This is a genomic window from Corallococcus sp. AB038B, from assembly GCF_003668955.1.
GTDB classification, from domain to species: Bacteria; Myxococcota; Myxococcia; order Myxococcales; family Myxococcaceae; genus Corallococcus; species Corallococcus exiguus.
The window spans coordinates 287,008-343,115 of sequence record NZ_RAWO01000004.1 but is presented as its reverse complement, the minus strand read 5'-3'; the positions used below and the strand labels follow the sequence as shown (position 1 = coordinate 343,115).

Annotated in this window: 52 protein-coding genes and 1 tRNA gene (2 of these 53 only partly in view); 29 read left to right on the top strand and 24 right to left on the bottom strand. The window is 68.6% G+C overall.

The window, feature by feature from the left end:
* Positions 1-1,380, bottom strand: partial view of an RluA family pseudouridine synthase gene (locus D7Y04_RS20670; RefSeq protein ID WP_121760441.1) — the 5' portion only. 75 nt of this gene lie to the left of the window's left edge; 1,380 of the gene's 1,455 nt are visible here — the first part of the coding sequence; its start codon is at positions 1,378-1,380; its stop codon lies off the left edge, out of view.
* 144 nt (positions 1,381-1,524) lie between these two features.
* Between D7Y04_RS20670 and D7Y04_RS20665 the strand changes: the two genes are divergently transcribed.
* Together D7Y04_RS20665 and D7Y04_RS20660 are read left to right on the top strand one after the other, a co-directional pair.
* A complete protein-coding gene (locus D7Y04_RS20665) occupies positions 1,525-2,895 on the top strand; it encodes an FAD-binding oxidoreductase (RefSeq protein ID WP_121760440.1) in 1,371 nt (456 codons plus the stop codon).
* Positions 2,896-3,018: 123 nt separating this feature from the next.
* Positions 3,019-3,429, top strand: coding sequence for a VOC family protein (locus D7Y04_RS20660; protein WP_121760439.1), 411 nt, complete (start codon positions 3,019-3,021; stop codon positions 3,427-3,429).
* Position 3,430: 1 nt separating this feature from the next.
* Here the strand turns inward: D7Y04_RS20660 and D7Y04_RS20655 are convergent, their stop codons facing one another.
* On the bottom strand, positions 3,431-3,889 hold the full coding sequence (locus D7Y04_RS20655; protein ID WP_121760438.1) for a GNAT family N-acetyltransferase: 459 nt from the start codon (positions 3,887-3,889) through the stop codon (positions 3,431-3,433).
* A gap of 174 nt (positions 3,890-4,063) precedes the next feature.
* On the opposite strand from D7Y04_RS20655, the gene D7Y04_RS20650 reads away from it, so the two are divergent.
* Both D7Y04_RS20650 and D7Y04_RS45155 read left to right on the top strand, forming a co-directional pair.
* Positions 4,064-4,621 (top strand): hypothetical protein, encoded by a 558-nt coding sequence (locus D7Y04_RS20650; protein ID WP_120599288.1) that lies wholly within the window; start codon positions 4,064-4,066, stop codon positions 4,619-4,621.
* 85 nt (positions 4,622-4,706) lie between these two features.
* Entirely contained in the window at positions 4,707-6,425 is a 1,719-nt protein-coding gene (locus D7Y04_RS45155) for a serine/threonine-protein kinase (RefSeq protein WP_121760437.1), read from the top strand.
* Positions 6,426-6,786: 361 nt separating this feature from the next.
* On the opposite strand, the gene D7Y04_RS20640 is transcribed toward D7Y04_RS45155, so the two are convergent.
* The 8 genes from D7Y04_RS20640 to D7Y04_RS46950 form a co-directional block, all read right to left on the bottom strand.
* Positions 6,787-7,800, bottom strand: a complete 1,014-nt coding sequence (locus D7Y04_RS20640) for a phosphotransferase enzyme family protein (protein WP_121760436.1) — start codon at positions 7,798-7,800, stop codon at positions 6,787-6,789.
* 8 nt (positions 7,801-7,808) lie between these two features.
* Positions 7,809-9,557, bottom strand: coding sequence for a hypothetical protein (locus D7Y04_RS20635; protein ID WP_121760435.1), 1,749 nt, complete (start codon positions 9,555-9,557; stop codon positions 7,809-7,811).
* Positions 9,558-9,563: 6 nt separating this feature from the next.
* Entirely contained in the window at positions 9,564-11,057 is a 1,494-nt protein-coding gene (locus tag D7Y04_RS20630; RefSeq protein WP_121760434.1) for a TolC family protein, read from the bottom strand.
* Positions 11,054-13,165, bottom strand: a complete 2,112-nt coding sequence (locus tag D7Y04_RS20625; RefSeq protein ID WP_121760433.1) for an ABC transporter ATP-binding protein — start codon at positions 13,163-13,165, stop codon at positions 11,054-11,056. Before D7Y04_RS20625 ends, D7Y04_RS20630 begins: the two co-directional genes overlap by 4 nt.
* Positions 13,162-15,891 (bottom strand): ATP-binding cassette domain-containing protein, encoded by a 2,730-nt coding sequence (locus D7Y04_RS20620; RefSeq protein ID WP_121760432.1) that lies wholly within the window; start codon positions 15,889-15,891, stop codon positions 13,162-13,164. The genes D7Y04_RS20625 and D7Y04_RS20620 overlap by 4 nt, the downstream gene beginning before the upstream one ends.
* Positions 15,892-15,893: 2 nt before the next feature.
* Entirely contained in the window at positions 15,894-17,111 is a 1,218-nt protein-coding gene (locus tag D7Y04_RS20615) for an HlyD family secretion protein (protein ID WP_120598914.1), read from the bottom strand.
* 749 nt (positions 17,112-17,860) lie between these two features.
* Complete coding sequence (locus D7Y04_RS20605) at positions 17,861-18,478, bottom strand: hypothetical protein (RefSeq protein WP_121760431.1); 618 nt, start codon at positions 18,476-18,478, stop codon at positions 17,861-17,863.
* Positions 18,475-18,867 (bottom strand): YkvA family protein, encoded by a 393-nt coding sequence (locus tag D7Y04_RS46950; RefSeq protein WP_120598916.1) that lies wholly within the window; start codon positions 18,865-18,867, stop codon positions 18,475-18,477. The genes D7Y04_RS20605 and D7Y04_RS46950 overlap by 4 nt, the downstream gene beginning before the upstream one ends.
* 176 nt (positions 18,868-19,043) lie before the next feature.
* Between D7Y04_RS46950 and D7Y04_RS20595 the strand changes: the two genes are divergently transcribed.
* The 7 genes from D7Y04_RS20595 to D7Y04_RS20565 all read left to right on the top strand — a co-directional run bounded on the left by D7Y04_RS20595 (position 19,044) and on the right by D7Y04_RS20565 (position 25,640).
* Positions 19,044-19,117: transfer RNA gene (locus tag D7Y04_RS20595), tRNA-Ile, on the top strand.
* 160 nt (positions 19,118-19,277) lie between these two features.
* Positions 19,278-21,653 carry a hypothetical protein gene (locus D7Y04_RS20590; RefSeq protein WP_121760430.1) on the top strand — a complete coding sequence of 792 codons (2,376 nt, stop codon included), beginning with the start codon at positions 19,278-19,280 and terminating at the stop codon, positions 21,651-21,653.
* Entirely contained in the window at positions 21,650-22,045 is a 396-nt protein-coding gene (locus tag D7Y04_RS20585) for a YHYH domain-containing protein (RefSeq protein ID WP_158620720.1), read from the top strand. The genes D7Y04_RS20590 and D7Y04_RS20585 overlap by 4 nt, the downstream gene beginning before the upstream one ends.
* 89 nt (positions 22,046-22,134) lie before the next feature.
* Complete coding sequence (locus tag D7Y04_RS20580; protein ID WP_121760429.1) at positions 22,135-23,694, top strand: AlkA N-terminal domain-containing protein; 1,560 nt, start codon at positions 22,135-22,137, stop codon at positions 23,692-23,694.
* Positions 23,687-24,208, top strand: coding sequence for a methylated-DNA--[protein]-cysteine S-methyltransferase (gene ogt, locus D7Y04_RS20575; RefSeq protein WP_171810039.1), 522 nt, complete (start codon positions 23,687-23,689; stop codon positions 24,206-24,208). Before D7Y04_RS20580 ends, ogt begins: the two co-directional genes overlap by 8 nt.
* A 33-nt stretch (positions 24,209-24,241) precedes the next feature.
* Complete coding sequence (locus D7Y04_RS20570; protein ID WP_121760428.1) at positions 24,242-25,057, top strand: isocitrate lyase/phosphoenolpyruvate mutase family protein; 816 nt, start codon at positions 24,242-24,244, stop codon at positions 25,055-25,057.
* A gap of 10 nt (positions 25,058-25,067) precedes the next feature.
* Positions 25,068-25,640 (top strand): bifunctional 2-polyprenyl-6-hydroxyphenol methylase/3-demethylubiquinol 3-O-methyltransferase UbiG, encoded by a 573-nt coding sequence (locus D7Y04_RS20565; protein WP_120597205.1) that lies wholly within the window; start codon positions 25,068-25,070, stop codon positions 25,638-25,640.
* Here the strand turns inward: D7Y04_RS20565 and D7Y04_RS20560 are convergent.
* The 4 genes from D7Y04_RS20560 to D7Y04_RS20545 form a co-directional block, all read right to left on the bottom strand.
* Complete coding sequence (locus D7Y04_RS20560; RefSeq protein WP_120597204.1) at positions 25,616-25,897, bottom strand: hypothetical protein; 282 nt, start codon at positions 25,895-25,897, stop codon at positions 25,616-25,618. The genes D7Y04_RS20565 and D7Y04_RS20560 overlap by 25 nt on opposite strands.
* Before the next feature lie 64 nt (positions 25,898-25,961).
* Positions 25,962-26,255, bottom strand: coding sequence for a hypothetical protein (locus tag D7Y04_RS20555; RefSeq protein WP_120576962.1), 294 nt, complete (start codon positions 26,253-26,255; stop codon positions 25,962-25,964).
* A 151-nt stretch (positions 26,256-26,406) separates the two neighbouring features.
* Positions 26,407-26,694, bottom strand: a complete 288-nt coding sequence (locus tag D7Y04_RS20550; RefSeq protein ID WP_121760427.1) for a hypothetical protein — start codon at positions 26,692-26,694, stop codon at positions 26,407-26,409.
* A 104-nt stretch (positions 26,695-26,798) separates the two neighbouring features.
* On the bottom strand, positions 26,799-27,299 hold the full coding sequence (locus tag D7Y04_RS20545; protein WP_121760426.1) for a DUF1579 domain-containing protein: 501 nt from the start codon (positions 27,297-27,299) through the stop codon (positions 26,799-26,801).
* Between the two features lie 120 nt (positions 27,300-27,419).
* Between D7Y04_RS20545 and D7Y04_RS20540 the strand changes: the two genes are divergently transcribed.
* Positions 27,420-28,463 carry an NAD(P)-dependent alcohol dehydrogenase gene (locus D7Y04_RS20540; protein WP_121760425.1) on the top strand — a complete coding sequence of 348 codons (1,044 nt, stop codon included), beginning with the start codon at positions 27,420-27,422 and terminating at the stop codon, positions 28,461-28,463.
* Between the two features lie 52 nt (positions 28,464-28,515).
* On the opposite strand, the gene D7Y04_RS20535 is transcribed toward D7Y04_RS20540, so the two are convergent.
* Entirely contained in the window at positions 28,516-29,082 is a 567-nt protein-coding gene (locus D7Y04_RS20535) for a TMEM165/GDT1 family protein (protein WP_120565720.1), read from the bottom strand.
* A 367-nt stretch (positions 29,083-29,449) separates the two neighbouring features.
* Between D7Y04_RS20535 and D7Y04_RS20530 the strand changes: the two genes are divergently transcribed.
* The gene (locus D7Y04_RS20530) at positions 29,450-29,704 is read left to right on the top strand and encodes a ribbon-helix-helix domain-containing protein (protein ID WP_120597199.1); all 255 of its coding nucleotides are present in this window, start codon (positions 29,450-29,452) and stop codon (positions 29,702-29,704) included.
* A 166-nt stretch (positions 29,705-29,870) separates the two neighbouring features.
* Positions 29,871-30,344: a hypothetical protein gene (locus D7Y04_RS20525; protein ID WP_120597198.1), complete on the top strand. Its 474-nt coding sequence runs from the start codon at positions 29,871-29,873 to the stop codon at positions 30,342-30,344.
* A gap of 13 nt (positions 30,345-30,357) precedes the next feature.
* Here D7Y04_RS20525 and D7Y04_RS20520 read toward each other — a convergent pair whose 3' ends face one another.
* On the bottom strand, positions 30,358-31,431 hold the full coding sequence (locus tag D7Y04_RS20520; RefSeq protein ID WP_120597197.1) for a lysylphosphatidylglycerol synthase transmembrane domain-containing protein: 1,074 nt from the start codon (positions 31,429-31,431) through the stop codon (positions 30,358-30,360).
* Between the two features lie 156 nt (positions 31,432-31,587).
* A complete protein-coding gene (locus D7Y04_RS20515; RefSeq protein ID WP_120576956.1) occupies positions 31,588-31,791 on the bottom strand; it encodes a DNA gyrase inhibitor YacG in 204 nt (67 codons plus the stop codon).
* 52 nt (positions 31,792-31,843) lie between these two features.
* On the opposite strand from D7Y04_RS20515, the gene D7Y04_RS20510 reads away from it, so the two are divergent.
* Together D7Y04_RS20510 and D7Y04_RS20505 are read left to right on the top strand one after the other, a co-directional pair.
* On the top strand, positions 31,844-32,845 hold the full coding sequence (locus tag D7Y04_RS20510; RefSeq protein ID WP_121760424.1) for a magnesium transporter: 1,002 nt from the start codon (positions 31,844-31,846) through the stop codon (positions 32,843-32,845).
* Between the two features lie 34 nt (positions 32,846-32,879).
* Positions 32,880-33,869, top strand: coding sequence for an NAD(P)H-quinone oxidoreductase (locus D7Y04_RS20505; RefSeq protein WP_120597195.1), 990 nt, complete (start codon positions 32,880-32,882; stop codon positions 33,867-33,869).
* 5 nt (positions 33,870-33,874) lie between these two features.
* Here D7Y04_RS20505 and D7Y04_RS20500 read toward each other — a convergent pair whose 3' ends face one another.
* On the bottom strand, positions 33,875-34,303 hold the full coding sequence (locus tag D7Y04_RS20500) for an MmcQ/YjbR family DNA-binding protein (RefSeq protein WP_121760423.1): 429 nt from the start codon (positions 34,301-34,303) through the stop codon (positions 33,875-33,877).
* Positions 34,304-34,389: 86 nt separating this feature from the next.
* On the opposite strand from D7Y04_RS20500, the gene D7Y04_RS20495 reads away from it, so the two are divergent.
* Together D7Y04_RS20495 and D7Y04_RS20490 are read left to right on the top strand one after the other, a co-directional pair.
* The gene (locus D7Y04_RS20495; RefSeq protein ID WP_147477166.1) at positions 34,390-35,937 is read left to right on the top strand and encodes a protein kinase; all 1,548 of its coding nucleotides are present in this window, start codon (positions 34,390-34,392) and stop codon (positions 35,935-35,937) included.
* 61 nt (positions 35,938-35,998) lie between these two features.
* Positions 35,999-37,036 carry an agmatinase family protein gene (locus tag D7Y04_RS20490; RefSeq protein WP_121760421.1) on the top strand — a complete coding sequence of 346 codons (1,038 nt, stop codon included), beginning with the start codon at positions 35,999-36,001 and terminating at the stop codon, positions 37,034-37,036.
* Between the two features lie 4 nt (positions 37,037-37,040).
* Here D7Y04_RS20490 and D7Y04_RS20485 read toward each other — a convergent pair whose 3' ends face one another.
* Positions 37,041-38,048 carry a hybrid sensor histidine kinase/response regulator gene (locus D7Y04_RS20485; RefSeq protein ID WP_121760420.1) on the bottom strand — a complete coding sequence of 336 codons (1,008 nt, stop codon included), beginning with the start codon at positions 38,046-38,048 and terminating at the stop codon, positions 37,041-37,043.
* A gap of 257 nt (positions 38,049-38,305) precedes the next feature.
* Between D7Y04_RS20485 and D7Y04_RS20480 the strand changes: the two genes are divergently transcribed.
* The 11 genes from D7Y04_RS20480 to D7Y04_RS44545 all read left to right on the top strand — a co-directional run bounded on the left by D7Y04_RS20480 (position 38,306) and on the right by D7Y04_RS44545 (position 52,438).
* A complete protein-coding gene (locus tag D7Y04_RS20480; RefSeq protein ID WP_120576949.1) occupies positions 38,306-39,646 on the top strand; it encodes a trypsin-like peptidase domain-containing protein in 1,341 nt (446 codons plus the stop codon).
* Positions 39,647-39,699: 53 nt separating this feature from the next.
* Positions 39,700-41,676 carry a serine/threonine-protein kinase gene (locus D7Y04_RS20475; protein ID WP_121760419.1) on the top strand — a complete coding sequence of 659 codons (1,977 nt, stop codon included), beginning with the start codon at positions 39,700-39,702 and terminating at the stop codon, positions 41,674-41,676.
* Between the two features lie 162 nt (positions 41,677-41,838).
* Complete coding sequence (locus D7Y04_RS20470; protein ID WP_120597189.1) at positions 41,839-42,210, top strand: YccF domain-containing protein; 372 nt, start codon at positions 41,839-41,841, stop codon at positions 42,208-42,210.
* Between the two features lie 238 nt (positions 42,211-42,448).
* Positions 42,449-46,000, top strand: a complete 3,552-nt coding sequence (locus D7Y04_RS44550; RefSeq protein ID WP_158627567.1) for a hypothetical protein — start codon at positions 42,449-42,451, stop codon at positions 45,998-46,000.
* Positions 46,001-46,205: 205 nt separating this feature from the next.
* On the top strand, positions 46,206-47,708 hold the full coding sequence (locus D7Y04_RS20460) for a hypothetical protein (protein WP_233601516.1): 1,503 nt from the start codon (positions 46,206-46,208) through the stop codon (positions 47,706-47,708).
* The gene (locus D7Y04_RS20455) at positions 47,705-48,895 is read left to right on the top strand and encodes a hypothetical protein (RefSeq protein ID WP_121760418.1); all 1,191 of its coding nucleotides are present in this window, start codon (positions 47,705-47,707) and stop codon (positions 48,893-48,895) included. The genes D7Y04_RS20460 and D7Y04_RS20455 overlap by 4 nt, the downstream gene beginning before the upstream one ends.
* A gap of 145 nt (positions 48,896-49,040) precedes the next feature.
* Complete coding sequence (locus D7Y04_RS20450; protein ID WP_121760417.1) at positions 49,041-49,901, top strand: hypothetical protein; 861 nt, start codon at positions 49,041-49,043, stop codon at positions 49,899-49,901.
* Positions 49,902-49,940: 39 nt separating this feature from the next.
* Positions 49,941-50,861, top strand: coding sequence for a DUF6310 domain-containing protein (locus D7Y04_RS20445; protein WP_121760416.1), 921 nt, complete (start codon positions 49,941-49,943; stop codon positions 50,859-50,861).
* Complete coding sequence (locus D7Y04_RS20440; RefSeq protein WP_121760415.1) at positions 50,858-51,613, top strand: DUF5953 family protein; 756 nt, start codon at positions 50,858-50,860, stop codon at positions 51,611-51,613. Before D7Y04_RS20445 ends, D7Y04_RS20440 begins: the two co-directional genes overlap by 4 nt.
* A 120-nt stretch (positions 51,614-51,733) precedes the next feature.
* Complete coding sequence (locus D7Y04_RS20435) at positions 51,734-52,150, top strand: Tsi3 family protein (protein WP_147477165.1); 417 nt, start codon at positions 51,734-51,736, stop codon at positions 52,148-52,150.
* A 144-nt stretch (positions 52,151-52,294) separates the two neighbouring features.
* A complete protein-coding gene (locus D7Y04_RS44545) occupies positions 52,295-52,438 on the top strand; it encodes a hypothetical protein (protein ID WP_158627566.1) in 144 nt (47 codons plus the stop codon).
* A 28-nt stretch (positions 52,439-52,466) separates the two neighbouring features.
* On the opposite strand, the gene D7Y04_RS20430 is transcribed toward D7Y04_RS44545, so the two are convergent.
* The 5 genes in view from D7Y04_RS20430 to D7Y04_RS20410 are tightly spaced (at most 6 nt apart) and all read right to left on the bottom strand, a layout consistent with a single transcriptional unit that may run on beyond the window.
* A complete protein-coding gene (locus D7Y04_RS20430; protein WP_120598609.1) occupies positions 52,467-53,075 on the bottom strand; it encodes an iron-containing redox enzyme family protein in 609 nt (202 codons plus the stop codon).
* A 2-nt stretch (positions 53,076-53,077) separates the two neighbouring features.
* A complete protein-coding gene (locus D7Y04_RS20425; protein WP_121760413.1) occupies positions 53,078-54,307 on the bottom strand; it encodes a CapA family protein in 1,230 nt (409 codons plus the stop codon).
* On the bottom strand, positions 54,304-55,287 hold the full coding sequence (locus D7Y04_RS20420; RefSeq protein ID WP_121760412.1) for a fatty acid desaturase: 984 nt from the start codon (positions 55,285-55,287) through the stop codon (positions 54,304-54,306). Before D7Y04_RS20420 ends, D7Y04_RS20425 begins: the two co-directional genes overlap by 4 nt.
* 6 nt (positions 55,288-55,293) lie before the next feature.
* A complete protein-coding gene (locus tag D7Y04_RS20415) occupies positions 55,294-55,905 on the bottom strand; it encodes an isoprenylcysteine carboxylmethyltransferase family protein (protein WP_120598606.1) in 612 nt (203 codons plus the stop codon).
* Positions 55,902-56,108, bottom strand: the final stretch of a protein-coding gene (locus D7Y04_RS20410; protein WP_120598605.1) for a hypothetical protein. It continues 1,068 nt past the right edge of the window; only the last 207 of its 1,275 coding nucleotides appear in the window; its start codon lies off the right edge, out of view; its stop codon occupies positions 55,902-55,904. Before D7Y04_RS20410 ends, D7Y04_RS20415 begins: the two co-directional genes overlap by 4 nt.

The following is a 56,108-nucleotide window of genomic DNA, read 5'->3' as shown; positions in this document are numbered from 1 at the left end:
GAGCATCAGCCGCACGTCCTCTCGTCCAAAGCGCGCGTCCCCGGCGATGGGCACTCCCAGCCCCAGGCGATGCGCTGCATGGATACGCAATGTGTGGGGCGGATGGGTCGTGGGAACGAATTCCACCCGGGTCCGGGCCGCCTCGCGCTGGAGGACCTTCCACGCGCTCCGGGTCCGCTTGCCGTGGCGGGCGTCCACGCAGTCCTCCACGGAAGCGTGGGCCACCGGGCGCAGCGGCAGGTCGATGAGGCCTGAGTCTTTGTCCACGCGGCCGTCCACCCAGGCGACGTGGCGGTGCTCCGCCTCGCCCTGGGAGAACTGGCGCTGGACCGCGGCCCGAGTCGCCGCGTCCCGGGCGATGACGAGGAGACCGGAGGACTCTGGGTCCAAGTCGTGGAGGAAGCTGGCGGGGACCAGTTCGGGGAACCGGGGCTGGAGCCGGACGAGCACCGAGTCGCGCGTGGGCGCATGGCGTCCGGGGAGCGTGGGCAGTCCCTCGGGCTTGTCGAACACGAGGAGCCAGGGGTCCTCATGGAGGACGCGCGGTCCCGGTACGACTGGCGCGGTGGGAGGCGGCAACTCCACGTCCAGCCCTTGCAACATGAAAGGCAGCACCGTGCCGCATTTGTTGTCGCACGCCGGGTAGTACCCACCGGCTTCCCTGCGGCCATCGAGCGGCGGGGCTGCCCACCAGAACTCCGCGAGCTCCAGGGGCGTCAATCCGTTGCGAAAGGCATACGCCAGCAGCTTGGGCGCCGCGCAGTCACCGGCGCCACCAGGTGGCGGCTTGGGCAGGAACAGCGAGGCCAATGTCTGGGTTTCACCGCGCGCATTGGGAATGACATATCCCTGCGTCACCTGACGCCACAGGGCTCGCGAACGTTCGGCGCGCACGTGCTCCACTTCCGCCAGGCGCGCTTCCACTTCGCGCAGCGAAGGAGCGTGCCCCTGTGCGCGCAGCGCCTCGGCTTCCCGGCACAGCGCTGCATGCTGGTGTTCCATCGCGGCCAGCTCCGCCTCTCCCTCGGGCCAGAACGCGTCGCGGGCCACCAGGTCGAACAGCGGCGGCACGAAGCCCTCCACTGTCCACACACCGCTCAGCATCCCGGAGAACGCGCTCAGGAACCCCACCCGTCCGTCGGGCGCCGCGACCACCAGCACGCCGAACATCTTGCCGCAACCGCGCCGCCACAAGGCTTCGGTGTACGCGGGTTGTTGTCGCAGCCGCTGCTGGAGCGCCTCCGCCGCACGAAGCCCCCAGGGGCCGGGAAGCTTTGCTTGGAAGGGATTCGCCAGCCGCGTGGGCAGGTCCCCGGGCGGTGGGCCTTCGAAGAAGGTCAGGGTCTGGATGAGGTCCACCTCGTCTGTTCGGGTCTTCATCCGGGCCCCATCTTCCCCTGAAACCTTCCGCCACGGGGGACCTTGTGGGTGAAGCGGCTCCGGCTCCGAGGCAAGCTGGGGAGCCAGGGAACGGATGACGGGTGGCCAGCCCGGCGTTCACGTTCCAGAGCCTGGGAGGCCTTCATGACGGTCGACGTGGAGCGAGCGCTGGCGGAGGTGTTGCCAGCGGAGGCGGTCATCACGGATCCGGACGTGCTCGAGGCGCACCGGCGCGACCAGGCGGAGTGGGCGTCCTCGGGCATGCCGAGGGTGCTGGTGCGGCCCGCGTCCACGTCCGAAGTGCAGGCCGTGCTCCGCGTGGCCACGGCGCTGCGCGTGCCGGTGGTGCCTCGGGGCGCGGGCTCGGGCCTGTCGGGTGGCGCGAACGCGAGCGACGGTTGCATCGTCCTGTCACTCATGCGGATGAACCGCATCCTGGAGGTGGACCGGCGCGGCATGCTGGCCGTCGTCCAGCCCGGTGCGCTCAACGGCGCGGTGAAAGCGGCCGCCGCGGAGCAGGGCCTCTGGTACGCGCCGGATCCCGCGAGCTGGGAGTTCTCCTCCATCGGCGGCAACCTGGCCACCAACGCGGGAGGCCTGTGCTGCGTGAAGTACGGCGTGACGGGCGACGCGGTGCTGGGGCTGGAGACGGTGCTCGCGGACGGCACCGTGGTGCGCACCGGCGGACGCACGGTGAAGAACGTGGCGGGCTACGACCTGACGCGGCTCTTCATCGGCTCGGAGGGCACGCTGGGCGTCCTCACCGAGGCGACGCTGCGGCTCCGGCCCCGGCCGTCGAAGGCGACGACGCTGGTGGCCGCGTTCCCGACGCTCGTGAGCGCGGGCACTGCCGTCTGCGACATCATGGAGCGTTCACGCCCGTCCGTGCTGGAGCTGATGGACCGCACCACCGTGCGCGCCGTCGAGTCCTGGAAGCCCATGGGCCTGGACGTCGAGGCCGAGGCCCTGCTCATCGCGCGCTCCGACGCGGGCGGCGTGCAGGGTGAAGAGGAACTGGCGCTGATGGTCGCGGCCTGCGAGCGGGCCGGAGCGACCTCCGTGATGAGCACCGCCGACGAAGCCGAAGGTGAGCTGCTCATGGGCGCCCGGCGCTTCGCCTTCCCTGCGCTGGAGCAGCGCGGTGCCACGCTGCTGGATGACGTGGGCGTGCCCGTCGTGCGCATCCCGGAGCTGCTCGCGGCGGTGGAGCGCATCGCGGAGAAGCACGGGGTGCTCATCGGGACGTTCGGGCACGCGGGCGACGGGAACATGCACCCCACCGTCGTCTTCGACCGGAAGGATCCGGAGGCACTGGCGCGAGCGAAGGAAGCGTTCGACGACATCCTGCACGCGGCGCTGGCCCTGGGAGGCACCATCACGGGCGAGCACGGCGTGGGTTCCCTCAAGCGCGGGTTCCTGGGCGCGCAGCTGGGCCCGGAGACGCTGCGGCTGCACCAGGCGATCAAGAGCGCGCTCGACCCGCTGGGACTGCTCAACCCCGGCAAAGTGTTGTGATTCCAGCGGGTTGGCGGCGGTGCGGGAAAAAATAAATCCGGTGTCGATCCCACCGGGGCAGGTTCGTCGCGTGGATGAAGGCGACGTTCACCTCATCCCCTTTCTTCCGCCAGGAGACGCACCATGGGCACCAAGATCTTCGTCAACCTCCCCGTCGAGTCGCTGGACCGCGCGGTCGGTTTCTTCACGAAGCTGGGCTACACGTTCAACCCCCAGTTCACCGACGCCAACGCCACCTGCATGATCATCAGCGAGGACATCTTCGCGATGCTGCTGGTGAAGCCGTTCTTCAAGACCTTCATCAAGAAGGAGATCGCGGACACGAAGACGTCCTGCGCGGCCATCATCGCCCTGTCGGCGGAGAGCCGTGCCGCCGTCGACTCGCTGGTGGACAAGGCGATGGCGGCGGGAGCGAAGGAGACCAAGGAGAAGATTGACATGGGCTTCATGTACCAGCGCAGCTTCGAGGACCTGGACGGCCACCAGTGGGAGTCCGCCTGGATGGACCTCGCCGCCGCGCCGCCGCAGCCGTGATTCAAAGAGGGCGCTTCATGCCCTCGTGGCTCGCCACGAATCCCAGCCGCACATAGAAGCGCTGGGCTTCGTGGCGCCGCTTGTCGGTGGTGAGCTGAATCAGGGCGCAGCCCCGGGCCCGAGCGCGCTCCATCGCCTCATTCATCAGCGCTTCCCCAATGCGCTGCCCGCGCAGGTCCGAGCGCACACGCACCTCTTCCACCAGTGCCCGCCGGATCCCGCCGCGGCCCAGGCCTGGGATGTACGTGAGTTGGAGCGTGGCGATGACCTGCCCGTCCTGCTCGCCCACGACGATCTCGTTGTTCGCGTCTGCGGTGATTTCCTTGAACGCGGCATCGACTGCGGGAGTCACCTCCTCGGCGTAGCCGGTGCGCGAGCGCGCGATGTCGTCATTCGCGAGCAACTGGATGATGGTGGGCAGGTCCGAGGCGCGGGCGAGGCGGAAGGTGGTGGTGGGCATGTCCAACATCCTAGAGGGGAGCGAACCCGATTGGGCTGTCCAAGCCACTGGTTCGGAGAACTCTCCACCCGCGCATGTGGCCGGCGACTCCGCCAGAGGGTCCTCTCTACACAATCGGCAACCCGTGGCGCTCTGGGCCGGGAGCGCTCGTGCCGTTGAAAGAGAGCCCTCGAAGTGAACCGCTTTCTCCTGCTGATGCTGTGCACCCTCCCGCTGATTGGCTGCGGGGATCCGGTGTCCATTTCGGCCCCCGTTGGCATCAACCTCAAGGCCAAGTCCTCGGACACCGCCAGCGGCACCGTCACCTCGCAGAAGAGTATCGAGAGCGAGTCGGGCAACCCCTTCAAGGTCTTTGTGGATGATGCTCGCCGGGAACTGGATGGCCAGTCGCCCTCTCGCGTTGAGTTGAAGAGCCTCACCCTCACGCTGGGTGCCGGGAGCGTAGGCGTGGCGTCGCTCTCCGAGGTGTTCAACGGCCGGGTGGAGGTGCGCTTCCTCATGAATGAGTCCAACAACACCTATGCCGCTGGCCACCTTGCGGAGCCGAGCGGAAGCGGCCCTGTAGCGATGGAGGTGGATTTCAACTCCGAAGCGCTTCCGGATGCCGACTACACCCGCTTCCTCGATGGCAAGTTCAACGTGGTGCTGCGCGGCTCCGCGGCCCCCACGTTCATGAGCAAGGGAGCCGACGTCGATTTCCAGACGACCTTCTCCTTCACCGCCTTCGAGTAGCCCGGCCGTTCCACCGCGCGTGTGAGAAGGAACCGACGACAGGTCAGCAGTAGATTCGCGCCTCTACTTGTTATCGTGCGCGCCCATGAATGAGCCCACGGCCGTGACGGATCCTCGCATCGGCTCGGTGTTGCAGGAGCGCTACCGCATCATCGAGCGGCTCGCCGCCGGTGGCATGGGCATGGTGTACCGGGGCGAACGGCTGGAGGTGGGCAAGTCCGTCGCCATCAAGTTCCTGCACGCGTGGGCGGCGCGCGATGACGACTTCCGCAAGCGCTTCCAGGTGGAGGCGCGCGCGATGAGCCGCCTCACCCATCCGTGCTGCGTGTCGGTCATCGACTTCGGCGTGGATCAGGAGTCGCCGTACATGGTGATGGACTTCGTCACCGGCGAGACGCTGCGGGCGCTGCTGCGCGACGGCCCACTGCAGCCGGCCCGGGCCCTGAGCGCCGTGCGGCAGGTGCTCGCGGGTCTGGCCCATGCGCACGACCAGGGCATCATCCACCGCGACATCAAGCCCGAGAACATCATCGTCACCCACGCCGTCGGACTCGGGGAGCAGGTGCGCATCCTCGACTTCGGGCTCGCCAAGCTGCGCGACGAGGTGACGGGCATCACGTCGGGGATGATGCTCGGGACTCCGTCCTACATGGCCCCAGAGCAGATCCACGGCGAGCCGGTGGGTCCGCCCACGGACCTGTACGCCACCGGCGTGCTGCTCTACGAGCTTCTCACCGGGAAGAAACCCTTCAACGCCACCAGCAACGCGGAGCTGCTGCGCATGCAGCGCGAGGTGACTCCGCCCCGGTTGCGCGACGCCGCACCTGACGCGGGCTTCTCCGCGGAGCTCGAAGCGACGCTGGCGAAAGCGATGGAGAAGGCCCCGGGGGCTCGCTTCCAGTCCGCCACGGAGTTCCTGGCCGCGCTCGAAGGGGCCGGGGCCGGTCCGGCGGTGCGTTCCGTGGCTCCCGTGGCAGGCGATGCCTCGGGGGAGCCGCGCTCCTCCGCGCCCACGCCGTCACGTCCCAGGGAGGAAGTGCTCGCGACCCGGAACGGCCGGGCGCAGCCCCGCGCGACGCCGGTGGACCTTCAGGCCGAAGCCCGCGCTCCGGAACCCCTGCCGGTGGCTCCCGCGGAGTCCGAGGCCACGATCCGGTCTGGCCCCACGACGCCCCCGCCCGCCCGGAGCCGCTCGCGCCGGGTGGTGGGAGGCGCGGTCGTGCTCTCCCTGGCCGCGGTGGGCCTTGGCGGATGGGCGTTGGCCTCGAGGTCCGCGAGCCCGGCGCCTGTGTCCTCTGAAAGCCCGTCGCCCAAGCCCCCCGCGAGTGAGGAAGCACCGGCGGAGGCTCCGACGGGCGCCACGGCCTGGCAGCCCGTCGTGGAGCAGCTCCCGGGCATCGACGAGGTCCACCGGCTGATCAAGGCGCAGCGACGGGACGCGGCCCTGGCGGCGTTGAAGAAGTTGGCGGCGAAGTACCCGACAAGCGCCTATGTCCGCTACCTGGAGGGGAACGTCGACTTCGACAACCTCCGCTGGGTGGATGGCGTGGCGGCCTACCGGGCGGCGCTGCGCAATGACGCCGCGTACCGCAACGCGCCGATCGTCATCCAGAACGCCATTGGTTGCCTCGTCAGTGACCGGTTCCACGGCACCTGCCAGGACTTCCTCCGCAAGGACCTGGGCGAGGCCGCGGTGCCCTCACTGGAGGAGGCTGCCCGAGAGCACCCCATGGCCAGCGTCCGGACCCGGGCCGCGGCCCTGCTCCGCCAGCGTGACCGCGAGGCCACGGAGGGTTCACGCTGAGCCCCCGGACGGAGCAGCGGAGCAGCTTCGAGTCCTCGGAACCACTGCGGCGCATGCCGCCAGCGGGAGGGATTACGAACCTTGAGTCCCGGACACCGGGTAGTTGACCCACATCCGGCACTTCCAGCGGCCCTGCTCAAGGACAAAAGCTCGGATGTTCTCGTAGGCGCCTGGCCGGCCCATCAAGGATTCCCGGTCGGTCTCGACGGTATGCACCACGATGGACACGACCGCGCTGTCCGCTGTGAGATCGAGGAGCTTCAGCTCAGTCGATCCCCACCTAACATCCTAAGGGGAGAACCTCACGCCCACCCGTTCATGCAGCAGATGAACGCTCGTGCCGAGCACCCGCACGGATGCGCTAGAAGCTCGTGAAATCAATCTGCAGGACGGGTGTGTCCGCTTCGATGTCGCGCCGGAACCGCCCCCACCGGTCGAGCGTGCTCTCGTCGAGCACGGCCGGGTCGCGATACTGGTGGAACAGCGCGTAATTCATCGAGCGCTGGAGCGCGAGCAGGTCCGGCACGGCTGCGAGCCACTCGCGCTCCATCCGTCGGAGCTCCCGATACCCTTCGAGGAACGGCCCCAGGAACGCAGTGGCCGCTTCGTCGCGCGCCTCTCGAGCCTCGCCTCGCGCGATGTAGAAGAGGAGTACCGCGATGTCCTTGACGAACCACGCGTACTCGCAGTTGTCGAAGTCGAACGCGGTGATCTTCCCTTCGGCGAAGCAGAAGTTGTGCAAGTGGAGATCGGCATGGATCAGCCCGTAGCTCTCCGGCGTTCGAGGCAGCTGGTTCAATCGCGCGATGATCGCCGCGGTGCGCTCGCGAACGAGCTTCTCCTCGGGAGGCGCGAACCGGTCGATGTCGACCACGTCGTACTCATGCCATTCCTGGCGCTTGAGCCTGGGGCTCGAAGGCGCGTAGGTCTGGGCGCGGTTGTGGAGCCGCGCGAACAGCCGGCCCAGGTCTCGGAACAGGGGGGGCTTCCAGTAGCGTTCCTTGAGCGGAGGCGCGTCGTCGAAGACGATGCCCGGCGCGCGCTCGAACGCGGTGGCGACGAAGTAGCTGCCGGGCTCGCGGTCTTCGATCCGCTCCACGAACTGCCCCGAATCAGAGAGGACCGGCGAGGCGATGGGAATGCGCGCGGCGGCCAGATAGCGAACGAACTCGACCTCACCCAGCGTGTAGTCGATCGTTCGCCGCGTACTGTGCGAGATGCGCAAGATCAGGCCCTCGCCGTCGTCGTTCTCCGCCTCGTAGACAAAGTTCTCGAAGGCCGTGAGCTCGGTGAGCTGCTCGGGCGACAGGCCATACCGGCGCGCAGCCTCATCGCGAATCGGTTCGTGGAAGCGGCGGACGAGCTCTGGATGCATCGGACCCTCTAGTCCTTCAACGTGAGGCTGCTCTCACCGTAGCCCAGCACGGTCGAGGCAGAGTCGCTGGTGACCGAGACGCCCAGGCCGCGCGCGAGGGTCTCCGCCAACGGGGGGCCATTGCGCGGCCGCGTGAACACAGCCAGGTCCGTGCCGGTCAGGGGGTGATCCGGGCGCCGGAGCCGCTGGTTCAGCATCGCTTGCTCGCGCTCGACGACGCGCAGGCACCGGCGCTCGAGGGCGAACGCGCTGGCAGCGACGCCAGCGAGCTCACCGCAGAGGGGCTCCGCCACGACCTTGTCTCCCGGCAGCCCATGCGCGAAGAGCTCGGCCAGTCGCCGCTGGCTCGTGGCCTGCTCGGCGGGATCCAGCTTCGCCAGCTCATCCAGCGAGGTGCCCTGTGGCGTGCCGGGGAACGCCTCGCCGATGCGCGCGAACAACCAGCGGCTGAGCTTGATCTCGCGCTGGTATGTCTCGGCGAGTGGGAAATCGTCCCGGAGCAACGGGTAATGCGCGACATCGATGGGCGCCTCCACGCACTCTTGCAGCGCGGTGCGCGGGAGGTGTCCGGCGAACGCCGCCCGGAGCCGTTCGTGGAGCAGCCCCTGGGTCGCGCCGAGGAAGCGGACCACCGATTCGACGCGCTGCCCGAGCAGGCCGTAATCGATCGCGGCGTCGAGATCGCCGAGGCGCGCTGCGATGTCGGGCTGGGCCTCGATGGGTGCCGGGGCCGAGCCGGTCAACACCTGCAGATATTCGTTGATCAGCGCCGGCGGCCCGGCGCACACGCCGTGCGGACCATGGAAGACCGCGTGACGCTCGGCATAATCCACGATCGTTTGCGCGGTGACGGGCTGCTCGGGGGCGTCGCGCACCAGGTCGTTGGTGACCAGGCGAACTCCGTCGATCAGCCGGAACATGGCCGCGAGCCCGCTGTCGAGCTCTCCGTTCGGCACCGGATGGGTGCCCCGCACCAGCACGTACCCGACCGACGCGAGCGTGCAGACGACCATCATGTGGAGCTCGCCCGCCGTGAGCACGCCCGGGGTCCGGGGCGGCATGCGCGCGAGGAAGGCCTTGCGGAACTGCTCGGTCAGCGAGAGCAGGTCCGGCCACTGACGCGCCATGGCCTTCATCGCGGTCACGTTCATCGGGAGTTCGTTCTGATACCGGCTCCCCGCGTATTGGCACTGCTTGCGCACGGTTGGGAGATCGAGAAACAAGGTGCGCGGTGCGACGTTGTTCTCGCCCACTTGCCGGCCGTCACCGTCGAGCGCCGGATGCGCCACGCGGTAGACCGGCACGATCACCTCGAGGTTCGAGAGCTCGAACGCCCGTCCGAACGCCTGTTCGGTCAGAAAGGGGCAACGATTGTCGCGGGCGCTGAACGTGAGCGGCTCACGCCCGGCTGGCACCTCACCCAACCGCTCAGGGTAGGACACCGCGGTGCGGCCCGTGGGCGCATCCGAGACCCGCCTCAACATCCGCTGTTCGATCAATGCTTCGAGCAGGTCCCGGATCTTGTCCCAGGAATGGGGCGCGCCGTCCGACCACGCCATGGCGTCGGAGGCTTGAAACTGCTCGACCTGGAGCAGCTTCTCGCCCAAGGGCGCGATGTCCGGCTCATCGAAGATGAGCTCCACCTCGCCATAGAAGAGGTGCAGGACCTGCTGGCCATTCCCTGCGTCGAGCCGGTCGTGCGTGAGCCGCTTTCGATTGGGAATGTAGAGCATCTCATCCGCTTGCAGCTGTGCCATGGCTTCTCACTCCCGCTCTAGTGTGACGTCGCGCGACCAGGTGCCGCCGAGCGAGCGATAGACCTCGACGCGATGGTTGAGCAGCAGCCGTTGCGCTTGCAGATTTGCGCGCTCGAGCCCGACCAGATTCGTCAGGGCGGAGAGCACCGTCAGATAGTCCGACTGCCCCTGCTCGAAGATCCGCCTCGCCTCGTCCAGGAGCTGCCGCCCGAGCTGGACCTGCGCACGCAGGCTGCGCAGGCTCGTCGCCTCGTTCTCCTCCTGGACCACGGCATCCTGCACCCGTCCGATCGCGGTGTGCAGCGCGAGCTGGTACTGGACATGGCGACGCTGGAGCTGGATCGGCAGTCGCATGTACTCGGTGACTCGCCTTCCATCGAACAGGGCCCAGGTCAGGCCCACCCCGACGACGGACTCGCCCAGGACCGGCTCCTTGAGGCCGTACTTCGAAGCGCCCACGTTGCCCACCAGTTGGATCGTCGGAAGCCAGCTCGCCAGGTTCGCGTTGATGCGGTGCTCGACCTCGGCGACGCGCAGCTCCGCGAGCCGCATCTCGGGCGTGTTCACGTTCAGGTCGCCCGGCGTTCCGAGTTTCGGTGGGGGCGGGAGATCGGGAAGCTGTCGATCGAGTGGAATGACGTCGTCGGCGGGGCTGGGTACCCGGCCCAGCAGCGCCTTCAGCTCCGAATTCAAGAGCGCGTTCCGGGTGGCGATCAGCGGCACCTGCGATTCGAGGTTCAACAGCAGCTGCTCCTGCTGCAGCACCACGAGCCGGGGCGTGAGGTGCTGCTCGAACCGCGCTCGAATCAGCTGGAGCAACTCCTTGTTGTAGTCGATCTGCCGCAGCGTGAGGTCCCGGAGCGCGCGGGCCTCGAGGATGTCGAACCAGATCTGGGTGATCCGCACCGCGAGGTCCTGGACGCGGCCCTCGGTGAGCTGCCGCTGCTGCTCGGCGAAGTTCAATCCCGCGCGCCGCTGCGCATCGAGGGCTCCAAACAGGTCGACCTGGTAGGCCACGCCGACACCGACGGTGGCGACGCTGTACTCGGTCCGGGTTGGCGGCGCGGGCGGAACGTTGGCAACGACATGACTCAGCCCCGCCGGGTTCAGGATGCCGACCTGGAGCGGGTACCACCAACCTTGCGGCACGGCGGGGTCGAGCTGGTTCTCGTAGATCAGCTCCCGCGCGTCGCGCAGGGCCAGGTTGTCGCCGAAGCACTCCTGGATGGCCGTGTCGAGAGCCGGATCGGCGAACGCCGTCCACCAGACTGAGTCCTGGGTAACGGGCTCGGCTGGCTGCGCGGGCACGCCCTCCTCCGACGGCCGAGGGCTTGGAACCCCGCCCTCGGGTGCGCTGGACGGTTGGGGCGGCTCGGTGCGCAGATCGACGGCGGTCGAGTAGCTGCTCGGCGCCAGAGGCGGTTCGACGACGACGGGCCGGATCAGCTCGCAACCGGAGCAGATCGTCGCGAGGAGGGCGAGCGTGAATCGAAGTCTCATGGGTGGCTGACGACCACGAGGGCTTTCGCGTGGTTGAGGACGCAGCGCTGCGCGACCCGCATGGTCTCGGGATCGAGGGAGGCGAAGCTCTCGTCGAGGATGACCAACTCGACCCCCTGCAGCAGCGTGCGCGCGATGTAGAGCCGGCTCTTCTCGCCGTGCGAGAGTTGCCAGCCGGTCTCGCCGATCATCTCCTCGAGGCCGGCAGGCATCTTGGCGATCAGCTCCTCCAGCCCGAGCTCCTTGCACAGCGCGGCGGCCTTGGTCCGCAGCTCGGGCGAGGTCGGCCACTCGCGCCCGAGCAGGAGATTGTACGCGAAGCTGCCGGACAGGACGTGGTTCTCGTGGAACTGCGGCGCGGCGGTGATGCGCTTGCGCCAGCCCGAGGAGCCGAACGTCGCGCGGTCCAACGCGTGCAGCAGCATCACGCCGCCCTGCGGCGTCCTCAGGCCCGTCAACAGCGACACCAGCGTCGACTTGCCACCGCCCGATGGGCCCTCCAGCAGGATGCGGTCGCCCTGCGCGATCTGGAACGAGCAGTTCTCGAGCACCGGCCGGGTGCGCGCGTCGTGCCGGAAGGTCACGCCTCGCGCCTCGATGAGGGTTCCGCCAGCGGCGTCGGTGGGCTTGCCTCCCTCCATTTCGAGAGGAACTTTCGATTCGAGCTCGGGTCGGCCCACCGCGAGCAACAAGTCGCGGATCTGCTCGAACGACACCGCCGCCTGGGAGACCTGCTGGAAGTAGACGGCGACCTCGTCGAAGGCTCGCAGCGCGAGCAAGATGCCGCCCACGGACACCGCCAGCGCGCTGGGATTGGCCGTACCGCTGCTGAACGCCGGCAGCAAGGTCAGCAGGGCGAGCACCAACCAGCCGTCGCGCAGGAGCGCTGTCAGCTGCATGGTCCGGCGATCCATGACCTTCGAGATCTCGGAGTAGGAGCTCAAGCGAACGTCTTCGCCATCATGCCAGCGCTCAAGTGGAAGCTGCGCCAGCCGCGTTCGATGGCCGAGCATGCGCTCGAGCAGGTCGTGGGTGATCTCGACGCGCGCGCTCGACCACGCCCGCTGGACGCCGTAGTGGCGGCGCGCGAGGACGAACGCGACCACGACCCACAGGACGAGCACCATCGCCTGGGGCCACCCTCCCGCCCCGAGCACGAGGATGACGCCCGCCAGGATCAAGTCGACGAGCGACAACACCGCGAGCAGAGCACCGCCGACCGCAAGCTGCTCGACGACCTCGGCCTCGGCGACGCGGCCGAAATGGCGGCCGATGCCGTCGAGCCGCACCTCGTCGGGGGTCAGCTTGAGGGTTCCCGCAAGGAGCTGCTGCTTCAGCAGCGTTCCGAGCCGGATCGAGAACACGCCCTGCCACCACACCTCGAGCATGCGCAGCGGAATCGCGCACGCGATCACGGCGATCCACCCCAGGAACCAGCCGGTCTCGAGGTGGGCCTGGAGCGCGGCGCGACCGAGCAACCAGAACGAGCCAGCCAGCACCAGCGAGAGGAGCGTGTGGCTCACGAGGATGCCGGCGGCGAGCGACGGGATGTCGCCGAGCAGCGTCCGCCGGCTCGCAGTGCGCCTGGGGCGCATGATCCAGCCGGTGCGCAGCTGCGCCTGGCCGAGCCGCTGCAGCAGCATCTGTGAGCGGGCGTGCTCGCGCGCACGGGGCGACATCTCCACGCCGCCGAGCAGCTGGTCCACCTCGGCGACGGTGGCTTCCTGCTCTTCGCGCAGGAGCGCGAGCGCGCTCTTCGTCTGGACCGAAACCGCCGTGGCGTCGCGCGCGAGCAGGCGCAGCTTCCCGCGCCGCGTCCCCAGCAGCACCAGATAGGACGGGACGCCGTCTCGCCGGACCTGGAGGATGCAGGGCGCGGCACGTTCGAGGACGTCGGGCAGCTCGTGGTAGAGCGGCGTGATCGGCTCGAGCTCCACGCCGAGTCGATCTCCGAGCGCGAACATCCAGACCCGGCTCGGCTCGACGGCCGCCGCGGGCGGAGCGATCTCGCCCGCGGCCCTGCCATAGCCTTGCCGCTGCGCCAGCTGCTCCAGCGCGTCGGGCAGTCGCTCGACCGGCCACAACAGGTCGGAGTGCGAGCGCGTCATCCCGCCAGCTCCAACTTGCCTGCGACGGGCTCCGCGACCGGCGTCTCCACCGGCTTCGGCGCCGGCCTCTCCACCAGCTGGCCGTGCGAAAGCCACCAATGGCGCCAGCTCCCACCGCCCCAGAGCAGCGTGCGATTCTCCTGGTCGGCGCGAAGGAGCACGGCGTACCGCGAATCCTTGTTCGCGAGCAGCTCCTTCGGCGGCCCGTTCTCGAGGATCCGGCCGTTCTCGATCACGAGCACGCGATCGAACTCCTGGGTGTGCTCGACGTCGTGGGTGACACAGAGGAGCGTGATGTCCGCCCAGAGCCGCCGGGACTCGGCGAGGAGCCGCGCGCGCCGGTCGCGATCGAGCCCGCGAAAGGGCTCGTCGAGGATGGCCAGGCGCACGCCGGAGCGAAGCATCGCGCGCGCCAGGCGCACGCGCTGCCCCTGGCCGCCCGAGACCAGCCCTCCGCCTTCGCCCAACGACGTCTGCAGCCCGTCTGGAAGCGCCTCGAGGATGTCGAGCATCTCGGCGCCCTTGAGCGCCCCCGACAGTGACCAGCCGTGCGCGCCGTCGTTGCCATACCGGAGGTTGTCGATGAGGCTCTGGTTCCAGAGACTGATCGCCGGATCCACCCAGGCCGTGGTGCGCCGCAGCCGCTCGACAGCGGCCTGATCGAGCACCTGCCCGTCGACCTTGATCTCGCCGCGCGCCGGCCGGAGCCAGCCGAGCAAAAGGCCGACCAGCGTCGACTTGCCTGCTCCGGAGACACCGACCACGGCCACGTGCTCGCCGGGGGCGATTTTCAAGGAAACCTTGTCGAGGATGGTGTGACCGCCGCCTTTCACGCGGACCTTCTCCATCACGATCGAAACGCCGCTCGCGGCGTCCGCGGGCGCGACAGGCTCCTGCACTGGCGCCTCGGGTCGGGCCGGCGGATCCTTGATGTCGCCGATGACGTCGAGGAGCCGGCGAACCCGGTTCATCGCATTCGGGAACGCGCGGCTCAGCATCATCAGCCGCTGGCCGAGGATGGGGAACCGCAGCGCCCAATAGACGACCAACAACACCAGCGAAGCCCGATCGGTGCCCTCGAGGTACGAATAGACGAGCAGCATGACGAGGCCGTAGCTCACCAGCATCAGCCCGCCTTCGAACCCGACCGACAGCGTCTGGAGCCAATAGCGCGCCTTGCTCCAGCTGACGAGCAAGGTCTCCTGCGCGCGGCGCAGCGACCGCTCGGCGCCGTGGATCCGGATCGGCGTGAGCCCGACGAGCGCGTTCAGGGTGAATCCGCTGAGCGCGCCTGAGTGCATCTGCACGCGCAGGTCGGGCTCGAAGAGCAGCTTCTGCGCGACCAGGGGCACGAGCAGCGTGACCGCCGCGAGCGCGAGCACGATGTGCCATGCGTGCGGTGCGGCCCAGATGAGCGCGGCAGTGATGCTCGCGACTTCGAGCGACAGGACCAAGGCCTGCGAGAGCAGGAGCGGCAGCGACCGCATCGCCTGGATGTTGTGCGTGCGAGACGCCATGTCGGAGGCGAGCCGGCTCTGGAAATAGCGGTCCTCCATCTCGGGGAGCTTCTCGAAATACGCCTTCCGCAGCCGCACCTCGAGCCGGCGGCCGATGCCGAGCAATCCCAATGAAATGGGGATTTGGATGAGCATGAAGCAGAGCGCGACGCCCGCGAGAACGGCCATGCCCGTCGCACGCTGCGCGAACGTGCCAAGGTCGCGCCCCAGGTCGAGCACGCCACGGAGCATCAGCGCTTGCAGGATCCGCCCGAAGGTGGCGAACACCAGTCCCACCGCAATCAGGCCCGGAACGACCCACGAATCTTCGCCTCGCAGGCGGAGCAGCGTTCGCGCCGGGCTCACCTGCCTGGCGACGAGCTCCGTCGCCAGGTCGCTCGCGAGCACGGCTCTCGGCGCGTCTTCGCCTGCGCGCGAAGCCTCGCGCCAACCGCGAACCCGCATCAGCACCGCGCCGGCCATCGACAGCTCACCCTCCACCTCGGGGTTGGGGCGAACGGACCAATAGGCAGCGGGAATGGGCACTTCGCCGGAATCGTCCTTCGCAATCATGGATTGCAGCAGACCCGCCGCCGTCCGGCCTCGCCGGACGGCGCCCGCGCGGATCATCGCTTCGGACGCCCGGCACGCGGCGTCGAGCCTGGCGATCGACAGATGCCCGGGGTCCTCGAGTGCCCGGGCAACCAGCGCCCGCGCCTGCGTCTCACCCAGCTCCAGCAGGCGGCGCTCGAACGTCGCGACCGCCTCCTCGGACCCAGCCCATTCGCGCCAGCCGGTCGCCGGGACGGACGTGGTGTGCTGGTACAGGTGGCTCAGCAGCGTCGAAATCCGGGTCCAGTGACGGCCCGCCGCCGGGTCCATGACCTGGATGAACGGGCCGACGCGATTCCACAGCACCACGAAGTGCGGCCGTCCTCCCGCGCTGAGCGTGACGATGATGGCGGGAAGCGCCTTGGCTTCGGGGACCACCACGTGATCGAGCGGAAGCATCACCTGCTCGGAGTCGAGCCCGAGCTGGTTCGCGACTTCATCCAAGGTGACGATCGAGGTGCCATCGACGTCCGTCTGACACACTTCGCGAAGGACGCGATAGTTGAGCTCGGCGCCCATCCCCGCGAACAGGCTCTTGAGTGAAGCGGGGCCGCAATCCGTCGCCGAGATCTGGATCACCTCGGGAATGATCGAGCGCCGGCGCCTGGGAGGAGTCATGGTCAGCGGGCCTCGGCTTCGGGCCGAAACACGGTCGTGGGCTGTTCTTCAGGCTGCGGATTCCATTCGCCGACCGCCCGCATCAGCAGCGCGACAGGCGACGCCCGCGCGACCTCGACCTCCACCACCAGGGTCATGCCGTGGCGCAGCTGGATGCGAGGATCGTCCGGCGGTGCGAACTTGAGCTCGACGCGCACCGTACCGGGGATGGCCTCGGGCGTGGCGGTCTGGCCGGGCTCGGTCCCGACGGCCGTCACCCTGGCGGGGACCGTCCCGTAGATGGTCATCGGGTAGCCGTCGAGCTTGAGGCGCGCCGTTTGACCGGGCTGGATCAATCCGACGACCTCCTTCGGGAAACGGGCGCGCACCCGCACCTCGGCATCGCTCGCGACGATGGTGCCGACCCGCTGCCCGTCGGCGATGAACGCTCCCGCGCCGAGCTCCGCCACGTCGACCAGGTGGCCCGTGGCCGGCGCCCGGTACAGCTTCCGCTCGATCTGGTACTCAAGGCGGTCGATGGTGCCCTGGAGGTCCCGGATCCGCCCCTCGGCGCTCAGCTCCTCGCGCTCGAGTGCCAGCAGCTGCGCGGCGAGGGCTTGACGGCGCACGTTCTGCTCGTGCCGCAGTCGGGTGAGCGCCAGGCCCTGCGCCGTCTGCGCGAAGCGGAGCGCGTCGACATCGGTCGTGCGCTCGAGCTTCTCCATCTCCGAGACCGAGCCCGTCGGGCTCTTGAGGGCCAGCTGCTCGCGTTCCACCGCGAGCCGGTGCCTGGGCGCGAGCTCCTGCTCCCTCCCCAGCGCCTCCTTGACCGCGACCTCGTCCACCCGTGCCGTCAAAGCCGCCTCTTCGCGCTTGTTGGTGATCTGCTGGCGGATGATGGCGAGCTCCTTCTCGGTCGCGGAGAGCGTCGCCTTACTCCGCTCGAGCTCGAGGCGCTCGACCCGTGCGTCGAACTCGATGAGAAGGTCGCCTTCCTTGACCTCCTGGTCGAGTTTGAGCAGCGAGAGCACGACCCTGCCCGCGCTGGGCGGCTCGATGCGATGGACGGCGTTGTGTGGCTCGATCCGGGCCTGTGAGCTGGCCTTGACGAGCGGGACCTTGGCGAACAGCGACCAGGCAATGAGCCCCCCGGCGCACAACACCATCAGAGCGACGAACACGAGGCGCGTGTCCGACTCGTAGTTCAGGGAACGAAGGGTCCGCTCGAAGGGATATGCCATGGTCCTCGAACCAAAGTCGCCTTAATGGTCGCGCCCTGTCAACACCTCGGCCCCTGCTTTGTGATTCACGCCCCCATTGTATGAATACGGGCACCACGATGCGACGCGTGACTTCGTCCGCATCGCCGCAATGCGTTGCACATTAATCCTTGGTTCGATTTGACATCCAGCTTTGAGTACACGTAGCGTTCAATTCGAAAGGAGGCACGACATGAAGATCAAGATCCACGTTCGCGGCGGCCCGAAGGCGCGTTAGTCGTAAGGCATTTTGAGGCCAGCTGTCGAGGCCGGTCGTTCCTCGTTTCCGATTATCAGAGGGGGGTTGATGGGGATCTTCCATCAACCCCTCTTCTCATTTCTGGCAGCGAATCGGCCTGCTTGAAATGACTTAGCACCCTCCTCCAACCTGCTGAGTCAGCCACCCTCGGCTGGCCATTACGGCTACAATGTTTCAATGACAGCAGCTCGCTGACGCGCTGCTCAACCAGGCTATTGAAGAAGCCCGGTTTGCTGTCACGAGGCCGGGCTACTCGTTGAGTTCAATCTCAACCTTGTCATCGGGGGAGGCGGCGGGCAGTGAGCGCCGATGCGGCGGCCAGCCGTGCCATCCGCACCAGGTTGTACGCGGCGCCCACCAGGTAGGCCGCCAACTCCGTCCGCTCCCTACCTTTGAAACGCGTCTTGCGGATGCCCGTGAAAGTTCACCGTCGGGTTGCATCCCAGCGTCCGCAGGCTCAACAGCGTCGCCGCTAGAGGGAGAACCTCACGCCCACCCGTTCATGCAGCAGATGAACGTTCGTGCCGAGCAACCGCACGTAGGTATAGGCAACTCCCAGGTTGAGCGCGAACCATCGGTTGGGGTGCCACTCCATCCCGGCCCAGACTTCCGGGAAAGCGCCCAGGCGCGACTCGAAGTTGGGATCATCGGAATCGCCGTCGTCGTCATCGAAGTCGAGGTCGAGCGATTGCACGGTGGTGACGAGAGGTAACCCCAGAAACTCCCTGCCCGCCCCCGCGGCTCCGAGCTTCAGCCCGGCACCGAGGTACGGAACCCATCGCTGGTCCGCATCGCGGCGCCAGCGGTAGAGCAGCCCCGGGGTGAGGCCCAGCTCGGAGAAGGTGGAATCCCCGGAGCCGCCGACCCCTACCTCCAGCGGCAGACGGAACGCCCACCGCGAACCGAGATCCACCTGGAACGCGGCCTGGAGGCTGATGCCTACCGCGACCCGGCCGCCCGAGAACGCCTGCACGGGCCCCAGTGAGAGGGGCTCCAGGTTGACTCCCGCACCGAAGTAACCCGAGCGCGGCACATCACCTGCGGTAGCTGTGGATCCGAGGAGCACGACAAGAAGCGGGATGAGTGTCATTCCATCCACTGTAGTCGCGGCAGCCACCGGACGAGCAGCAGCGCGAGCAGTACCCAGAGGGTGATGATGACCGCCCCCGCGGCCCAGCTCGTCTTGCGCAGGTTCGCCTCCTGGCGGGCCCTGTCCCGGCATTCGGCGAGCACGGCTGGAGGGATGAGCCGACGGACGAGAAGAATGCCGAGTGGGACGAGGATCAGGTCATCGAGCAGGCCGAGGACCGGGATGAAGTCTGGAATGAGGTCCACGGGGCTTGGCGCGTAGGCGACCACCACCGCCGCGAGGAGCTTCGCGTACCAGGGGACCCCGGGGTGCCGCGCCGCGATGAAGAGCGCCGACACCTCCGTCTTGAGCTGCCGGACCTTCTGTCTCCACCGCTTCAGGCTCTGCATTCGAGCGGCTCCATGGACTCGCGCCTCATGGGCGTGAAGGCTGCTGACTCCTCGGCCCGGCAGGCGCCCGGGCGGGGTCCACAGGAGGGTGGCGGCGCTCTGTCAGGACGCGCTCCGTCCCCCGTCCGAAGTTCTTGCGGTCACGGCCCTGGCCCGGTATACGGGCGGGGCTTCACGGCCAGGTAGCTCACCTGGTTAGAGCGGCGGTCTCATAATCCGCAGGTAGTCAGTTCAAGTCTGACCCTGGCCATCAAGCAGCCCCGGAGTCACTTTCCCAAGTGATTTCGGGGCTTTTTTCATGCCCCGTGCCCGCCCGTCCCCCTTCCGGGGGATTGCCAGGGCCCCTCCCGGCACGCTCCGATTCCCCTGTCCCGACGCGCAGCACCCACGCTCCGGGGGGAGTCCGTACGATGCTGGACGAGGAAATCCACTCGAAGGCCCGGGCCTCGGCCGTCCGCTGGGCGCGCTGGCGGCTGGGCCCCCTTGGTTTCGCGGACCTCATCACCCGGGTTGACGCGTCCGTGCTCCGCTACGGGCGGCTCGTCACCCGGTATGCCGTCCGCACCGGCACCTGGGCGGAGGAGGCCTATGCGGGCGGCACGAATACGGCCCGGAGCTCCCGCTCCACGCCTCCGGTCTCGCTCGACACGCTGGACCTGTGGAGCGCGTCTCCAGAGGCCCTGGCCGAAAAGTCATCCCACCTTGCCGTGTGCGGGGACTGCCACGGCGCCGGAGCGGTGACGTGCCCCACGTGCAGTGGCTCCCTTCGCGCGAGCTGCTCCGGCTGTGGCGGATCCGGCCGGCGGATGAGTCGGGCGCGCAAGAGCTACCGGATGGTGAACTGCACGGAGTGCCGGGGAAAGGGCACGAAGAAGTGCGTCCGCTGCACGAAGGGCATGGTGGGCTGCAACACCTGCCGGGGCTCGGGGACGCTCCGCCGGTGGCTGAAGGTCTCGACCGTCGAACGCACCCAGGTGCGCGCGTGGCCGGATGCGAAGGCCGTCTCCGCGCACAAGGGCCTGTTGGAGGATTCGAAGCGGGCCCTCCAATGGCCGGGAGCACGTGCCCTGGCTTCCGTGGAGCACGCAGGCCCCCTGCCCGGCTCCGCGCTGGGAGATGAGGCCCGGTCCGCGGGCTTCATCGCCGCGCGTTCCTCGCTGGAGCCCGAGCTCGAACCACTGCGCGGGAGAATCCTTTCCCAGTCATTGGATGTCTTTGAAGCGCCGTCCGCGACCGTCTGTTTCGAATTCGCGGGCAGGCCGGGTTTCATCCACCTGCTGGGACGCGACCTCCGACCCACCAAGGCCCGCGACACCTCCGCCTTCCACCGGCGTGTCGGGGCCCTGATGGGCGTGGCCATGGCGGGCTTCTTCGGCACGCCCTTCCTGGCCTCCGCCTTCATCGGGCGGCACGCGTTCTACGCGGAGCCGGACCAGAGCGCGCTCGCCATGCTGGCGATCTTCGGACTCTGGCCCGGGACCTGGTGGTGGGCCGCGAGCGCGCTGCGCTGTCGACGCGCCAGCGGCGCGAAGTCCCCCGCGCGGTGGCACGACCGGATTGGCATCGGGCTGACGGGACTCTGCGCACTCGTCCTCGCCGGATGCTTCCTCTTCATCCGTCCTTCGGTCCCGGAGCTGGTCCGCCTGACGGCCACAGGCCAGCTCCGTCAAGCCGAGCTGCATGCCGACCTGCTGGAGGACCGCGGTGAATCCAGCCCCGAGTACATCGAGGCACGGAACGCGTTCGTGCTCGCGCGCCTCCAGGGCATGGACAATCGCGACGCGGTGAAGCTCATCCGCCACTATGCGGGCTCCGGGAAAGGCACCGGGCCGCTGGAGGCCGAACGCGTGAAGCTGCGCGAGGCCTGGGCGCGCTCCGCGCTGGAACGTGGCGAGGAGGCACCGGTGGAGGCGGAGCTGACAGCCCTGTCCTCCGAGCGGGCTCCGGCCTCCGTCATGGACGGACTTCGCGCGAAGCTGGAGGACTTCCGCATCGCGAAGGGCAAGGCCGCGCTGGAGAAGGGAGACCTGGCCGAGGCCATCCAGGTGCTGTCACGCATCCAGGCCCGGACGCTCGTCTCCGAACGCCCCGAGCCGCTGATCACCCAGGCTCACCTGCGGCAGGAACACGCATGCCCTGCCCGCGATGTGCGCTGCCGCGCCACGGCCCTCCACGCCGCGGTGGCGGTCGACACGGGTGAAACGGCACGGACGGCCCTTGCCTCCTTCCGAGGCGCGGAGCTCACCCGGATGGCAGCGGCCACGGCCCACGCGGCAGGGCTCGGTGCTTCGCTGCGCGAGCTGCGAACCGCGGATGAGGATGCGGGCGCCCTGCTCTCGGTGCTCGGAAGCGACGCTGAGTTGACCGCCGCGAAGGCCGCCATCCTCGGCCGCAGGGAGGCGTTGCTGCGCAATCGCTTTCCCCTCGGTGAACCCGTGGAGGTCGCCCAGGCACAGCTTGGTCCCTCCGGCCTGGAGATGCAGCGCTCGGATGTGTTCCGTGTGGTGGACGCGCCTCCGGGGACGCTCACGTACCTGTTCGTTGCTCAGGGCATGACCCGTGGCCTCTATGTCACCGCGCCGGACCATGGGCAGGCGGGGCTGTCGCCCGCGGCGCTGCAGATTGCCGCGAAGCGATTCACGGGCCAGGAGTTCGCCGCGAAGGATCTCGTGCATGCGGGCAAGGGCGTGGCCCATGTGACGGTGCGCCTGGGCCGGCACACGGCCCTGCTGGGATGGCACGACGACACGCTGGTCGAAGCACAGATGGGACGGGTGGAGCCATGAGACTCGGCAGGAAGGTGGCGCTGGGCCTGGGTGTCGTCGCGGGGTTGGTGTGTTCACACCTCGCGTGGGCCCATCCGGGGCGGACCAACAGCTCCGGCTGTCACAACGTACGGGCCACGGGGGGCTATCACTGCCACGGAGGAGGAGGCGGCGGCGGAGGCGGCGGTGGATGGCGGGAGCTCGAGGAGACACCCACGCGCGTGAAGGTCATCGCCATTCCGCGCGCCCGCGTGTGGATCAACGGCGCATTCGTAGGCATGTCCCCGACACCGGCGGTCCGCATCGACGGAACGAAGGTCCAGGTCCTGCTGGAGCACGCCGCGCTGGGCCGCCACGAGACGACCGCGACCATCGACGCAGGGGGGACGACCGCGCTGACGGTGAGGTGGTAGGCGGGCCGCCGGCAGGCCTGTCCCAGGGGCGAAACGTCCACGTCCGAAAACGGCCAGACATCCAGGGCCCGCCGTGGGACGTTCCCCTCATGGACGGCCTGGACCCCACCGCCTGCTACCGCGCGTTGACGACGCGGGACTCCCGCTTCGACGGGCGGTTCTTCACCGCCGTGAAGACGACGCGCATCTACTGCCGCCCCATCTGCCCGGCCCGCGCGCCCCGCTTCGAGAACTGCACCTTCTACCCCACCGCCGCCGCGGCCCAGGAAGCGGGCTTCCGGCCGTGCCTCCGCTGCCGGCCCGAGACCTCGCCCTCACTGGCTCCCTGGCGGGGAACCTCCGTCACCGTCTCGCGCGCACTGGCGCTCATCGCGGACGGCCTGCTGGATGCCGACGAGGCCAGCGTGGAGGTCCTGGCGGACCGGCTCGGCGTCGGGGACCGGCAGCTGCGACGGCTGTTCCATCAACACCTGGGCGCCTCACCAGTCGCCGTGGCCCAGACGCGCCGCGTGCTCTTCGCCCGTCAGCTCATCCACGAGACCGCCCTGCCCATGGCGGAGGTCGCCCTCGCGTCCGGCTTCGGCAGCGTCCGGCGCTTCAACGCCGTCTTCCAGTCGCTCTACGGTCGGCCTCCAGGCGCCCTCCGCCGTTCCCGGGCCGCTCCAGTGACATCCGCCGGCCCCGAGGTGACGCTCCTCATCCCCTACCGGCCGCCCTATGACTGGGACGCCATGGTGGCCTGGCTGACGGCCCGCGCCTTCACGGGCATGGAGCACGTCGAGCCCGGCCGCTATCTGCGGACGTTCACGAATGCCTGGGGCCAGGGAGCCGTGGAGGTGTCGCCCGCACCGGGGCTCGACGCCCTGCGCGCCACCCTGCGTGTCAGCGACGTGCGGATGCTGCCCTCCGTCGTCGCCCAGGTCCGGCGCGTCTTCGACGTGGGCGCGGACGTGGAGGCCATCCGCGCGCACCTGTCGACGGATGCCCTGCTCGCGCCGCTCCTCGCCGCGCGTCCCGGCCTTCGCGCCCCGGGCGGCTGGGACGGCTTCGAGCTGGCGGTCCGCGCCATCCTGGGTCAGCAGGTGACAACCACCGCCGCGCGGCAGCTGGGACAGCGGCTCATGGCCGCGCATGGCGAAAGCCTGGACCCGGCGCTCACCGGCGATGCCCGCCTCCAGCGCGCCTTCCCCCGCCCCGAAGCCCTCGCCTCGGCGGACCTCACCGGCATGGGCATGCCGACCGCGCGAGCCCGGGCGATCTCCCAGTTCGCCGCGGCGGTCGCGGCGGATCCGACGTTGTTCCAGCCCGGCCCGTCGCTCGCGGACACCGTCGCCCGCTTCACGCGCCTGCCCGGCATTGGCGAATGGACCGCCCAGTACATCGCCCTCCGCGCCGTCCGGGAGACGGATGCCTTTCCCGCCTCCGACGTCGCACTGCTTCGCGCCGCGACGGAAGCAGGGGGCCCACGTCCCACGCCCGAAGCGCTCCTCCAACGCGCCGAAGCCTGGAGCCCCTGGCGCGCATACGCGGCCCAGCATCTCTGGACCTCGGTGGCCCTCCAGGCCCGTGAGCCCAAGCCGGATTCTCGAACCAACACCCGAGCGCGGCGCCTTCCCACCGCTCCTTCCCGCCGGAAAGCCCATGCCTGACCGTCTGCGCTTCTTCATCGATTCCTCGCCCACTCCCGCGGGCGTGGCGCTCCTCGTCTGCGATGAGGAAGGCCGCCTGCGCGCACTGGATTGGGAGGGCTATGAGGCCCGCATGCACCGGCTCCTGCGCCTGCACTACGGCGAGAACGGCTGCGTCCTCGAACCCGCGCGCGACCCTTCCGGCCGCACCTCCGCGCTCCAGGCGTACCTGAGCGGAGACATGAGCGCCATCGCTGCCCTCCCCGTGGAGACCGGCGGCACGCCCTTCCAGCGCGAGGTCTGGCGAGCGCTCCGGGACATTCCCGCGGGAACGACGACCACCTACGGCCGGCTCGCCGAACGCATCGGTCGTCCCAAGGCCATCCGCGCCGTGGGCCTGGCCAATGGCGCCAATCCCATCAGCATCGTCGTCCCGTGTCATCGCGTTGTCGGTGCCAATTCCTCGCTCACTGGTTATGCAGGAGGCCTGGAACGCAAACGCTGGCTGCTCGACCATGAGCAGACCCACGCCTGAATCCCTCTCACCCTGTCACCGGAGCTCCCACGCATGACCACCCGTCCAGCCACCGCCGCCACGTTCCGCGCACTGCACCAGGGCGCTGATCTGCTCATGCTTCCGAACGTCTGGGACGCCGGCAGCGCCCGCCTCTTCGAGAGCCTGGGTGCGAAGGCCATCGCCACCACCAGCGCGGGCATCGCCTGGGCCCTGGGCTACCCGGACGGCAACGCGCTGCCCGTGGACGCGCTCGTCCACACGGTGCGCACCATCGCCCGCGCCATCCAGGTCCCCCTCACCGTGGACGCCGAAGCGGGCTATTCGGACGACCCGGCCACCGCCGCGGAGAACGTGGCCCGCCTCCTGTCCGAGGGCGCAGTGGGCTGCAACCTGGAGGACGGCAGCGGTCCTCCGGAGCTGCTCGCCACGAAGATTGAACGCGTGAAGCAGGTGGGCGCGCGCCTGGGCGTGGATGTCTTCGTCAACGCGCGCACGGACGTCTACCTGCGCAAGCTCGTGCCGCCCGAGCGCCGCGTCGAGGAGACCCTGGCCCGTGCCGCCCGCTACCAACAGGCCGGCGCGGACGGCCTCTTCGCCGCGGGCGTCACGGACGCGGCCGAGATCCAGGCCATCACCCGGGGCACCTCGCTGCCCGTGAACGTGCTCGCGCGGCAGGACCTCCCCGCTCCGGCGGAGCTGCAGCGGCTGGGTGTGCGGCGGCTCAGCGCGGGCTCCGCCATCCCGGAGGCCATCTGGGGCCGGGCCGGGGCGCTCGCATCCACCTTCCTCCGCGAGGGACACTCCGCGAGCCTGTTCGAAGCCGCCGCCAGCTACCCGTCCCTCAACGGGCTGATGACCGGGAAGTAGGAGCCGCGCCATGTCCCAGGAGGATCGCCAGCGCTGGAACGACAAGTACCAGCAGGCCACCGCACAGCGGGAGCCGTCCGCCTTCCTCCGCTCGCTCGAGGACCGGCTGCCTCACGCGGGCCGGGCGCTCGACCTGGCTGGAGGAGCGGGACACGACGCGTGCTGGCTCGCGAAGCGCGGGCTGGACGTCACCCTGGTGGACATCTCAGACGTGGCGCTGACGCAGGCGGAAATACTCGCGCGCGACGCGGGCGTGACACTCACGCGCCTGCGTTTGGACCTGGAGACCGAAGCACTGCCGCCCGGTCCGTTCGACCTGGTCGTGTGTTTGAACTACCTCTGGCGGCCGCTCCTGGCCGCCGTGCCACGGCTGCTCGCACCGGGTGGATTGTTCGTCTTCGCCCAGCCCACCCGGCGCAACCTGCAACGCCATCCGCACCCGTCCGCGCGCTTCCTCCTGGAGGAGGGCGAACTGCCCACCCTGCTCCAGGGGCTCCAATCCCTCTCATTCACCGAGGACTGGACGGACGCCGGACGTCACGAGGCGCGGCTTCTGGCTCAGAAGCTCCAGCAGGCGCCGTAGGCGGTACGGCCACAGTAGTGGTTGGCCCTGTCCTGGCACCCGCCCTTGGGAACGTTGTCGGTGAGGGTGAGCCAGGTGCTCGTGGACGTGCACTTGAAGGAACAGCGGCGCGCGCCGTCGTCCCAGCCCTCACAGAGAGGCTGCTCGGACGTGACGATGGACGGAGTCTGGGTCACGGACTCCTCCGTCTCCATTCCACCACAGGCCATCAGGAGGGAACCGAACGCGAGGCTGGCAACGAGGGTCTTGATCTGCATGGGGATGGGTCCTTTTCGGGATGTGTGTCGACCGCCCGGAAATCCAATTCCGGGCAATAGGTTTTCAGTAGCTCCAGCAGGCGCCGTACGCGTGACGGCCACACACGGAGTCGCCGGTGGCCTGGCAGTTGTTCTTCGCGACCGGCGTGTCCAGGGTGATCCACCCGCTGGTGGACGTGCACTTGAACGAACAGCGGCGCGCGCCGTTGTCCCAGCCGTCACAGAGCCCCTGCTCCGTCGTGGCGAGGGAAGGAGCCTGAGGGTCGGAGGCCTGCGCCTCCATCTCCGGCTCCATTCCGCCACAGGCCATCAGGAGCGAACCAAACGCGAGGCTGGCGATGAGCGTCTTCACATGCATTGGGGGGGCCTTTCGGATGATGCCGGCGAAAGATGCGCGGCGCTCCGACCCATACCATGAAGAATGTATTTAATCACGGCAAATCAAGTTTTAACAGCTTAGACGACTCTCCGTGAATTGACGGGCCGCGTCATGCCATGCCGGCGGTGTTTCAGAAACTCCAGCACGTCGCGGACGGAGTGCGGCCGCAGTAGGACGCGCCATGCGCCTGGCACTCGCCGTAGTAGAGGATGCCGGGCTCGTAGAGGAACCAGGGGCCGTTGGCGGTGCACCGCACGGAACAGCGGCGCGCACCGGCGTCATAGCCCTCACAGAGTCCCTGCTCGGAGGTGGCCAGCGACGGCGTCGGCTCGCCCATCCCCTCGTCCGTCTCCACTCCGCCACAGGCTGCGAGGAGGGTACCGACGGCGAGGCTGGCGAAGAGTGTCTTCAGGTGCATGGGGTGGGCTCACGGTGAGCACCGGCGGAAGCCGCGCGGCGCCGGGCAGTGATACATCAGCCACCCGGCCCATCCCAGACACCACCAGCCCCCCAGGGCGCCCTTCAGCTCCGGCGCTTGTACTGAAGTTCAATGGCTTTCTGCGGTGCTTCGCCCGGCTCGATGTTGAAGTGCGTGATGACCAGCGCATCCGCACCGGTCAACTCGATGTCCACGCGCCAGCCCCAGCGGGGCGACTGCTCGCCGGTAGAGTAGCTGCCGGTGACGGAGAAGCGGTCGCCCACCCCGGCCTCGCCCTGCAGCGCCATGATGTCCGTGCCGACGTGGAAGGTGTCCACCCACGACATGGTGAACTGCTTCCCGTCCAGGTGATGGCCCAGCGTCGCAATGCCGGACAGCGGCTTGCCTCCAAAAGAGGACGTGTACTCGTACACCACGAAGCGGCCGTCGAGCACGCTGCGGAAGGTGCCGGTGATGGGCGACTCATCCTCCACCTTGTCGGGCTGGAACCACGTGCGCGCGACGCCCTCCCACGTGCCGACCAGACGGGAGAGGAGGTGATGGGGACCCGCGGACAGGGATTGCTGCAGACGTTCCTGGCTCATGGGCGCGGAGTCTCTCCGACGCTCCCCGGGCAGGTCCACTTGTCCTCACGTTCACCCGGCATGAAGGCCCCGGCGCCGTTACATTGCCGCCCCTACTTCGTTGCCCATCAGGAACCTTCCTTGCCCTCGACCCCTGCCTATGCCGCACCCAGCGCGAAGGCCGCGCTCGGCCCCTTCACCGTGGAGCGCCGCGAGCCGCGCCCCCAGGACGTCCTCATCGACATCCAGTACTGCGGCGTGTGCCACTCCGACATCCACCAGGCTCGCGACGAGTGGGGCGGAGCCCTCTTCCCCATGGTCCCGGGCCACGAAATCGTCGGCAAGGTGTCCCAGGTGGGCAGCGCCGTCACCACGTTCAAGGTGGGTGACGCCGTGGGCGTGGGCTGCTTCGTGGACTCGTGCCGCGAGTGCCCCCAGTGCCTCGCGGGCGACGAGCAGTACTGCGACCGCGGCGCGGTGAACACCTACAACGGACGTGAATACGACGGCCAGCCCACCCACGGCGGCTACTCCACGCGCATCACCGTGGACGCGAAGTACGTGGTGCGCATCCCGGAGGGCATCCCCCTGGACCGTGCCGCGCCGCTCCTGTGCGCGGGCATCACCACGTACTCGCCGCTGCGCTACTACGGCGTGAAGGCCGGCAGCACGCTGGCCGTCGTGGGCCTGGGCGGCCTGGGCCACATGGCCGTGAAGCTGGCCAAGGCGATGGGCGCGGAGGTGACGGTGCTGAGCACTTCGCCGTCCAAGCGCGACGACGCGCTCGCCCTGGGCGCCACGCACTTCGAGGCCACGTCCGACAAGGCGACGTTCAAGAAGCTGCGGCGGTCCTTCGACTTCATCCTGGACACCGTCTCCGCGCAGCATGATTACAACGCCTACCTGAGCCTGCTGAAGACGGACGGCACGATGATCATCGTCGGCGCGCCGGAGACGCCCACGCCGCTGGCGGCCTTCTCACTCATCCCCCGCCGGCTCAAGCTGGGCGGCTCGATGATTGGCGGCATCCGTGAGACGCAGGAGATGCTCGACTTCTGCGCCAGGCACCAGGTCGCCTCAGACGTGGAGGTCATCCCCATCCAGAAGATCAACGAAGCCTACGAGCGCATGCTCAAGAACGACGTGCGCTACCGCTTCGTCATCGACACGGCAAGCCTGAAGTAGTCCTCACCGCGAAGCCCCGGCGTCCCTGCGCGCCGGGGCCCTTCGCGAAGCCTCAGCCGCGCCAGGCCGTCCAGAGCGACACGAGGCCGAAGAGGAAGAAGAGCGCGGCGGTCACCCACCGCACGTACTTCATGTTCACCCGCCCGGACAGCCGATCGCCCAGGAACACCGCGAGGCCGTCCGACACCAGCATCCCCGCCGTCGTCCCCAGCGTCACCAACACCGGCGCCTGGTAGCGCGCGGCCACCGCCATGGTGGCCAGCTGCGTCTTGTCCCCCATCTCCGCCATGAAGAAGAGCGCCACCGTGGTGAGGAAGGCGCCGAAGCGCGGGGGCTTTCCGCCGTCTTCATCCAGCGTGTCGGGCTTGAGCGTCCACAGGCCGAAGCCCAGGAACAACACCGCCAGGACCAGCGCCATCACCCGCGCGGGGACGTGCGTGGACACCCATGTGCCCACCGATGACGCCAGCGCATGGTTGGCCACCGTGGCCACGAAGATGCCGCCCAGCACCACCCACGGCTTGCGGAACCTGGACGCCAGCGAGAACGCCAACAGCTGGGTCTTGTCCCCCATCTCACTGGCGGCGACGAGCACGAATGAACCGACGATTGCTTCCAACGACACGATGGCACCCCATCCCAGTTCCTGGCGCGGAGGATGTCGTGGTGTGGAGCGCTTCAGGGAGGAGCGCGCACGACGGACCTCGGCCAGGGAGCGTTATCCCTGTCCGAAGGTCTCGTTCGTCTCGCGCGCTTCACGAGATGGGGGCCCGGGCTGTCACCAGCCAGTGTGTCGAGCGCCCCTCCGCCCCTGTCTGCCGGGCGGGAACTACTCCCCTTACGTGGATGCGCGAGTAACAGCGCACCGGGTTTCAAGTCAACCCGGCCCGTCGCGTGTTCCTTTTTTTGACGACACGAGAGGCCGACCCCCTAATGCCCACGCCAGGTCGGTAGCGGCCTGTAGCAGCATTCCTGGAGGAAGCCCGATGCAGGATGGAAGCGCCAGCCCGCTGAGCCCCGACGCTCCGTCGTCCCCGTCCGTGGTGGAACCCGGTGAGGTCCGAAGCCCCGAGGCCGACATCGTCTCCACCCATGTCCTTGTTCCCGAGGAGCAGGTGCACAAGCTGCGCGAGCTGGCGCGGCGCACCCGCATCCACCAGAGCGAGTACCTGCGTGAGGCCGTGGAGGACCTGCTGTCCAAGTACGGCCGCATCCCCGCCAAGACGGAAGGCGAGTCGTGAGCGGCCCCCTGCTCCGCCGCCGTGCCCGCCTGCTGAGTGAGCGGCTGTGGCGCTGGCTGGAGCAGGAGCTGTAATCCTCCCGTCATCGCCTCCAGGCCCACCTGGAGCGGTCCGGGAGGAACACGCTAGGGTCTGCCGCCTCTCCTTCCAGGAGCCGCGCCCCCTGATGCGTCCGTCCCTGCTGTCCGCAATGCTCGCGCTGGCCGCCACCGGCTGCGCCGCCCCCGGCTTCGAAAAGCTCTACCCCGGCATGACGGCCGCCCAGGTGGCGGACACCATGGGCAGGGGACCGGCGCGGGCGCAGGAGTTCACGGACGGCTCGTCGGCCTGGTACTTCGACGAGGACCACTGCGTGCTGATGCGCGACCACATGCTCGTGGCCAAGTCCACCACGGAGACGCGCACCGCCGTGCGCACCCCCGTGGCCTCACTGGAGGACGCCACCAAGGCCTGGTGCGGTCCGCCGGGCACCGACGGCAAACGCGAGCAGCGCCTGGAGACGCCCTTCGGCACGTTCAAGGGCACCGTGGATCCCGCCGCCGTCACCGAACAGGTGAAGAACAGCGTGCGCATCCAGCAGGTGCCTCCCGTATCCCCGCCAGCGACCGACGGAGGGCAGGCCACCCAGCCCGCCCCGTAGCGACGAAGAGGCCTCAGGCCGCTGACGAGCGGGTGACCGAGGTGTCGTCGTCCTTCTTCATGTTCCCCGCCAGCTCGCGGAAGGACATGTGGCTGGTGGAGAGCAGGACGAGTCCGATGACGATCTGCTGCAGCGTCTGGCACAGCCACAGCACGTTCGCGTAGGCGAGCCCGTGCGCGTTCACCATCGCGGCGGGCATGAACAACCCCAGGCCCACCTTGGTGGCGGCCTGGAAGGTGCCCATCATCCCGGGCGCGGCGGGGATCATCACGCCCACCACCAGCACGCACATCACGATGTAGGACTGGAACAGCGACAGGTGCATGGGCTCGCAGGCCATGCCCGCCGCCGCGCCGGAGCAGTCGAAGGCGCGCGCGAGCAGCGCCATGCCCAGGCCGTTCAGGCCCCAGTAGCCAAACGTGTAGAGGAAGAAGAGGGCAATGTGCTTGCGGTCGGGGAGCTGGCGCATGGCCCCCACGAAGGTGTCCACGACGTCCGCCACCTTGTCCGCGACGCCCGGGGAGAAGCGGCCCACGGAGGCGCGCACCAGCCGCACCGTGCGCTCCTGCTGCCACAGGCCCAGCAGCAGGAACACCAGGCCGCCGCCGAACACGGCGAACATCAGCCACGCGCCCAGCTTCACGTACCGGACCTCGGGGGTCTCCGTGGGGACGAAGAAGAGCAACACGCGGAACATCGCCGCGACGAAGAGGCCGTCCACGATGCGCTCCAGCACCACGGACGTCATGGCCGCGCTGCGGCGGATGGAGCTGCGCTGGGCGATGAGGAAGGGCCGTGCGAACTCACCCAGCCGGAACGGCAGCACCAGCAGCATCATGAAGCCGATGCCGGACGCTTCGTTCAGCTTGCGGAAGGGGATGCGCTCCAGGCCCGACAGCAACGCGCCCCAGCGCAGCGCCCGGAAGACGTGGATGAAGCACAGGCACACGAAGTACGGGAAGATCCACGCGTAGTTGGCCGCCTTGAGGCTGGCGAGCTGCGTGGACACATCCGTGTCCCGGAAGGCCCACCACATGAAGGCAACTGTGACGAGCAGGCTGGCGATGAGGTTGACGGCGCGTTTCACGGCAGGCGGGTATAGCGTCACTCTCCCCGCGACTCCAGCGGCACGCCCGTCCCCTGCCCTCCGGGGCGCACGGGCGCGGGCCTTCCGGTGGCACGCTCCCCTGCCCCGTCGTTCGAGCGGTCCGGGAATCTTCCAGCTTCGGACGGCGGCAACGGCTCAGGCGTCGTGGCGGCGCGGCTCACCGTCGGAGGGGAGCTCGTCCTCCTGCTGCTCGGCCTGACGGTCGGGCACGCGGTACTCCTCACCCAGCCAGCGGCCCAGGTCGACGGCGCGGCAGCGGCGGGAGCAGAAGGGATGGGAGGTGTTTTCCGGCCGCGGAGGCACGGGCTTCTGACAGATGGGACACGGCGTGAGTGGCATGGCGGATGGAGTCCTAGATAAGCCTTGACGCTCCGGCGGGCCAGGACGTTTCGTGCCCCGACTCGTGCAGATGCCTCCGGAGACCGCTCACACGCTGTTGCAGGGCGACCGGCTGTCCCGGGACTTCACCGCGGTGGGCGTGGAGGACACGGCCGCCCAGGCGCTGGAGAAGCTGCGCGCCCACCCCGGCACGGGAGAGATCTTCTACTGCTACGCATGCGACCCGGCCGGCCGGCTGGTCGGCGTGGTTCCCATCCGCAAGTTGATCCGCGCGGCTCCCGACGACCGCGTCGCGTCGCTGATGTTCACGCGGGTGGTGAAACTGCCGGTGGACGCCTCCGACGCGGTGGTGGAGGACTTCTTCGTCACCTACCGCTTCCTGGCCTTCCCGGTGGTGGACGCGGAAGGGCGCATCGTGGGTGTGGTGGAGATGAACCAGTTCGTGGACGCGTTCTCCGACACGCTCTTCGACGAGGTGGAGGGCCGCGTGCGCGACCAGGTCTACCGCTTCGTGGGCCTGCCCAAGGGCGAGGCGAGCGAGACGCGGCCGGGGCGCATGGCGCTCAAGCGCTTCCCATGGCTGCTCGTGAACATCGCCGGCGGGTTCCTGGCGGCCACGACGACGCGCCTGTTCGAGCACACGGTGGCGGAGCTGGTGGTGGTGAGCGCCTTCATCCCCATGGTGCTGGTGCTGTCGGAGAGCCTGGGCGTGCAGACGACGGCGGTCTCGGTGTCGATGGTCACGCACGGAGAGGTGGACCGGAAGGTGGTGACGCGCGAGGTGCTGGCCGCGAGCCTGGCCGGGCTGATGGCGGCGGCGGTGGTGGCGCTGCTGGGGCGCTTCTATTCGCCGGGGTTCGGCTTTCCCCTGGCGCTGTTCGTGGCGGTGACGGTGTCCGCCACGCTGGCGTCGTGCCTGGGGGGCGTGCTGCCGTTCCTCTTCAAGAAGCTGAAGGTGGATCCGCACCTGGCGTCGGCGCCGCTGGTGCTGGCGGTGTCCGACAACGTGACGCTGCTGGCGTACTTCGGACTGGTGACGCGATTGTTGTTGTAACGGTGGCGGGTTTTCACGCGGAAGGGGGCAGGTCATGAAGGTCGTGCGCATCACGAAGCCAGGCGGTCCAGAGGTCCTCGCGTTCGACGAGCGGCCGGAGCCGATGCCGGGGCCCTACGATGTGCAGGTGCGCGTGCGAGCGAGCGCGCTGAACCGGGCGGACCTGCTCCAGGTGCGCGGTGCCTATCCGCCGCCGCCGGACGTGCCCCAGGACGTGCCGGGCCTGGAGTACGCGGGCGAGGTGGTGGCGGTGGGTCCGCGCGCGCGCAAGTTCCAGCCGGGCGACCGGGTGATGGGGCTGGTGGGTGGCGGCGCGTGGAGCGAGGTGATCACCACGCACGAGCGCGAGGTGCTGCGCATGCCTCGCGGGCTGGACTTCGCGGACGCGGCGGCGCTGCCGGAGGCGTATCTCACGGCGTATGACGCGCTGGTGCTCCAGGCGGACCTGAGGCCCGGGGAGACAGTGCTGGTGCACGCGGTGGCGAGCGGCGTGGGTTCCGCCGCGGCGCTGCTCTGTCGGGCCATGGGCGTGCGGGTGGTGGGCACGGGCCGGAGCGCGGAGAAGCTGGCGCGGGCCAACGAGTGGGGCGTGGGCCACACGGTGCTGTGCGAGCGCAACCCACCGGTGTTCGCGGACGCGGTGCTCGCGGCGACCGAGAACCGGGGCGCGGACGTGTGCCTGGACCTGGTGGGCGGCGCGTACCTGCCGGAGTCGGTGAAGGCCATGGCGCCCCGAGGGCGGCTGATGCAGGTGGGCTCGGTGGCGGGCGCGCGCGCGGAGTTGGACCTGGGTCCGGTGATGCGCAAGCGGCTCACGCTCAAGGGGACCGTGCTCCGCAGCCGGCCCGCGGAGGAGAAGATGCTGCTCACGCAGGTGGCGGAGCGGCAGCTGTTGCCCCTGTTCGACTCCGGCGCGCTGAAGGCCGTGGTGGACGCGGTGCTGCCCATGACGGAGCTCCGCTCCGGGTTGGAGCGGATGGCGGGCAACAGCACCGTGGGCAAGATCGTCGTTCGCTGGGACTGAAGCCGCTACACGCTTCGCTTGCGGGCGGGAGCCTTCTTCACCGCTCGCTTGGGAGCAGCCGCGGCGGGCTCCAGCGCCTTGAGCACCTTGGCGGAGGCGCAGCGGCGCCAGGCCTCCTGGAGCAGGACCTGCAGCAGGCGCCGATTCACGGTCCTCAGACGCACGATGACCATGGGCCAGTCCTGGTAGTGCGGCGTCACCTTGAACATGTCTGGTTTGGAATCCAGCAGGGCCTCGCGGTGGTCGAAATCCACCTTGATGACGATGGAGTCGTCATCCAGCACCCGCGCGAAGAGCTTGTCGCTCACCCGGAACCCGGGCGTTCCGTAGGAGGGGCGCTCCTCCGTTGAAGGCAGCGCCAGCGCCATTTCGCGCACGTCGTCCACCGTGATCCCGCCCTTGCGCTTCGCCACCGTCTTCTTCCGGGTTGCCATTTGTGTCCTTTCCGTCACGTTGAGACCTGGACTGCTGGGGATGCCGGAGTTTCCGGCCTTCGTCTCCCTTTGCTACCGTGACCCGGGTGAGTGCGACGCAGCCTCTCCCCTTTGGCCGTTACGAGCTCCTGGAGCGCCTGGGCGCCGGGGGAATGGCCATGGTCTACCGGGGGAAATACACGGCGGGCCCCGGCATCACCAAGACCGTCGTCATCAAGCGCGTCCTGGGCGAGTACGCGGACAACCCCGCCTTCGTCGAGATGTTCCTCAACGAGGCGCGCATCTCCGTGGGGCTCAACCACGGCAACATCGTCCAGGTCTTCGACTTCGGACAGGTGGAGGGCGAGTACTTCCTGGCCATGGAGTTCGTGGACGGCCAGCCGCTGTCCCGCGTGATGAAGCAGCTCAAGGCCCGGGGAATGCCCTGGATGCCCGCTCCGCTCGCGGTGAGCACCGTCATCGAGCTGTGCCGCGGCCTGCACCATGCCCATACGCGCACGGACGAACAGGGCGAGCCCCTGGGGCTCGTGCACCGGGACATCTCTCCCGACAACGTCCTCGTGAGCTACGAGGGCGAGGTGAAGGTCTCCGACTTCGGCATCGCCAAGGCGCGGCTCGCGGGACGGCCGGAGACGGAGGTCGGGGTCGTCAAGGGCAAGTACTCCTACCTGGCACCGGAACAGCTCAAACAGTGGCCCGCGGACGCGCGCGCGGATGTCTACGCGGTGGGCGTCGTCCTGTTCGAGCTGCTCTGTGGCGAGCGGCCCATCACCGGCAACGAACTGGAAATCTTCCAGCGCGCCACCGAGGGCCGTCACACGCCAGCGCGCAGCCTCAACCCGGGCCTGGACGAGGACCTGCTCTCCATCCTGAAGCGGGCCCTCATGCCCTCTCCGGACGAGCGCTACCGGAGCGCGGAGGCGCTGCAGCAGTCCCTGTCGGATTGGCTGGGCACCCACGCGCCGCGCCTCCCCACCCATGCCCGGAAGCTGTTCATGGCGTGGTGCTTCCAGGAACAGCTGGCCGCCCAGCACCGGCCCGTCTCCATTCCGGACCCATTCCTCCGGCAGCTCCAGACCTGGCGCGACGAACGGCTGCTGGCCAGTCGCGCCATCGTGGACGCCAAGTCCACTCCGCCTTCGCCCGCGATGCACGAGTGGCCCGTGCTCCCCGCGGAGCTGGTTCCCCCAAGCCTGCCCCGGTTTCCCCAAGACGCACCCGAGGAGAATCCTCCCCCCGTGCCGCCTGAAGTCCTGGCCAGGCCCCGCTGGAGTCACCACTGGCGCAACGGCCTCATCATGGGAGGCGGTGCCTTGCTCGGCGTGCTGCTGCTGACGTGGGTCATGCGCTCGGGCGAGCAGCACAAGCGCTCCTCCGATGTGGCGGACGCGGCCTATTCCAAGGGCAGGGCCTTCCTCGAACTGGGGCGGCCCGCGGACGCCTTGTCCTCGTTCCGCGATTGCGTGGAGGCGGAGCCGGACAGAGGTGCGTGCCGGTTCGCGCTGGCCAACACCTACGAAAACCTGGGACGGGTGAAGGAGGCGCGGAAGGAGTACGACCTCTACATGCGGTTGGGAATCCAGGGGCCCAACTCGGAGCATGCCCGCAAGTTCATGAAGGCCTTTGCCCCCTGAGGGCAGCCAGGCGCCACCGAAGCCATTGCGCCCCGGGAGCGGAACCGTATCCTGCGCCGCCATGGCTACCCACTTCGACCCCGCCGCCGCCGCGCAGCCGGGCTCCGGCATCTTCGGCCTCCCCCACTCTCCCGACGAGGCCCACGTCGTCGTCATCCCCGTGCCCTTCGAGGCCACCACCAGCTACGGCGGTGGCACGTCCAACGGCCCCGCCGCCCTGCTGGAGGCCAGCAAGCAGGTGGACCTCTTCGACGTGGAGACCGGCCGGCCCTACGAGCGCGGCATCGCCATGCTGGAGGCCCCCGCCGAACTGCACGAGTGGAACGAACGCGCCAAGGAGCGCGCCCAGCTCGTCATCGAAGCGGGCGGCATCGACTCCGGCGAGGCCGAGCTGCTCTCCGCCGCGAAGGACGTGAACGGCTTCAGCGAGAAGCTCAACGACCACGTCTACCGCACCGCGAAGCAGTGGATTGACCAGGGCAAGCTCGTGGCCGCCGTGGGTGGCGATCACGCCATCTCCTTCGGCATCGTCCAGGCCCACGCGGAGAAGTACCCCGGCATGGGCGTGCTGCACCTGGACGCGCACGCCGACCTGCGCGTCGCGTACGAGGGCTTCACCTGGTCGCACGCGTCCATCTTCTACAACGTGTGCGAACGCATCCCGGGCGTGAAGACGCTGGTCCAGGTGGGCCTGCGCGACATGAGCGAGAACGAGCACCGCTACATCGAGAACTCCGGCGGCCGCATCCACGCCTTCTACGACGCCGTCCTCCAGCAGAACCGCTTCGACGGCCTGCCCTGGAACCAGCAGGTGAAGCAGATCGTCGACAAGCTGCCGCAGCAGGTCTACCTGTCCTTCGACATCGACGGCCTGGACCCCGTGCTGTGCCCGAACACCGGCACCCCCGTCCCCGGCGGCCTGTCCTTCCCGGAGGCCATCGCGCTCGTCGCGGGCGTCGTGCGCTCGGGCCGCACCATCGTCGGCTTCGACCTCACCGAAGTGGCACCCGACCCGGAAGGCAGCGAGTGGGACGCCAACGTGGGCGCCCGCCTGCTCTACAAGATGATCGGCTGGATGCTGAAGTCGCAGAAGGCCTGAGGCATCAGGCCACGCGCGGCAGTGACACGCTGAACGTCGCGCCCTGCCCTGGGCGCGACTCGGCGGAGAGCGCGCCACCGTGCAGCTTCGCCAGCTCCGAGGCCACGTAGAGCCCCAGCGCCTCGCCTTGCGCGGGGCCCTCCGGGAAGGGCTGGAACAGCCGGGGCAGCTCCGCTTCGGGGATGCCCGGTCCCGGGTCGCTCACGCGCACCAGCACCTGCTCCGCGGACGCCTTCAGCTCCACGCGCACCCCGCCCTGCCTTGCCGCGTTCGACAGGAGCACGTCGAACACCTGCTCCAGGCGCTCCGGGTCGAAGCGCAGGCCCACCGCTTCCGGGGGCACCGTCACCTCCACCGGCACGCCCGGCCCCGTGGTGCGGCACCGCGCGACGGAGGCCTCCAGGGGCTGGCGCAGGTCTCCCTCCACCGGCCGCAACGTCACGCTGCCGGAGCTCAGACGGGCGGCGTCCTGGAGGTAGCGGCCCATCCGCTCCAGCGACTGGAGCTGCGCGCCCAGCGCCTCCACCGCGCTCTTGCTCGGCGGCGGCAGGTCTCGAAGCGTGCGCAGCTGATCCCTCGCGGCCTCCAGCGGGCCCTGGAGCGACTGCGCCACCCAGCGGCTCAGCGCCTCCACGGGCGTGGCGGGCTCCTGGGGCACGGCGGGAGCCTTCGCCAGCACGTCGTGGACCAGCGCCTCGAAGTCGGTGATTTCAAAGGGCTTGTTGAGGAACGCGGACGCATCCGGCGAACCCTGCTGGAGCACGGCGCTCAACAGGATGATGGGCACCTCGCGCAGGCCCGGCTCCTGCTTCAGCCGGCTGCACAGCTCCATGCCACTCATGCGCGGCATCATGTGGTCCGTCACCACCAGCCGCGGCCGGTGGATTCTCGCGAGCGCCAGGGCCTCCTCGCCATCGCGCGCGCGCACCACGTCGTGCCCCAGGTCCTCAATCACCTGGCTCAGGACTTCCAGCACCGCGGGTTCGTCATCCGCGACCAGGACGAGACTCATGCGCAACCACTCCCAAGGCCCCCGCGGGCAGCCAGCAACACGCCGCGCCGGGACTCCCAGGGCTGCCCCTGCTCCCCCAACGCCGCAATCGGCCCAGGGCAAGGACGTTCTGCCTGAAAGTGCGTTCGATCACGGCCGCACCATCTGGTCTATGAAGAGCGGGACGCCGCTTCCAGACACCCAGGGAATGGCTGAGGCCTTCCCGACATTCAGACTGTCTTCCGGGAGACAATTCCCGGCGACGTACGGAGGAAGGCATGAGGGCAGCACACATCCGGTGGGGGCTCTTGCTGTGGGGGCTCGTGCTGGCACTCCCGGCGCACGCGGACCTGTCCCGGCGCCGCAGCGACGTGGTGGAGGTCGTACAGAAGGTCTCCCCGGCGGTCGTCTACATCGGCACCGAACAGGAGGTGGAGTCGCGCTTCCGGGGCCGGCCCCGCTCGCCGCTGGAGGAGTTCTTCGGCCAGGGGATGGCGCAGCCGGAGACGCGCCAGCGCATCACCGGCCTGGGCAGCGGCGCCATCATCGACCCGTCCGGCATCATCGTCACCAACGACCACGTCATCCGGGGAGCCTCCGCCATCCACGTGGTGCTCGCGGACGGGCGCACCTTCGACGCGGAGGTGGTGGGCAGTGACGCGAACAACGACCTGGCGGTGCTCAAGGTCAACGCGAAGGAGCCCCTGCCCACCGCGAAGCTGGGCACCAGCAGTGACTTGATGATTGGCGAGACGGTGGTCGCCATCGGCAGTCCGTTCGGCCTGAGCAAGACCGTCACGGCGGGCGTGGTGTCCGCCACGGGCCGCACCTTCCGCGCGGATGACCGCGTCTACAACGACTTCCTGCAGACGGACGCGGCCATCAACCCGGGCAACTCCGGCGGGCCGCTGCTCAACGTGGACGGGGAGATCATCGGCATCAACACGGCCATCTACGCCAACGGGCAGGGCATCGGCTTCGCCATCCCCGCGGACAAGGTGCGGCGCATCGTGGAGGAGCTCACGCGCTTCGGGAAGGTGCGCCCCGCGTGGGTGGGCATGGACACGGCGGACCTGCCCACGCAGGTGGCCGCGCGGCTCGGGTGGGACCGCACGTACGGCGTCATCGTGACGAACGTGGATCCGGACAGCCCCGCCGCGCAGGCCGGTGTGCAGCGCGGAGACGTGGTCGCGGAGCTGGGCGGTTCGCGCATCCAGGACGCGGAGGATTTCGACTCGCGCGTGCGCGGCTATCCTGCCCGCTCGGTCTTCCCCTTGGTGCTCTTCCGAGCAGGCGGCAACCGCACGGTGCAGGTGACGCCAGTCGAATTTCCAGCTCGCCTGCTTGAGAACCTGGCGTGGGAGAAACTGGGACTGCGAGTGAAGGAGAGCAAGGGCGGGATGGCGATTGCGTCCGTGCGGCAGGGCTCGGCTGCCTCGGAGATTGGGCTGGAGCCGGGGGACGTGCTGTTGCGGATGAACAATCAGCCTGTCCCCACGGGTGACACTTTCCGTGAAGCCCTGCTGACGGCGCGACGGGGACGTAGCGTGCTGTTGCTCGTGCGGCGCGGGCGTTACGGCTACCACCTGACGCTGCCTTTCGCCGGGCAGCGAATCTAGGCGCGACCCGGGGATTCCAGGATCGACGGGAAGGGCACTAGCATGCCGTTCCCATGAGTTCGCCTCGCTATCAGTCACTCGGCCCCCTCCTTGCCGGAGAGGGCTCGCGTGCCTTCCTCGGACTGTCGATTGAGGAAGGCAGCACGCCCCGCCCCGTGGTGCTCATCTGGGCACCGCCTGAAATCGCGCAGAACCCGGAGCTGGTGGCGCGCCTGGAGCGCGAGACGAACCGCGCCATCGTCTTCGAGCACCCGAACATCCTGCGCGTGCACGGCCTGGAGAAGCTGGACGGAGGCCTCGCGCGAGTCACCGAGTTCGCGGACGGTGAGCCGCTGCGGCGAGTGCTGGAGGCGAACCCGCGCATGACGCCGGGCTTCGCGGCGCTGGTGGTGGCGGACGCGGCCATGGGGCTGCACTACGCGCACGTGGCGGGCAACGACGACGGTTCGCCGCTGGTGCACGGAGACATCCGCCCCGAGACGCTGATGGTGTCCTTCAGCGGCTACACGAAGGTGACGGGCTACGGCGCGCTGTCCGTGGCGCCGCGCGAGCGCGGTGGCAAGCGCGTGAAGAACCGCCGCGCGTACACGTCCCCCGAGCAGCTGTTGGGCGGACGTGAAGCGGTCAACGTGCAGTCGGACGTGTTCCTGCTGGGCCTCACGCTGCACGAGTGCCTCACGGGGAAGATGCCGTTCAAGGAGTCGGCGGATCCGGACAAGGCGGTGCTCAACCGCGCCCTGCCCCCGATGCCGGCGGACGTGCCGCTGAAGCTGGACGCCGTCGTGCGCCGCGCGACGACGAAGCGGGCGTTGGAGCGCTATTCGTCGGCGCTCGCGTTCCGCGAGGCGCTGGTGGATGCGATTGGCAAGCTGCCGACGCACGAGGAGTTCGCGGAGCACCTGGCGAAGCTGTTCCCGCCGGAGGCCGAGGCTCGCGCGGCGCGGCGGGCGACGATTGAGAAGGGCATCGCGGAGGCACTGGCGAAGGCGGGCATGCCGACGCCGCAGATCGCGGAGATCATCGCGAACGGCGCGGGGCTCGCGGAGCCCGTGAAGAGCAAGGTGCCGGAGTTCTCCTCGGCGGAGAGCAGCAAGCCGGCTCCCGTGCAGCCCGTGGTTGCCGCACCGCAGGCTTCCGCGCCTGTGCAGCCCGTGACGGCGGCGCCTCAGGCTTCCGCTCCCGCGCAGCCCGTGGCGACGGTGGCCCCGGCGCCCGTGCAGGCGCCGCGGAGCACGCCTGTCGCGGCCCCTGCGCAGAGCCATGCCCCGAGCACCGCGAGCCCGGCCACGGCACAGGCCGTGACGCCCTCCCCTGCTCCGACTGCCTCCACGGAGACGCGGCCCGCGGGCCCCATCTTCGGTGGAGCGGCGAGCCCCGCGGCGCAGCCGGTGGCCGCGCAGAAGCCCTCACGCTCCTGGGTGCCCTTCGTGGTGGGCGGTCTCGTGCTGACGCTCGGCGCGGGCGCGGTGATCGTCCAGCGCCAGCTCCAGGGCACGATGACGGTGGAGACCTTCGACGCGGGCCTGCCCATCGTCGTGGCCGAGCCCTTCGACGCGGGCATCGAGGACGCGGGCGTGGACGCAGGGGTGGACGCGGGCCCCGTGATGGGCATCCTGGACCTCACCGTGGAGCCGCGCGTGGAGGTCACGCTCAACAACGCGCTGCTGGGTCGCACGCCGCTGTCCGCGTCGTTGCCGCCGGGCAAGCACCTGCTGACCTTCACCAACGGCGCGCTCGGCATCTCCGTGTCGCGCACCGTGACGGTGGCCCCCACGGGCCGCTCCGCCTACCAGTTCTTCCTCAACAAGGCCTTCATCAACGTGCGAGGCCCGGCCGGCGCCAACGTCTCCGTTGACGGCAAGCCCGTGGGCACGGTGCCCGTGGAGGAGCTGGACGTCTTCGAGGGCTACCACCGCCTCAACGTCAACGTGGGCCCGTCGCACTGGCAGAAGACCTTCACCATCGAGCCCGGCCAGCGCGTCAACTTCGACGTGGACTTCCAGGAGCCCCAGGAGGCCGCGGAGGAGTAGGCGCCGGTTGGCGGGACGCCTCCACGACGGGGCTCGGGGATGGACAAACACCCCGGGCCCTGGCTCAAGCGCTAGCAGCGCGCGCGGCTCCTGAAATCGAGGCCTGGCGAAATTCAGGCGGGCGCATGTCATCGACTGACGACTCCAACGTATAAGCCGATCATGAACCTGCTTCTGAACCTGTTGTGGATCATCTTCGGCGGAGGGCTGGTGCTCTGCCTCGAGTACCTGTTGGGTGGACTGGTGCTCTGCCTCACCCTCGTCGGCATCCCGTTCGGCGTGCAGTGCTTCAAGATGGCCGGTCTCGCGCTGATGCCCTTCGGCAAGGACATCGAGGATCTTCCCAGCGCGGGCGCGATGAGCTTCGGGCTCAACATCGTCTGGGCACTCTTCGCTGGAATCTGGATCTTCCTCACCAACGTCGTCATCGGCGTCAGCCTGGCGCTGACGATCATCGGCATTCCGTTCGCGTTCCAGCACCTCAAGCTTGGAATGGTCGCGTTCGCTCCATTCGGCAAACGCATTCGCGGCTGACCGCCTGCCTCCATAACGGATTCCCGCCTTAGGCTGATCTCGTGCGCAGTCGGCCTTCGTAATCACGCTTGCCGAGCGGTTTTGCCGATCATCGCCTGCAGGTCGGCGAAAGGGACTGGTCCGACCAAGGCCGGCGGGGCGAACACACCGGTCTTGAAGATAGACTGCACAGAGCAAGCGGGCCGCCCTGTTGGAGGAGGCCCGCTCTCTGTTGGTTTCTCCGCCCGGGAGGTCCGTCGTGCGAATCGCTTTCGTGCTCGAAGACGCCACTCCGATGACCCGGAGAATTGCCCAGGTCGTCGTGGGAAGCCGTCCGGCGCTCAATGAGAGCTACCTCAAGAATACGGTCGGCGCTCGCGGCCCCACGCAGGCCTATCGCCATATCGTCGCCCACACGCTGCTCGCGCGGGCACTCCACAAGGCGCTGCGCGGTCTCACCCCGAGCGAGGTTCGCGAATGGCTCAGTCGCGATGAGGCCTGGCTCGATCCATTCACCCTGGACACCTATCGCGCGCCGGTCCTCCTCAACGGGGAGATTCCAGACAGCCTGCTCGGGGTTCAATCCGCGGTGGGAGCCTGGCTGGCCAACGCCACCAACTACACCGCCAACCTCGCGGTGGGCGTCTCGGACATCAACACCCACAAGGGCGCGAAGATCAATCCCGGGTTCGCGGCCGTCAAGAAGGGGTGGAGCCGCGAGCTCTGCCCCATCGAGGACGTCGTCTCGCTTCACTGCTACGACATCCAGCGGCCAGGGGAAGAGGTCCGCTACGAAGCGGGCGGCATGTTCTATGGAGGTGAGAGGCCTGGGTTCTTGGACGAATACCTTAAACGCCCGCATTTCTACCAAGGGACCACGCTGCGCAGCACGCCGGGCACGAAGTTGGTCATCCAGTACTACATGACCCACACCGCTCCGGAGCTCCGCTATGAAGGCAGCGGCCTGCTCTCCGTGCGGCAGACCTCCACGGATGCATGGAGCCCCGTGGGCATGGCGGACCCCAAGACGACGCAGATCCATTCCAGCACCGGCGACAGCCTGGGGATTCCCTCCAGCCCAGGTGACTATGATGCGCTCGCGCTGAACCTGGGCTGCTTCAGCATCCAACTTCTGGTCACCGAGAGCGTGCGCGCCCTCCGCGTCTCGAACGGAGCGGTGCTCGAGGTCAGCCGGTCCTTGGAGGATCTCCTTTCGTCAGCGAGGGTGAATCAGGACAGGGCCGAGCTTCTCCTGAAGGCCGCGATCGATCCGCCCTCCCTGCACGACAAGGTCGTCACCGAGAACTTCATCATCAAGCGCTCGACGAGCCTCAAGAAAGAGTTGGTGAATCTGCCGGCGAAGATCCGCGACAAGAATAGGGCGATTACCAGCACCAAGAAGGAGCTTGAGGGCGCCACGGTTCCCAAGTCGCAGCAGACGATCCGGAATCGACTGCGCAATCAGAAGAAAGCGTTGGAAACGCTCGGCCTGAAGCAGGACGAACTGGAGGCGCGTCAGGATGAGCTCGCCAGGATCCAGGCGATCAAGGCCCAAGACCTCGATGAGATCTATACAGCCATCCTGAAGCCCGAGCTGACCATGGAGGATCCCCGGACCGGAGTCGCCGTCACGGGAGGACGGGTCTACGAACGCAGACCCATCGCGGTCCTGGCCTTGGGCTGGAAGAACAAGTACCTCCCCAGGGAGGTCCGCGACGAGCTGGACCGGGAGCTGACGTCGCTCGAAAACCAGGAGCGCCATCACCTTCGCTCCACGCCCCAAGTCCCGCTCACGACCCCGTCCACCACCACCACCACCACCACGGCCCCTGCTCTGCGGGACAACGACTTCAAGATCTGGCCGGTGGGCTTCGTGCTCGAGTACGACAGCTCGCCCATGACCCGACGGATCCTCAAGGTGATCACGGGAGAACGGCCCGCGCTCCAGAAGGGCAAGCATGGCCTGAAGAAGGTCGAGGGCGAGGACCTGCGTCACATCGTCCCATACGTCCTCATCGCCAAGGCACTGCGGCAGAGCCTCAAGGGACTCACCCTTGAGCAGGTCGCCCAATGGGTCGAGAATCCCCAGGTCTGGTTCGGCGGCCAGGCGGAGCAGCAGCTCAAGCAGTTGCGAGACAACGTAGGACTCGGCGGAGCGAGTGCCTACGGGAAGCTCATGCGCACGGTGGGGGCCATCCAGTCCGCGGTGGGCGCCTGGCTGGACGCCGCCACGAACGACTCGAGCAACCTCTACTCGGGCGATCGCGCGATCAACGTGAGCAAGGGAGCGTCGATCCACTCGCGGGCCCTGGCCATCAAACAGGTCTGGCGGCGTTATCTGTGCAAGTGGAGCGACGTCGAGCGGATCACCTGCCAGGATCAGCTCTCGTCCGACGCGGTGGACTTCCGGCGCCTCGAGCCGATCCACGAGGGCACTCTCAGGGGAAAGGTGAGCACCGCGGTCTCGCGGGACCTTCAGCTCACGTCTTGCTCCAAGGGCGTGCCCTTCGGGCCGAAGAGTCACACCCTGGCGCTCGGCGGAGTGCTCACCTCCTATCCGGGGACGTGCTTTCGCGTCACGCTCCAGAACGGGGAGGCGGTCCCCATCCAGCCGGGTGCGCTCCTCATCGACAAGACCGGGCACGTGTTCCAGGTGAGCCGGCAGTTTTCCCTCATTGAAAAGCGCTTCGAAAAGCACTCCGTCCGAGTCCTCTCGTTTCCGGCCAAGGACAGCAGTGAGGTGGATTCGGAACACCAGGATCGTTCCAAGGCCTGGATGGTCGTGGCCGTGGATCCCCTCAAGCTCCAGGCAAAGAAGATCGAAGACATCGACGCGACTGAGAATCTGGAAACCCTTCTGGCCGCGATGAAGTCGATGAAGATGAAGTGCCCTGCCCCTAATTCCGAGGAGGGGTGGGTGAGCAAGACCGTCGTCGAGGTGGCGCTGGGGGAAACGGGCAAGTACATGGTCCCCACCGACTTCCAGAAGATCCAGGCGCCCCCTCCCCGGCAAGCGCAGTCCCGGTCCTCCGTCTTCTCGAACAACAACCGCTCTCGCCCGTTCAATCGCCCCAGCGATTCGGGGAACCGCGCGACGTCTTCGTACACGCAGCAGCACGACTCACGGTTCTCGTCCTCCCACACGTCCTCCACGCATGAGCAGAAGGGGAAGCGCGACCCCTCCATGCGTTCGGAGTCGCCTGAGTCGAAGAACGAAAAGAGGAGGAGGCTGATGCCCTCCGAGCCGCCCCCACAGGACACGTCCATGGACAACAGCGATTCGAACCTGCTGGACGTGCTTGCGATCCTCGACAGTCTGTCCCCGGAGATGCGGCGCGAGTTGCAGCAACTGGCCGCCCCTCCTCAGCAGAGCTTCCATGCGCCGATGATCCAGACGACCTACGTGCCGCAGGACGCCTATCTGCCCTACACGCCGCTTCAGCAGTACAACCAGCAGCAGTACAACCAGCAGCAGTACAACCAGCAGCAGTACAACCAGCAGCAGTACAACCAGCAGCAGTACAACCAGCAGCAGTACAACCAGCAGCAGTACAACCAGCAGCAGTACAACCAGCAGCAGTACAACCAGCAGCAGTACAACCAGCAGCAGTACAACCAGCAGCAGTACAACCAGCAGCAGTACAACCAGCAGCAGTACAACCAGCAGCAGTACAACCAGCAGCAGTACAACCAGCAGCAGTACAACCAGCAGCAGTACAACCAACAGCAGTACAACCAGCCCCCTTATCGCCCGTCGAACCCGCATCAGGGCCATCCCCCGGGTTCCAACAACTGGAATCGGCGCAAGTAGACCGAGCCTCGTGGAGCCTGGATCTGCCGGAGCCGGCTCCCCGCGAGTGTCAGTCCGCGGAGTCTGCCGCGTCATGCTACGGTGAGGGGCGCCGCTCGCGGGACTGTGATGCGATTTCCGAACCGGGCCTTTGTAGCTTGACTAGCTAATCGTGTCCGCCCTCCCCGAGCGGCGCTCCCGCCTCATCAGGAAGGGTGAACCTTCGATGGACATCGTGGGAGCACGTGCCGAGCAGGTCGCCCGTGAGGACCTGGTCATGTTCGTCAACGCGTGCTTCTCGTGCACCGGGCAGCGCGAGTTCTACAACGATGGGCGCGGGCAGGCGGTGTCCATCGAGTTCCTGCACGCCTACATCCTCGGCAACTACCGCCGCCTCTACACGCGCACCCTGGCCGCGGGCATCAACCACTTCAACCAGGCGCAGATCATCCTCAACCTGCTGGCGAGCGGGAAGCAGACCCCGTCCGCGGACCGGCACGAGGAGGGCGCGCTCATCGCGGCGGCGCTCCGGGCCCTGCCGCCCCAGCGGGCCTACCGGGTGCTGGACGTGCTGCGCGAGCGGCGCATCAACAACCGCCGCTCCCGCGCCATCGTGCGCGAGTTCCTGAAGGGGCGCGCGGACCTGCACTTCGACGCGGTGAAGTACCGCTCCAAGCTGCGCGCCGCCGTGGCGCACACCCACCTCAAGCTGCCCGGAGAGCTCAACCCCTTTCTCTTCCACGGCTGGCGAAAGCGCGTGTTCCAGGCGCCCCTGCTGGAGACGTTCCGCAAGGCCCACTACGACGCCTCCGCCCTCTTCGAGCTGCCCTACACCGTCGCCGAGGGGCTCGCCGCGAAGCACCAGCTCCCCCGGGACGTCTTCCTGCGGAAGATCGAGCCGCGCCTCACCGCCGCCGAGAGGCTGCGCTTGCAGGGCTCGGCCACGCGCACCCAAGGGGCCATCGCCCTCGACCTGGGGCGCACGCCGCTCACCCGGCTGGCGCTCTACGTGCTCTCCCTCCCCCTGGAGGTGCGACGGGAGCGGCTGGCGGAGCTGCACACGGCGCTCGAGCAGGCGGCAGTGAACAGCCTGCGCCGGGCCTCGGTGCCCCTGGGCCGGGTGGCGGCCGTGCTGGACAACAGCTACTCCGCCTCGGGCTCGAGCGAGAAGCGCCGCCGGCCCCTCGGGGTGGCGCTCGCGGCGCACTACCTGCTGGCCGCCACGGCGCGCGAATACCGCGCATTCTGGATGCATCCTCCCGAGCACCCCCTGCTCGCGCGCGCCCGGGGGCAGACGGACCTCGCCACCCCGCTGCTGGACGCGCTGGACTGGATGCCCGAGCTGGTGGTCGTCGTGTCGGATGGCTACGACAATGATCCCCCCAACGCCGTGGCCGAGGTCACCCGCCTGTTTCGCACGAAGCTGGACCCCGCCCGCCGCACCACCATCATCCACGCCAACCCGGTGTTCGCCTCGGAGCTCTACGCGCCCCGGGGGATCGGGACGCACGTGCCCACCGTGGGCGTGCGGGACGCGGAGGACCTGCCCACGGTGCTCGGCTTCGCGCGCTTCGCCGAGGGGGCCTCTCCCCTGGCGGAACTCGAGGACTACCTGGCGGCGCGCGTGCGGCGGATGCTCGAGCACTCGCCCCGAGGCCACGCCGGAACCGAGCCCCCGAAGTCCCGCTCCGAGCTCCCGGAAGAGTCGCTCGACGAGGAGGTGGCATGAAGGAGGGAGACACGAGCGCGGTGCGGCGGCTGCCGCTCACGGGGCTGCGGCTCGCGCCCTCGCAGGTCTGGGGGAGCATCCGCCTGGTGCCCGTGCTGCGCGATGACATCCCTGGAGACCTGCGCATCACCCGCAGGAGCTACGACGAGGACGTGAGCGTCGTGTCGCTCCAGGGCGGGTTGATGGAGCCCGGGCTCCATTACGTGTCCTACGTCCCCCATGGCCTGGTGGTGGACTGGGACGACAAGGGCGCGGCGGTGACCTCCGAGACCCGGCTGCGCAAGCCCGAGGGCAAGGAGGGCAAGAGCCTCAAGCACGGGCCCTTCTCCTCAACGCGGGTGCTGCACCGCATGGTGCACCGCGAGGACAAGAACCGGTTGCGGCTGTTGCCCATGCACCTGACGATGGAGGGCTTTCTCGCGCTGTATTTCGGCGGGCCGCAGGTGGCATGGAGCGAGTACTCCCAGGAGGCGCTCTCCCAGGGGCTCAATCCCCGGAGCGAGTGGAGCTCCTCGGGTTGGGCCAGCGCGGCCTTCGCGGAGGCGCTTCGCATCTTCGAGCTGCACGAGCGCCAGGTGGGCGTGCTCATCTTCCAGGCGGACGCGCTGCTCTCCTGCGCCATCGTCTCGCACCCCGAGGACTACCGCGCCCTGCACCGGGCCCTGCTCGAGGACTTCTACGGGGATCTGCTCGTGCAGTACGGCTTCCTGGGAGACGTGCCCGTGCTGGGGACAGGCGTGGAGGATGCGAGCGTGAACTCGATGAGGGACCTGAGGGCCGCCATCGAGCGCATGCGCGCGGACTGGGCGGACTTCATGGGCTTCATGGCCGAGGGCATCATCGGCGCCGAGGTGATCACCTCCCCCCTCTACGAGGCGGGGCCCTTCCACCTCCAGCGCTTCATCACGGGCTTGTCGCCTTCGGAGGAGAACCACATGGGCGAGGCCATCCTGCGCGGCGACGGCACGGTCGAGTACCTCAAGACCTACCGGCTCTCGGCGGCGCAGACGCGCCGGGCCTATCTGCTCAAGCAGCTCGCGCAGGGGGGCTGGAGCCTGGAACGCACCGCCGAGCATCTCAAGACGACCCGGGACGAGCTCATCGTCCGGCTGCGCAACGCGGGCTTCGGCTACCTGCTCAAGGAGCACGTCCTCAAAGCGGCCGAGGCCCGGCACGCGCGGCGCTGAACACTACGCCGGGGCGTGAACGCGGGCCGGGCGGCCCCGGGCTCGTCGAGCTTGCGCGTGAGGCGATCCCGTTCGCGGTTGATGCCGTCCACCTGGGCTGGCGAGAAGTCGACCGTCATTGCCTCAAGTGACAGGCTCATCTTCCATGGGAACGTGGCTGAACGTGGCCTTCATTCAGAGTGCCGATACCGCCCGGGTCGAGAGAGAACTCTCACGCTTGTTGGTGGAGGAGGGGCGGCGATTGACAACCCCCAAGCCGCGCACCCCGGAGCGGTACGATCGCATGCAGTACGGGCTCGGTGGCGAGGTGCGGCGCTGGGGACTGGCGGGGTTTCAGGGGGCACCTGGGTGGACCGTCCTGCGCACGGCCCCCTTCGAGCTCCTGATGCAGGGAACTCCGCCGCTGCTCGCACGCCTCTCCTCGCGCCTGGGCGTGCCCGCCTTTCAATACAACATCTATGACAGCACCCCAGAGTTCCTGATGGAGGTGGATGCCGACGGGCGCGTCGAACTCTCGGGGTTCGTCGGTCAAGAAATAACGCGCTATTGGAACAGCGAACCGCCAATGGAGCGTTTGGATACGCAGTTTCGTATCATCGCTCCATCAGCAGTGGCCGAATGGGCAGAGTCAGCCATGCCGAACGCATGTGTTACCGGATGGATTTATTGCCCCCTCGCCGCCCCGCCTCGGACGGACTTCGACGAACTGCGTGAGTCACAGCAGGCGGATCTCGTGCGATGGCTCGGGCAATTGGGCACCCGAATCGACCCCAAGAGCCAAGAGTGGCGAGTTCATCCCGCGCACATTGTTCGCAGGCTCGCTCAAGCTGGCAGTTCGTTTCTTCCCGCCGAAGAATGCGTGGAGCCGGCCATCAAGACTGTATTTGGCGGACCGAACGCCAGGCACTGCGACAACCTCTTTCTCGTGGAGACGCTCCTCCCCCATGCCCCCATGCCCGTCGATGGATTCGTGTTGTACGCGGAAGCGAGCAGCATGGAGGCGTAGGTGCATCATGACCGCTGACTCGACTGAACGGACGTGACCATGCGACTCCGCGCCTGCGCCGCACTCCTGCTCTTCATCTCGGCTTGCGCCACGTCGGCACCGAGTCACAAAGAGCACGCGCCCCGGAACCCGAGGATCGCCAACCTCCAGCGAGCAGCGACCCTGCCGTGGACAGACGGTGGGAGGTGCGTGGTCCGCGAGGCGTCCCAACCTTGGCCGGTTCTGGTGGAGCGGTGCTATCTGACCCTTGACCATGACCGGCTCGAGTTCCACGACACCACGGGAAGATGCACGGTCGCCTCCGCTGACGCCGCTGCCATGGGAATCGGGTTCTGCGTACTGGCGGCTCCTGAGATTGCCGTGGGAGCTGTGATCGTACTTGGCGTGGTGGTGGTCGGCGTCGCCATCAAGGAAGCGCTGGATGCATACGAACTCCGCCACGCCTACCCCGAGGAAGCAGGGACCTCGCGAGGAACGAAGGTGGCTTCCCGGGAAGCTGAAGCGCAACAAGGCAAGCCCAAGCTGAAGCCCGAACCAGCGGGGCAGGACTGGCAGCCCCCAGTGCCGCCCGTGCCCGTGGACCGGACGGGACGCGCCAGTTGCGATCCTGTTCCAGTGCCCCACGCTGGCGAGGATGACCCGCATAATGAATGTGCCGACAAGTTCCCACCCAACCGTTATCCCGGAATGGATGTGCTTGTTGGCGGTGTGCGCTTCGATGCGTTGCAAGTCGGCGTGCGCAAGCTGTGGGAGATCAAGACCCATCAATTCGACACGTACACTGACTTTCTCCGACGTCAGGTGATCGGCGAACAGGCGACCAAGATGCGGGAAGAGCAAGACATTGCAGAGTCTTGTGGATATGGCTTCGTCGTTGGCGTGAGCAGTGCCGCACACAAAACAGCGCTGGAGCGCGCGGCGCCCGAACTGGAAATCGTTGTCACGGGGTGCAAGCGATGACCACCCAAAGCACCCTCGACGTCATTGTCTACGCGCCCGCTCTCACCATCAAGGACGGTCGCACACTCGCTGTCGTCCACGGGATGGAACGTACGATCCCCGGAGTGCGTCTGGAGTGGAGAGTTGCCGACGACGGACGCCTCATCTCATTGCCGCAGCGCGACGCGTGGCTCACCGAAGAAACGAAAGATGGGAGCTTTCCGCTGGTGTGCAACGGTGACGAGAGCTACCCCGTCACGATTTATGGATTGCAAACTCCCGCGCGCCGGGCACCGGGCCGGCAGCCGTTACTCGACGTCCATGCAGAGCTACCACTGGACGAGGCCGTCATCGCAGCCGCAGCGGAGGTTCTCGTAGGCGTGGCAGAGGGGGCCCGAGCGTTTTGGGGGCATGCGACGCCGTCTAGCGCGGGTGTCGAGATCGCACGGCAAACACGAGATCCCGTCCACAAGCCAGGGATTCCGCCCCGAGGGCTGCCAGCACTCAAACTGCCCGAGAAGATCCGCGCGCCTGAGATTCCGCATCGCCTCGGATGGCTGAACTACTGGTCGGCCGCTGCCGCAGAAGCCATCGGGTTTCCGGACCCGACCCGCGACGCCGACCTTCTCTCAAGAGCACGTCGCACGGAGTCGGGCGGGTGGGTCGTGCAGCTCACCGACGCGCCCCTCGACCTGGACAACCCCGCCCACCTGGATGCGCTCCAGCGAGCCTATGAACGGTTCCCGGAGATCGGCGGACGTGCAGCACCTTGACCCGACTCAGGGGCCCGGCTTTCCTTGAGTCCTGGGATGCGTACTCAAATCCACCGTGCGGTGGGGGTCTTCGTTCTTCTTGCGCTGGGGATGCTCGGTTGCCGAGAAGCAGCTCCCCCCATGACCGCGCTGCGCATTCATCCACCCGTCGCGGGTCATGAACTCTGGCTTGCCTCCCACTACAAGGCCGAGACGCGCGAGCACGGCTGGTTGGTCACGCCGGCTTCTGGTGCACGTGAGACTCGCGATCCAATCCAGATCGCTGTCGACATCATCGCGGGCCCCGCCCCGGATGCTGGGTCGACGGAGCGCGTGGGCGCACGGCGGCTGCGGCGTCTGGTGGAGACCTCCGAGGGCGGTTCCAGCGGGGAGGCCGTGACCCTGACCTATGTCGAGGCTTTGGGACCAGCAGCCTCCGTTCGCTACCGGCAGCTGCGCTTCGCCGACGGCCTGGCCCCGAGCTTCGAATTGGATGAGTTGATCCGCCGACAGGGGCTTTCGGTGGCGAAGCCCGCTTCAGACCCGACGCCCTTTTGAACGAGGGCATGAGACCGGCCCATCACCCCAAGCGCCTCAGAATCGAGCACACCTCTCCTGCATTGGCGACCGCGCCGAGCCAGCCCGCTCGCTTGACGGTCCGCGCGGAAGCTGGAGAACATCCGGATCCGACGAGGGACACGGATGCTCTTCTATTACGAATGTCAGCACTGCAAGCGGGTCAGTCAGAACGACGAGTCGATCGTGTTCGGCAGCAAGGCCAAGGTCCGGGACGGCTCCCACGCCCTCTACGCCACGGAGATGCCCAGGTCACCCGAGCACAAGTGACGCACTGGCTGGCCTGCGGGGGCCCGGCCTATGCCTCCGCGAGCGCCCGGCGATGGATGGCCACCCAGAAGTCCGCCGCCTGGCGCGCGCCGTCCAGCAGGGGCTCGGGGCCGTGCGCACCGAGTGACTCGCAGAGCGCCTGGGCCCGCGCGCCGTGCTCCACGTCCACGTCCAGGTGCACGAGCAGGAAGCGCGCCCGCGTCCTGTCCAGGCCGAGCCGCCCCAACCCCTGGCGTGTGTCGCCCCCGAGGTGCCGCGCCACGCCCTCCAGCACGTACAGCGCGCCGAGGAACGAGAGCTGACGCTCCGCCGGGATGCCTTCCCAGAAGGCGTGGAACGCGGAGACCTCGCGGGGCGTGGCGTCCGACGGCGTGCGCCCGAAGGCCGCGAGGTCCGCCTTCGCGAGCTGGTAGTGGGACTGCTCGTCCGCCGCGAGCTCCGCGAAGAAGGCCTTCAGCTCGGGGAGCGTGGCGCGCTCGGCCGCGAGCCGCAGCCGGTCTCCACTGCGCAGCGTGTAGTGGTACATCATGTCCAGGAAGGCCACGTACCGCTCGGGCGTCACGGCCGGCAGCCAGCCCGCGACCTGCCGGGCCATGCCCACGGTGAATGCCTCCAACTGCTCCCGCATCGACACCATCTTCAGTCCCTCCGGGTTGAAATCAGTCCGCCCAGGGTGCGCCGCGCGTGCGCGAGGTGCGGCGCCGCGCGCTCCAGGCCCAGCTCGTCCACCGCCACGACGCCCGCGTCCAGGAAGCCCTCGCCGCCCAGGCCCCGCCCGCACGCCGTGGGCACCGCGCGCACGTCCACGAGTCGCAGGGGGCCCCCCGCGTCCCGCGCGAGCGCGAGCTTCAGCACCGCGCCCGTCTGGCACGCCCGCGTGGGCATGATGCTCAGGAAGTTGCCGAGCGAGTACGCGATGAGCCCCACTCGCGGCGGCCCTCCCCGGCGCACCTGCGCGGGGCACGTGGGGTCCCCGCCGTCGATGGAGACCAGCTCCACGGGCTGCAGCACGTGCGGCGAGGAGCCCAGGAGGATGTCCGCCCCTCGCTCGATGAGGCGGTAGGCATGCTCACGCTGGAGGGACTCGGGCCAGTACTCGTACTCGAAGCCCCAGTGCGGCATGAGCACCACGAGGTCCGGCCCCACCGCGCGCGCCGCGTCAATGAGGGCGCCCAGCCGCTCCCAATCGGGCGCATGCAGCGGGTTGCCCAGGCGCGTCACCGGAACGCCCTCGGGCGGCGCCCCCGCCAGGTGGTTGATGTCATACGTCACCGCGGCAATGCCCAGGCGCACTCCGGCCACCTCCAGGCCCGCCACCGCGTCCTCCGCCCGGGGGCCTCCGACGCAGCGGTGCTCCGGGCGGGCCAGCACGCTCTGGCGCGTGCGCTCCAGCCCTTCCGCGCCCTGGTCCAGCGCGTGGTTGTTGCACAGCGAGAACACGCGGTGGCGCGCGGTGCCCTCCCACGCGTCCAGGTAGCCCGGCGGCGCGTTGTAGTAGAGCGTCTCGTAAACGCGCCGGGGCACGGGCCGCGCCGGGTCCACGGGCGTCTCCAGGTTGGCGAAGGCCACGTGCGCGTCCGCCATCAGCGCGCGCACTCCCGGGGAGAGGGCCTCGCGGAAGCCGCTGCGAATCCACATCACATCGCCCACGGCGCACAGGTTGAGCGCCGCGGGCGCGTCGGGCCTCCAGCTCCCGGAGGCGAGGTGCCGGGCGACGCGCGCGAAGTGCTCGGCGTCCTCGGTACGGCGCGGCTCGGGGACGTGGAGGAGGCTCTTGGCGATGTAGCGCAGGTTGAGGTCCCAGCGGGACAGCGGCCAGCGGCCGTCCTCGTAGCGGATGTCCGCGTACAGCTGGCGCAAGGCGTTCATGGGCGCTTTCGTTCCAGGGTGACGAGCCGCACGTCCTCGTCCACGACGGTGGGGCCGGCGAGCAGCGCGCGTCCCATGACGTCGAGGTAGCTGTCGAAGACGGGGGCGCCGCGCGCGAGCAGCCCGGGGCGCAGGTGGGTGTGCAACCTCGCGAGGTTGTAGCCGGGCACGCGCGGATAGAGGTGGTGGTCCAGGTGGTAGTTGAGCCCGTTCCAGAGGAAGGTGACGAGCCACGTGCCGCGCACCGTCGTCGCGGTGTGGAAGCGGTCCCCGCGCCACGTGTTGGCGTAGTGGTCCGCGATGGACTTGAGGCCGTTGAGGGGGCTGGCGAAGAGCACCGGCAGCAGCCAGCACTCCACCGCGCCGGGGACGAGCCCTTGCCGCGACAGCAGCCAGAAGAGCCCCGCGTAGAATCCCGCGTAGCAGAGCAGCACCGCGCCATGGCGGCGCAGTCGCGCGCGGGAGAAGTGCTGCAGCGGATAGAGGACGTTGAAGTAGATGAGGCTCAGCGGGAGGCCGAGCAGCACGGTGGCGTAGAAGAGCGCGCTCAGCCCGAGCGAGCGGCGGCCCGCGTTGTAGGCGTCGGGGTCCTTCTGCGTGCGGTTCCAGCGGTGGTGCGCGAGGTGGTCATGGCGCATGGGCTCGTAGGCGATGCCCACGAGCAGGCTGAGCGCGTTGCCGAAGAGGCGGTTCTGCCACGGCCGCGGGAAGAGGTTGTCGTGCCACGCGTCGTGGTCGAGCTGGATGAGCCCCATCACCGCCCCACCCGCCAGCATCCACAGCGGCAGCTTCACCCAGACGCTGCCCGCGTGGGCAATGGCCACGGCCGCCGCGACCCAGACACCCAGGTGCAGCGCCGCCATGCCCACCGCGCGCAGAGGACGGATGCGGAGCAGCTCCACCAGTTCGGCACGGGAGAGGCCGGGCGCCGGGGGCGCGGCACCGGGCGAATCAGCGGGACGTAAGAGGGCTGGCTGCATGGCGCGTCAGAAGTAGCGAGGGACGCGCTGGCAATAGCGCGCGTAGGGCTCACCGAGGCGGTCCGCGAGGAACCGCTCCTCCTGGAGCACCAGTTGATGGAAGAGCCCCCCGAGCGCCGCACAGGCGCCCAGCGTCACCACGGACGGAGCCCAGAGCGAAGCCCCTACGAGGTACAGGTAGGAGAACACGTAGATGGGGTTGCGCGAGGAGCGGTGGAGTCCCCCCTCGTGCAGCTCGGGCCGGGACTCCCCCGCGTCCACGCCGATGCGGAACGCCGGGCCCATTCCATACTGGGCCCACAGCATGCCCATGAGTCCCACGACACCGAGCACCCAACCCGCGAGCGGAGGAATGGGCAGCAGCGGCCGTCCCCAGGACATGACGGACCACGCGGGCCAGAACGCGGTCGCGAGCACGGAGCCGGCCCAGAGCAGCGAGACGCCACTGATGCGCCGCGTGACGCGCGTGTGCGCGGAATCCGCCGCCGCGCTCCGGTAGGCCAGCGGGCTGCGCCCGAAGCGCAGGCGGTAGACGAGGCTGGAGCCCAGGTGCCCCGCGAGCACGTGCAGGGAGATGAAGCCCAGGTACACCCCGGGCGCCTCGCGCAGCCCCATCATGGCGCGAGCACCTCCGCCCGCAGGCCGAAGCCCGAGGACGCCCACCCGGCGACGCGCTCCGTGAAGTCGCGCAACTCCTCGCGCGTCCAGAGGCCCTCGAAGGCCGCCGTGTTGATGTTGAGCGTGTCCGCGAACGCCAGGCCCGTGGCGCCCCAGGTGGCCGTGTGGCTGCGCATGGAGCGGATGCGGAACGGCGCTTCCGT

Coding starts and splice junctions, on each gene's coding strand:
- D7Y04_RS20665 (WP_121760440.1), top strand. CDS start 1,525: ATGACGGTCGACGTGGAGCGAGCGCTGGCGGAGGTGTTGCCAGCGGAG.
- D7Y04_RS20660 (WP_121760439.1), top strand. CDS start 3,019: ATGGGCACCAAGATCTTCGTCAACCTCCCCGTCGAGTCGCTGGACCGC.
- D7Y04_RS20655 (WP_121760438.1), bottom strand. CDS start 3,889: ATGCCCACCACCACCTTCCGCCTCGCCCGCGCCTCGGACCTGCCCACC.
- D7Y04_RS45155 (WP_121760437.1), top strand. CDS start 4,707: ATGAATGAGCCCACGGCCGTGACGGATCCTCGCATCGGCTCGGTGTTG.
- D7Y04_RS20640 (WP_121760436.1), bottom strand. CDS start 7,800: ATGCATCCAGAGCTCGTCCGCCGCTTCCACGAACCGATTCGCGATGAG.
- D7Y04_RS20635 (WP_121760435.1), bottom strand. CDS start 9,557: ATGGCACAGCTGCAAGCGGATGAGATGCTCTACATTCCCAATCGAAAG.
- D7Y04_RS20630 (WP_121760434.1), bottom strand. CDS start 11,057: ATGAGACTTCGATTCACGCTCGCCCTCCTCGCGACGATCTGCTCCGGT.
- D7Y04_RS20625 (WP_121760433.1), bottom strand. CDS start 13,165: ATGACGCGCTCGCACTCCGACCTGTTGTGGCCGGTCGAGCGACTGCCC.
- D7Y04_RS20620 (WP_121760432.1), bottom strand. CDS start 15,891: ATGACTCCTCCCAGGCGCCGGCGCTCGATCATTCCCGAGGTGATCCAG.
- D7Y04_RS20615 (WP_120598914.1), bottom strand. CDS start 17,111: ATGGCATATCCCTTCGAGCGGACCCTTCGTTCCCTGAACTACGAGTCG.
- D7Y04_RS20605 (WP_121760431.1), bottom strand. CDS start 18,478: ATGACACTCATCCCGCTTCTTGTCGTGCTCCTCGGATCCACAGCTACC.
- D7Y04_RS46950 (WP_120598916.1), bottom strand. CDS start 18,867: ATGCAGAGCCTGAAGCGGTGGAGACAGAAGGTCCGGCAGCTCAAGACG.
- D7Y04_RS20590 (WP_121760430.1), top strand. CDS start 19,278: ATGCTGGACGAGGAAATCCACTCGAAGGCCCGGGCCTCGGCCGTCCGC.
- D7Y04_RS20585 (WP_158620720.1), top strand. CDS start 21,650: ATGAGACTCGGCAGGAAGGTGGCGCTGGGCCTGGGTGTCGTCGCGGGG.
- D7Y04_RS20580 (WP_121760429.1), top strand. CDS start 22,135: ATGGACGGCCTGGACCCCACCGCCTGCTACCGCGCGTTGACGACGCGG.
- ogt (WP_171810039.1), top strand. CDS start 23,687: ATGCCTGACCGTCTGCGCTTCTTCATCGATTCCTCGCCCACTCCCGCG.
- D7Y04_RS20570 (WP_121760428.1), top strand. CDS start 24,242: ATGACCACCCGTCCAGCCACCGCCGCCACGTTCCGCGCACTGCACCAG.
- D7Y04_RS20565 (WP_120597205.1), top strand. CDS start 25,068: ATGTCCCAGGAGGATCGCCAGCGCTGGAACGACAAGTACCAGCAGGCC.
- D7Y04_RS20560 (WP_120597204.1), bottom strand. CDS start 25,897: ATGCAGATCAAGACCCTCGTTGCCAGCCTCGCGTTCGGTTCCCTCCTG.
- D7Y04_RS20555 (WP_120576962.1), bottom strand. CDS start 26,255: ATGCATGTGAAGACGCTCATCGCCAGCCTCGCGTTTGGTTCGCTCCTG.
- D7Y04_RS20550 (WP_121760427.1), bottom strand. CDS start 26,694: ATGCACCTGAAGACACTCTTCGCCAGCCTCGCCGTCGGTACCCTCCTC.
- D7Y04_RS20545 (WP_121760426.1), bottom strand. CDS start 27,299: ATGAGCCAGGAACGTCTGCAGCAATCCCTGTCCGCGGGTCCCCATCAC.
- D7Y04_RS20530 (WP_120597199.1), top strand. CDS start 29,450: ATGCAGGATGGAAGCGCCAGCCCGCTGAGCCCCGACGCTCCGTCGTCC.
- D7Y04_RS20525 (WP_120597198.1), top strand. CDS start 29,871: ATGCGTCCGTCCCTGCTGTCCGCAATGCTCGCGCTGGCCGCCACCGGC.
- D7Y04_RS20515 (WP_120576956.1), bottom strand. CDS start 31,791: ATGCCACTCACGCCGTGTCCCATCTGTCAGAAGCCCGTGCCTCCGCGG.
- D7Y04_RS20505 (WP_120597195.1), top strand. CDS start 32,880: ATGAAGGTCGTGCGCATCACGAAGCCAGGCGGTCCAGAGGTCCTCGCG.
- D7Y04_RS20500 (WP_121760423.1), bottom strand. CDS start 34,303: ATGGCAACCCGGAAGAAGACGGTGGCGAAGCGCAAGGGCGGGATCACG.
- D7Y04_RS20490 (WP_121760421.1), top strand. CDS start 35,999: ATGGCTACCCACTTCGACCCCGCCGCCGCCGCGCAGCCGGGCTCCGGC.
- D7Y04_RS20485 (WP_121760420.1), bottom strand. CDS start 38,048: ATGAGTCTCGTCCTGGTCGCGGATGACGAACCCGCGGTGCTGGAAGTC.
- D7Y04_RS20480 (WP_120576949.1), top strand. CDS start 38,306: ATGAGGGCAGCACACATCCGGTGGGGGCTCTTGCTGTGGGGGCTCGTG.
- D7Y04_RS20475 (WP_121760419.1), top strand. CDS start 39,700: ATGAGTTCGCCTCGCTATCAGTCACTCGGCCCCCTCCTTGCCGGAGAG.
- D7Y04_RS20470 (WP_120597189.1), top strand. CDS start 41,839: ATGAACCTGCTTCTGAACCTGTTGTGGATCATCTTCGGCGGAGGGCTG.
- D7Y04_RS20460 (WP_233601516.1), top strand. CDS start 46,206: ATGGACATCGTGGGAGCACGTGCCGAGCAGGTCGCCCGTGAGGACCTG.
- D7Y04_RS20455 (WP_121760418.1), top strand. CDS start 47,705: ATGAAGGAGGGAGACACGAGCGCGGTGCGGCGGCTGCCGCTCACGGGG.
- D7Y04_RS20450 (WP_121760417.1), top strand. CDS start 49,041: ATGGGAACGTGGCTGAACGTGGCCTTCATTCAGAGTGCCGATACCGCC.
- D7Y04_RS20445 (WP_121760416.1), top strand. CDS start 49,941: ATGCGACTCCGCGCCTGCGCCGCACTCCTGCTCTTCATCTCGGCTTGC.
- D7Y04_RS20440 (WP_121760415.1), top strand. CDS start 50,858: ATGACCACCCAAAGCACCCTCGACGTCATTGTCTACGCGCCCGCTCTC.
- D7Y04_RS20435 (WP_147477165.1), top strand. CDS start 51,734: ATGACCGCGCTGCGCATTCATCCACCCGTCGCGGGTCATGAACTCTGG.
- D7Y04_RS44545 (WP_158627566.1), top strand. CDS start 52,295: ATGCTCTTCTATTACGAATGTCAGCACTGCAAGCGGGTCAGTCAGAAC.
- D7Y04_RS20430 (WP_120598609.1), bottom strand. CDS start 53,075: ATGGTGTCGATGCGGGAGCAGTTGGAGGCATTCACCGTGGGCATGGCC.
- D7Y04_RS20425 (WP_121760413.1), bottom strand. CDS start 54,307: ATGAACGCCTTGCGCCAGCTGTACGCGGACATCCGCTACGAGGACGGC.
- D7Y04_RS20420 (WP_121760412.1), bottom strand. CDS start 55,287: ATGCAGCCAGCCCTCTTACGTCCCGCTGATTCGCCCGGTGCCGCGCCC.
- D7Y04_RS20415 (WP_120598606.1), bottom strand. CDS start 55,905: ATGATGGGGCTGCGCGAGGCGCCCGGGGTGTACCTGGGCTTCATCTCC.